The sequence below is a fragment of the Serratia silvae genome (assembly GCF_023282985.1).
Classification (GTDB): domain Bacteria; phylum Pseudomonadota; class Gammaproteobacteria; order Enterobacterales; family Enterobacteriaceae; genus Chania; species Chania silvae.
This window is the reverse complement of the sequence record NZ_JAGQDC010000008.1, coordinates 1-57,671: the sequence shown is the minus strand read 5'-3', so window position 1 is coordinate 57,671 and position 57,671 is coordinate 1. Positions and strand designations below refer to the sequence as shown.

The window sequence follows — 57,671 nt, the reverse complement described above, 5'->3', positions numbered from 1 at the left end:
CGATCGCGAATGTGCTGAGCACGGGCTTCGGAAGCCGGATGGTCGTCAAACATGCTGCTCTGACGGCCAGCTTCCATTTTCGCCAGCTTCTCGAAGCTGGTGACCAGACCGTTAGGATTGATACCCCGTTTTTTCAACAGGTCGAACGAGTAATCGTCCGCTTCGCTTTCCTGTTTCTGCGAGAACTGAGCATTAACCAGTTTTTCGCCCAGATCGGCCAACTGCGACTGAGACAGTGAAGCCGCTATGCCGCCAGCAGAAGAGGCTGCGGTGCGCAGCGCCACGGTACCGTAGGCGACCTGCATGGCTTTACGAGTGTGGCCCAACGCAACGTGGCCCATTTCATGGCCCAGCACGCCTTCGACTTCGTTATCATCCATCATGTCCATCAGGCCGCTATAAACGCGGATGCAGCCGTTGGCCATCGCCCAGGCGTTGACGTCTTTGGTCACGTACACCTTGTAGTTTGCAGGGGTACCGTTGATATTATCCCCCAATGCTGCGGCAATCTTGTTCAGACGCTGAGTGTAGGTGCTATTTGCTGGTGCGATTTGTGCCTGGCTATCCATCTCTGTGCAGGATTTATCACTGAGTGCCTTGACGTCGTCATTGCTCAGTGTGGCTGCCTGGAATGCCTGTGCCCCTGACTGCATCAGGGTATCGGTGTTGAGGTTTTGGCAGCCGCTCAAAAGAGTAGTAATGCTAAGTGCAATCAACGAAGTACGGATCTTCATAACGCTATCTTCCTGTGATAGTAATGGGGGAATTGTGCCATAGTCTGTTGCTATTATTGCTGCGCACAGCCTAGTGTACGACAGGCCAGGCCGAAATAGTGTTATTCCGAAATGTGTTCCGAACGTGCCGTTTAATGATGAACTCGCTCTCATTTGGTATTAGGGATTGCCGTTTCAATGCCGAGTCTGAGAAAATAGAAATCTTGATCGCTTTTTTAATCCGACCTGGAGTAAAACATGTCCTCTCGTAAAGAGCTTGCCAACGCCATTCGCGCACTTAGCATGGACGCCGTACAAAAAGCCAATTCCGGCCACCCGGGTGCCCCTATGGGCATGGCAGATATTGCCGAAGTCCTGTGGCGTGACTACCTGAACCACAACCCGACTAACCCGCACTGGGCTGACCGCGACCGTTTCGTGTTGTCTAACGGCCATGGCTCAATGCTGATTTACAGCCTGTTGCACCTCACCGGCTACGATCTGCCGATGAGCGAGCTGGAAAACTTCCGCCAGCTGCATTCTAAAACTCCGGGTCACCCAGAATATGGTTATACCCCAGGCGTAGAAACCACCACCGGTCCACTGGGCCAGGGGATCGCCAACGCGATCGGTTTCGCCATTGCTGAACGTACTTTGGCCGCGCAGTTCAACCGCCCGGGCCACGAGATTGTTGACCACCACACCTATGCCTTTATGGGTGATGGCTGCATGATGGAAGGCATCTCTCACGAAGTCTGTTCCCTGGCCGGTACCATGAAGCTCGGCAAACTGACTGCGTTCTATGATGACAACGGTATCTCCATCGACGGCCACGTAGAAGGCTGGTTCACCGACGATACCGCCAAGCGATTCGAAGCCTATGGCTGGCACGTGGTGCGTGGCGTTGACGGCCACAACAGCGACTCTATCAAAGCCGCGATTGAAGAAGCCCATAAGGTCACCGACAAACCTTCCTTGCTGATGTGCAAAACTGTGATTGGCTTCGGTTCACCACATAAAGCGGGCACCCATGATTCCCACGGTGCCCCACTGGGCGCAGCCGAAGTTGCGGCTACCCGTGAAGCATTGGGCTGGAAATACGCTGCCTTCGAAATCCCGCAGGACATTTATGCCCAGTGGGATGCCAAAGAAGCTGGCAAGGCTAAAGAAGCCGCCTGGAACGAGAAACTGGCTGCCTACACCAAAGCCTTCCCAGAACTGGCCGCAGAATTCAAACGCCGCACCAGCGGTGAACTGCCAGCCAACTGGAAAGCGGAAGCGAAGAAATTCGTTGAACAGTTGCAGGCTAACCCAGCCAACATCGCCAGCCGTAAGGCATCACAGAACTCGCTGGAAGCCTTCGGCAAACTGCTGCCTGAATTCCTCGGTGGTTCTGCGGATCTGGCACCAAGCAACCTGACCATGTGGTCTGGCTCCAAGTCTCTGGGTGACGATCTGGCGGGTAACTACATCCATTACGGCGTGCGCGAATTCGGCATGACCGCCATCACCAACGGTATCGCGCTGCACGGTGGTTTCCTGCCGTACTCTGCGACCTTCCTGATGTTCGTGGAATACGCCCGTAACGCGGTGCGTATGGCTGCGCTGATGAAAATCCGCAACGTGTTCGTCTACACCCACGACTCTATCGGTCTGGGCGAAGATGGCCCGACGCACCAGCCGGTTGAACAGTTGGCCAGCCTGCGCGTGACTCCGAACATGAGCACCTGGCGTCCTTGTGACCAGGTTGAATCGGCTATCGCCTGGCAATACGGCATCGAGCGCAATGATGGCCCGACCACGCTGGTGTTCTCCCGCCAGAACCTGACCCAGCAGCCACGTACCGCCGAGCAATTGGCGAACGTTTATCGCGGTGGTTATGTGCTGAAAGACTGTGCAGGTACGCCGGATGTGATCCTGATTGCTACCGGTTCTGAAGTGGGCATCACCGTTGAAGCTGCCGACAAGCTGACCGCCGAAGGGCGTAAAGTACGTGTGGTATCCATGCCGTCTACCGACGCATTCGACAAGCAGGACGCGGCCTACCGTGAATCTGTGCTGCCTGCGGCAGTTTCTGCTCGCGTAGCGGTGGAAGCGGGTATTGCGGATTACTGGTACAAATATGTTGGCCTGAACGGCGCTATCGTGGGCATGACCACCTTTGGTGAGTCTGCTCCGGCAGAGCTGTTGTTCAAAGAGTTCGGCTTCACCGTCGACAATGTGGTGGCCAAGGCTAACGCGCTGGTGAAATAATACCCGTCGTCTTTCAAGCTGCAGCGTTGTTACCTGCGAACGTTAACCCCAGTCACTTACCAAAGTAAGCTCCTGGGGATTAACGTTCTTGTCGCCTAGCTGCAACTCGAAATCCATAGGGTATAGACACTGAGTTTAAGCGCGTCAGGGGCGAATATTCGCCCCTTATTTTTTACTCCCCGCCGACCAACCTTTCTCAATCCTCAGCCCAGGCAACATTAAGAAATCCTTAATGATTGGATAATCATGGCTGTTGCTGTCCAAAAATCGCCCAGCATCACAAAACAGCAACATAGCGAATTTACGGCATTGCTTAACCACCGCCATTCGCTATATGTTAATTTTTGGTTTTACAAATGTAACCAGGAGTTAATGGTATGTTTTTGAAGATTGGCGTATCCATGGCGGCAGCGGCCGTCTTAATCTCTGTTCCAGCTTTCGCGCAGTTCCCGGCTGGCTACCCGGCCGATTATCAAAAGATTGTCGATGCGGCGAAAAAAGAAGGCAAGGTGGTGGTGTATTCCACCACGGATACCAAAGCCGCAGGGCCACTGATCCAGGGGTTTGAAGCGCTGTATCCTGGCATCAAAGTAGAATACAACGATATGAACAGCACAGAGCTGTATAACCGCTATATCAGCGAGCAGGCGGCTGGGGGCACTAGTGGTGACGTGGTGTGGAGTTCTTCCATGGATACCGCGCTGAAGCTGGCCACCGACTATGCGCTGGAATATGCCTCGCCAGAGCTGGGGCAATTGCCTAAGTGGGCCGTGTGGAAAGATAAAGCCTATGGCACGACTTATGAGCCGGTGGTGTTTATCTACAACAAGCGTCTGATCCCGCAGGGTGAGGTACCAGACTCCCATACTGCGTTGGCTAAGCTGATTGCCAGCCAGCCGGATAAATTCAAAAAGAAAGTGACCACCTATGACATCGAGAAGTCGGGCTTGGGCTTTATGCTCTCGGTGCAAGACTTCAAGGCCGATCCAAACTACTTCGCTACCTTGGCCGATATCGCCAAGGGCGGGTTGGCCGTGCAGTCTTCCACCGGCACCATGATGGAAAGGGTCTCCTCAGGCGAAAACCTGATTGGCTTTAATATCCTGGGGTCTTATGCCGAGGCGCGAGCCAAAACCGACCCTTCACTCGGTATCTCGTATCCCAAAGACTACACGCTGGTGTTGTCACGCGTGACCTTTATCAGCCAGGAAGCGGCCAACAGCAATGCGGCCAAACTGTGGGTGAACTACGTGCTGTCTGAGCAAGGGCAGAACATCCTGGCTAACAAGGCGGATATCCCCTCCATCCGCAACGATATCGAAGGCAAGAACGACATCGACGGTATGACGCAGATGTTGGGCAAGGCGTTGAAACCGATCCCGGTAGACGAAAGCCTGCTGGAATATCTGGAACCTGCCAAACGCCTGGACTACATCAAACAGTGGCGTACTGCCGCCGCGAAGTGATGACGGGATTGAGACGCTTATGATGTATTGGTGAGCGTCCTGAGTTTCGGTTTTATTGTTCAAACAAGGACTATCCCCGGCAATCTTAGGATGCAGGGGATATCACCACGGGATAGTCTATGAAAGCATTGCGCAACAAGTGGCAGAGTCTGCCGCGCGGCTTGGTGGTGCTGATAACCGCGCTGGTTATCTACGTACCACTGTCGTTTATCGTGATCCAAAGCTTCCTTTCCGCGCCGTTTTTCTCACCCTCCAAGGTGTTCAGCCTTGAAGCTTTCCGGTTTATCTTTACCGACCCCGATTTCTACAAGGCGCTGAAAAGCGGGTTTATTCTGGCATTTGGCCTGGTGGTCATCTCCATTCCGTTGGGCGGCGTGCTGGCGTTTTTAATGGTGAGAACCGATCTGCCGGGCCGCCGCTTTATTGAACCGCTGATCCTGGTGCCGATCTTCGTCTCGCCGATGGTGTTGGGTTTTGGCTATGTGGTGGCCGCCGGGCCGGTCGGTTTCTTCTCGCTGTGGGCGGAATCCTTGCTGGGCTTTGTGCCCTGGAATATCTATGCGATGGGTAGCATCGTGGTGATCGCCGGGTTGACGCATGTTCCTCACGCTTATCTCTATATTTCATCGGCGCTGCGCAGCGTCGGCTCGGATGTCGAAGAGGCCGCACGCACCGCCGGGGCTTCTCCGCTACAGGTGATGACCGCCGTCAGCTTGCCCATGGTACGCCCGTCGATCCTGTATGCCAGCGTCTTGCTGTTCTTCCTTGGGCTGGAAGTGTTTGGGCTGATGCTGGTGCTGGGCGATCCGGAAGGCAACCTGGTGCTGGCGACTTACCTGTATCAACTGACCAACAAGCTGGGTACGCCGTCTTACCATCTGATGGCGGCGGTGGCGGTGGTATTGATCTGCATTACCATTCCGTTGGTGATGCTGCAACGGCGTCTGATGCGTACCGCCAACCGCTTTGTTACGGTCAAGGGAAAAGCCTCGCAGGCCCGCGCATTGCCATTGGGTAAATGGCGCTGGGTCGCGGGTGGCGTGGTGGTCTTGTGGCTTACCGTGACCATCGGTGTTCCGCTGGTGGGCGTGGTGTTGCGCGCCTTTATCTCCAACTGGGGTGTCGGGGTTTCCATTTGGGATGAGCTGTCACTCAACACCTTCCGCACCATTTGGCAGCAACCCAACCTGCTGCGGGCGATTGTCAACTCGATGGCGATTGGGGTGTTCGGTGGTGCGCTGGCGGTGGTCTGTTATCTGTTTATCGGCATTGCGATGCACCGTAAACCTGACGGCGTGACCCGTTTTCTGGATTACAGCGTACTGGTGCCGCGAGCGGTGCCTGGCTTACTGGCGGGCTTGGCCTTCCTGTGGGTGTTCTTGTTCCTGCCGATGTGGCTGGATAAATCGCTAAAAGCCGGTTGGCTCTCCGCGTTGCCGATCGCTGAATGGCTGCGTGAAAACCTGGTGGTATGGCTACGCTCCCTGCGCAGCACCATCTTCAGCGTCTGGCTGGCTTATACCGTGGTATGGATGGCTTATGGCCTGCGGCTGATCTCATCGACGCTGTTACAGGTTGCTCCCGAGTTGGAGGAGGCTGCACGCAGTACCGGAGCCTCTCGCGGGCAGATCACGCGCCATGTGACGATCCCGCTCTCCCGTTATGGTCTGATTGGTTCCTGGCTGCTGATGTTCCTGATCTTCGAACGTGAATATTCCACCGGGGTCTATCTGCTGTCACCGGGTACGGAAACCATAGGTTCCATGCTGGTTTCCCTGTGGGCGGCGGGGGCGATTGATATTGTCGCCGCGCTCTCTTTTATTAACATCCTTCTGGTCGTGTTAGGACTAGGGATTGCCCTGCGATTTGGAGTGAAAATACATGATTGAGCTTTCGGTAGATAACCTGCACCTGACCTACGGTGATAACCCGGTATTGAAGGGCGTTTCGATGCAGCTCAAACGGGGGGAGGTAGTTTCATTACTAGGGCCGTCAGGCAGTGGCAAAACCACCTTGCTGCGCGCGGTGGCCGGGTTGGAAAAACCCACCCAGGGGAAAATCGTCATTGGCAACAATACCGTTTATGATGGCACGGCGCGCAGCGAGATCCCGGCGGAAGAACGCAATCTGGGCCTGGTGTTTCAATCCTATGCGTTATGGCCCCACAAAACCGTGTTTGATAACGTGGCCTATCCGCTGAAATTACGCAAAACGCCTGCGGCGGAAGTTACTCAGCGTGTACAAGCGGTACTCGAACAGCTAGGTCTGGGACAGTTGGGTAAGCGTCATCCCCATCAACTCTCCGGTGGTCAGCAGCAGCGTGTGGCGATTGGCCGTGCGTTGGTCTATAACCCACCGGTGATCTTACTGGATGAGCCGCTATCTAACCTGGATGCCAAGTTGCGCGAGGAAGCGCGGGTGTTTCTGCGTGAACTGATCATCAAACTGGGTCTTTCTGCGCTGATGGTGACTCACGATCAGAACGAGGCGATGGCGATTTCCGATAGGATCCTGCTGCTCAATAACGGCAAGATCGAACAGCAGGGCACGCCACAGGAAATGTACGGCTCGCCTGCCACGCTGTTTACCGCCGAATTTATGGGCAGCAACAACCGTCTGTTTGGCAAGGTGACGGAGATCCGTGACGGTAACGCGCGGATCGAAGGTAAAGACTGGGTGCTGTGGGGGAAGGCCGGGGCTGGGTTAACCACCGGGCAGGAAGCAACGGCGGTGATCCGCGTTGAGCGCGTACGCTTAGGGGATGATCCGCAAGGCAATCAGATCGCGTTACCTCTGCTAACCAGCATGTATCTAGGTGACCGTTGGGAGTATCTGTTCCGCACGGTGGCAGAGGACTTCGTGGTGCGAGCTTATGGCACAGAAGTCCGTGGCCAAGAGATGTGTACGCTGTCTTTGCCCGCCGAACATCTGTGGATTTTCCCCAAGGCATAGAGCAGTGATAACGCAGGGCGCTGAGATCGCCCTGCGGACAACGAGATGCACTTAGCGGCGCAGTTGCGCGATCCGCGGGCAATTACCGGTTAAAGTTTAAAGTTAACCCCCCCTGCAGCAGCCAATGAAACAGTTCGCTGGTGCGAGTAAAGTTCAGTTTCTTCATCGCAGTGCGTTTATGTGAATGCACCGTTTTAACTTTCAGTTCCAGAATACGTGCCGTCTGCGATTGGCTAATCCCTTGCCGCAGATAATACAGAACTTGGCGCTCTCGTTCGGTCAGGCTCTGACGATGGCAGGCTGGGCAGTAATGGTGCGCCTCTTTTGGTGGCAGGGAACGCAATTGCATGGCTACTTTTACCATCCCCAGCATGTCGCCGAGGCTTTGGTTACGGTATAGCGTACTACTCTTGGCGATACAGCGGATGGGAGGAGTAAAGCGCCTTTCAGCTTTATCACGTATCACAAAATAGAGCGGTTGAGGTGCGTCAGCAGGAAAGTGCCGACAGATGTCGGTTCTTTCACCCTGATACAGCGCCTGAAAAATGATATCTGGCTTATCTACGGAGTAACCGATAAAAAAATCAACCTGAGTGTGCAGATCGGTAAAATATTCAATCAGTCCGTACTTCAGACCTGCTAAGAAGTAGCTATCGTGATCGTTTAATGAGATGGTTATTTTTTTCTTCATGGTCAAATTCCATTTAGCGTTGTGTCTATTTCAATTACCGCGAAGATCGTTTGGGTTGCTATAAAAGCAATGCGTTAGCTATAGGGGGTAACTTGTCTGTATAACATGTTATACAAACGCTTTTAATATGCCAAACTAACTCATTTAACCTCATTGTATTGGTTTTTTATCTTGAGAATTTAATCTTTACGGGGCAGTTGTTGGGTTGGTGGGTTGTTTCATGGCATAGCATTAGGCCTGTATGCTATGCCATTTGCGACTAAAGCGTGGTAGCAGCTCAGTGGAGGTGTTAGTCCTGCTTTATGCAGACCAGGAACGGATTGCTAAATCCCCTAATTAATAATGCGTTGTGGAATAAGGGCACTACTTCCGTATAAACATCAACGAGTTCAATCTCCGGCATGACATAATTTCGCCAGACGTTGCCCGGCGTGTTGTCGGCGGGATGGACTTGTTCATGAGTGAATTGGACATTGTTACCCCCCTTTATTTCTGATGGCGTGATGGAGAAGGTGATGTTGCGATCCAGCAGATAGCGGGTGTCATTTTCTTTGATCGAACCGGTGATGTAAAACATGCCGGATTTTGATGATGAAAATATGATGGTAGAGCTTGCCTTAAGTACAATATTACTTTTTGCTTTCACCTGTAACGACAATTGTTGAGTATCGCAGCGGAAAGGCTTTCTACCCTGATGATGAACGTTGAAGTACCACAGGCACATCAGTAGGACGATAAAGAGTAACGCTGCGCCAATAATTTTTTTCATTTCAGTTTACTCAATGGTTTTAAAAATTTTGCAATGCTGATAATCGCCTTCAGTTTGGTCTTTTTGACAGGCGGCCAGAAAAGTTATCTTCAATAGTTCGTTATCGGGCCGCTCTTCAGTATAAAAAATATCTTGCTCGACCAGGTCGCAATCCAGATTTTCTGACTCCAGTATCTTTTTTGCCCTAAGTTCTGAGCCGGGGACAGGGTCTTTTCTGATAGAGTAAATATCACATTGTTTATAGGAACCAATCAATTTTAACTGAGTTGAGGGTGTCCAAAGTAGTAAATACAGGCCGATGATACCCAATATTCCCACCAGTGCCAGGATAGGTATCATTATGGTTTTTATGGTCAATTTATCTGGCATGGCCAGTGGGAGAGTACCGACGGACTTTTCCTCTTTAAGAGCCCCTACCTTCTCTGGTTTCGTCACCACTTGTTCGACTTTCTTTATCTTGGTGTCGGCTTTTTGTTTTGGTGTGGGGTGGATATCTGCTTCCATTCTAAACCCTATTTTTGGTAGGGTTATAATGATGGGTTTTTCTAACCCCAGGCTAACAAATGATTTTCTCAAATCACTGATGCAATTGTTCAAGCCAGCGTTGGAAGCAGGAAAACCATAATCCTCCCACGCATTTTTCAGTAACGAATCACGAGATAAAGTATTACCGTTGTTTTTGATAAACTCATTAAGTACTCGACAAGAGGGTTTTGAGAGCTCAAGAGTCGTCTGATTATTATTGTTTAACGCGAGTGTTCGATACTCTGGATCGAAGACAACGATTAAATTTATGGTGTATTTCATTTTGTAATCAACGCCCTGGTAGCTGTTAATGAAAATTCTTTGCTAATTAAGAATAATCTCTCTTTGTAAAATTAGGATAAATCTAATTTAAGTATACATGGAGTGTCAAGCGTGATTTTTGAATTTATTTTTCACCAAGATTTACGTTGGTTTTTAATAAGTTAGAAATGCTGGGCGCTGATGATTATCTATTCTTTTTCGGAATTTAATGTTAATTAATTTGTTTTTTTAGATTAAAAATCTAATATTTGATGAAATGTTAGATTAATTTGCTGTTTGTTGAAGTTGTCCATAATATTTGTCGGGTCGCCGGATGTGGTGCGTAGTGGTCAACTAAAATTGGCCACCAAATTAGACTGTTCTTAGGGCGGCCGCTCGGATTCATTTGGTGTTAAACCGCCAAAGTCTCCATCAAGTGCCTATGCCTCATAACCTTCTGGGTGAAGGTGGCGGCACCAATAAAATACTATTAAGGATAAAGTAAAAATGGATATGAAAATGAATAAAACCTTGCTGGCTATTGTCATGGCTTTCGGTATGTCTTCTGTAGCGCACGCCGCCGATCAAGGGCACGGCAAAGTCACTTTTAAAGGTTCCATCATTGATGCGCCATGCTCAATCTCGCCGAAATCATCCGAGCAAACCGTCGAGCTGGGGCAGATCTCCAAGGCGGCGCTGGCTGACAGTGGTAAATCCACGCCACGCAACTTCTCCATCGATCTGGAGAATTGCTCTTTCGGTACGCCAGTCGCCAAGAACAAGGTGCAGGTGACCTTCACCGGCATGGAATCCGCCGCAAGTAATGGCCTGCTGGGCATCACTGGTACAGCTAAAGGTGCCAGCGTGGCAATCACTCAGGCTGATGGCAAAGTCATTGAACTGGGTGTACCAACCAAAGCGCAAGAATTGCAGAGCAACGCCAACAGCCTGAACTTTGCTGCTTACGTGCAGGGTGACGGTGCGTCTGCCACCATTACTGAAGGTGAATTCCAGGTTGTAACTAGCTTTAACCTGGCTTACAACTAAGTTGTCGTTTTAAGCTCTCTGATATTTATACCTATGCATGCAGGGTTTCTGCATGCATTTTTCAGGTGTTGTATTAAATGGCATATTTTCATGAGTGTTTAAATACGGAATTTATAGTGTTTTCTTGCCTATTACCCTTTAAGTAAAGACTGTCGATTTTATTATCACTGGCGCTTGGGTTAATAGGCAAGGGATTATTATAAATACATCTTTTCGTTCAGGTCGGATTGTTTCTGAGTAGTAGTCTCGAGCTGAAATTAAAGACGTTTAAATAAAAAGGGAAAGATATGGGGCTGTCTCCAGTTGGAAAAGTTGCGCGTCTGCAGTCGCTGGGGCTGTGTATTTCGCTGGCGTTGGGAACTCCACTGGCGATGGCCCAGACAGCCGACAATATTCAGTTCAATACCGATGTGCTGGATGTTAACGACCAAAATAACATCGATCTGAGCCAGTTCTCCCGAGGCGGTTATATCATGCCGGGCACCTACGGTATGACGGTGCATGTCAATAAGAACAAACTGCCGGAGCAACAAATACTGTTTTACGCGCCGGAAGATGACCCCAAGGGCAGCCGCGCCTGTGTCAGCAAGGCTCTGGTCGAACAGTTGGGCCTGAAAGAAGATGTGATGAAAGGCCTGACCTGGCGGCATCAGGGTGAGTGCCTGGACGAAGGTAGCGTGCACGGCATGGAAGTGCGTGGCGACCTGTCGACGTCTTCGCTCTACATGCGCATTCCGCAGGCGTACCTGGAGTATAGCGACGAGAGCTGGGACCCGCCGTCGCGCTGGGAAGAGGGTATTCCTGGGTTACTGTTGGATTACAACGTCAACGCCAACAGCCAGTATCAGCAACGGGACAGCAGTAAAGGTTACAGCGTCAGTGGTAACGGCACGGCCGGGGCTAATCTAGGCTCCTGGCGCTTGCGGGCAGACTGGCAGGCCAACTTTTCCCACCAGACCGCAGGCGAGCAGCAGACCCGCAAGCAGTTGGAGTGGAGTCGTTACTATGCCTACCGGGCGTTTCCCTCGTTGCGTTCCAAGCTGATGCTGGGTGAGAACGAATTGGACTCGGGCATGTTCGACAACTTCCGTTTTACCGGTGCCAGCCTGGTGTCTGACGACAATATGTTGCCACCGAACCTGCGGGGTTACGCACCAGAGGTGGTCGGCGTGGCTAAGACCAACGCTAAGATAGTCATTAGCCAACTGGGGCGGGTGCTGTACGAGACCACGGTTGCGGCAGGGCCGTTCCATATTCAGGACATCAATGATGCGGTGACCGGTGAGCTGAACGTACGGGTGGAAGAGCAGGACGGCAGCGTACAGGAGTTCGTATTGAATACCGCCAGCATTCCGTACCTGACACGGCCCGGTTCGGTGCGCTTCAAATTGACTGCCGGCAGGCCGTCCAACTGGCAGCATCATGCGCAGGGGCCATTGTTCGGTACTGGGGAGTTCTCCTGGGGGGTGAGCAACGGCTGGTCGCTATATGGCGGTGCACTGGCGGGAGGCGATTACAACGCACTTTCATTGGGTATCGGTCGCGATCTGCTGATGTTCGGAGCCTTGTCGTTCGACGCCACCCAGTCGCGGGCAAGCTTATCGCAGGAAGATGGCACACTAAGCGGAGGCTCATACCGCCTGAGCTACTCGAAGAGATTTGACGAATACGACAGCCAGGTGACCTTTGCTGGCTACCGCTTCTCGGATCGGAATTTTATGAGCATGGGTGAGTACCTGGACGCGCGTTACTACGGTAATCGCATGAATGGCAGCGGCAAACAGCAGTACACCATCACCTTTAATCAGCAATTCCGTGAATGGGGGCTGAGCAGCTATATCAACTACAGCCATGAGACGTACTGGGACCTGCCGGCCAACGACCGTTACAGCCTGACGCTATCGCGCTATTTCGATATTGGTCGTTTTCGCAACCTGAGTCTGTCCCTGTCGGCGTACAGAAACAACTACAACGGTATCAAGGACGATGGGGCGTACCTGTCGCTCTCAATGCCGTGGGGTGATAAAGCCACGGTCAGCTTCAGCGAAGCGGTGAGCCGCAACGACACCACGCATGCGGTGAGTTATTACGATCGTCTTGATGACCGCAGATCTTACCAACTGAGTACCGGCAGCTCACGCAGCGGGGTGAGGGCCAGTGGTTTCTACAATCACGAGGGCGGGCTGGCACAGATGAGCGCTAACGCGAGTTATCAGGAAGGAAGCTACAGCGCGGCGGGCTTGAGTCTTCAAGGTGGGATGACGCTGACGCCTGAAGGTGGAGCGGTGCATCGCAGCGGGACGGCTGGTGGCACGCGGTTGCTGATTGATACTCAAGGGGTTGCGGATGTGCCGGTGCGCGGTTACGGAAGCACCACCAACACGAACGCCTGGGGCAAGGCGGTGCTCGGTGATGTGAGCAGCTATTACCGCAACAGGGCGAACATCGACCTCAACCAGTTGGGTGATACCGCCGAGGCCACGCAGTCGGTGGTGGAGGTGACGCTGACCGAGGGAGCCATCGGCTACCGGAAGTTTGATGTGATTGCCGGTGCCAAAGCGATGGCGGTCATCAGACTGGCCGATGGCAGTGAGCCGCCGTTCGGTGCCACAGTGACGAATGTGCGCAAGCAGGAAACCGGCATCGTCAACGACGGCGGCAACGTTTACCTGACCGGTATTAACGCCGGAGAAAGCATGACGGTGCACTGGAGCGGCAGCGCGCAGTGCGAGGTACGGATGCCGACGCCGTTGCCAGCGGACATGCTGATGAACACCCTGCTACTGCCATGTCGGGCGCTGAGTGCCCAACCGCAGGCAACAGAGGGTAGCGTGCTGACGGCAAAGGAACAGAAAGGTTAGTCGACATAGTCGGCCGTGGCCATTCCGTTCCTGGCGGACGACTAGGGCGTACGGTTTTGACCGGGCGTCCCAAATAAACGAATACGACAGAGAGAACTAATGATGAGTAACCCGATGACCACCTCGTTCGCGAGGCACTTCAAATTCCTAGCGTCGATGGCAATGACCATCACCCTGCTGAGCGTACTGGTCGCTCCGTCGGCTATGGCGGCGATAGCCCTGGACCGCACCCGGGTGATATTCGACGGCAGTGTGACGTCGGTGAGCCTGGATGTCAGCAATCAGAATAAACAACTGCCGTACCTGGCACAGGGCTGGATTGAGGATGAGCAGGGCAACAAGATACAAAGCCCGCTTACCGTTTTGCCACCGGTGCAGCGCATCGAGCCGGGCAAGCCGAGTCAGATAAAAATTCAGGCGTTGCCGGCGGTGAAGCAGCTCAAACAGGACCGCGAGACGGTGTATTACTTCAACCTGCGGGAAATTCCGCCGAAGAGCTCCAGACCAAACACGCTGCAAATAGCGTTGCAGACGCGTATCAAGCTGTTCTACCGCCCGGCTGGCATCGCGATGGACAACAACGGTACGCCGCCACAGGAGCAACTGACCCTGAGCAAGCAGGGCGACAAATACGTGGTCAATAACCCGACGCCGTATTACGTGACCATCGTGGATGCGGGCAACAATAAGAAGGGGCCGGGCGTGAATGGGTTCGAACCGCTGATGGTGCCGCCGCAGGGCAGCTTGCCTCTGACGGTGAGTGCAACCGCCGTAGGCAGCAGCCCGGTGCTGACCTACGTCAATGACTACGGTGGTCGGCCACAGCTGAGTTTTACCTGCAGCGGTAGCATCTGCAAGGTGGTGCCGGAGAAAAAGGCGTAATGCAACCGCTGCCGGGTATCGGCTAGGCAAAAGGTGAGAGGGTATGGGCATCACACTCACGATGGGCGCCCCCCGCAAGAGCGGCGCAGGCTGACCGAGCTGAAGTATTACGGTGAGTGACACGGTTATCCCTGAGCGCCCACCAACGACCTGGTGGTAGTCAGCTATCGGCCCGTGATGGACTTTCATCTGAACTATGACTGAGGCAGGGCTATGAAGGGAACGATGCAATACCGAAAGACCGTCTGTTTGCTGTGTGGGATGTTGGTCACGTTACCGCAGATAGCAACGGGCGCTAATTCCGCCACTATCACCCTAAAGGTGACGGTAATCCAGCCGCCACCGTGCACCATCAACAACAATCAGCCGATAGAGGTGGAGTTCAGAGACGTAATGACTACCCGGGTGGATGGCAACAACTACCGGATGCCGGTGGATTATTCATTGTCCTGCACGACAGCTTCCTCCTCCGCGCTGAAGTTGCAGGTGCAGGGTAACGAGGCGAGCTTTGACAGCGAGGTGCTGGGGACCGACAAGGAAGGGTTAGGCATCAAGCTGCTACAGGACAGCAATAAACTGGCAATTAACAGTTGGCTGAACTTCACTCCCCCAAACACACCGAAACTGTGGGCCGTTCCGGTAAAGCAGAATAACGTTACCCTGAAGGCGGGCGAGTTCAGGGCGGGTGCGATAATGAAAGTGGATTATCAGTAACGGGAGTGGATCATGACCATAACGATAAAAGTCCTGTTAATGGCCAGCAGTCTGGTAGGTGTTACCACTACAGCACTGGCGCTGGAGCTTGAACGCGAGAGGGCGATGTCGTTCCATGGCACGCTGATAGAACCGCCGCCATGCACCATCGTCTCTATCAACGACGGAGACAGGATTGATGTGGATTTCGGTGATCGGGTAGGTGTCAACAAGGTGGATGGGGTGAACTACCGCAAGAGCATCAACTACCAGATAAGCTGCGAGGACGTCGGTAGCAGTAACTGGGCGTTGATGCTGAGTCTGAGCGGCAGCGTGGCGGGATTCGACGGTCAGGCGCTGCAGACTGACAAAGGGAACCTGGGTATCCGGATCTACCAGAATGATAAGCCGTTTACGCCGAACAGCACGCTGAAGATAAATTTGGCCAATCAGCCACGTCTGGAGGCGGTACCGGTGAAAAAAGCGGGTTCTAAACTGAATGAAGGCGCTTTCGAAGCGTGGGCGACGCTGCGTGCCGATTACCTATAAGGAGCCGAGATGAAACACAGTACAGTCCGTTATTTTGGCAGGACAGTGATTGTGGGGATGCTTGTATCCTTACTTGGCGCGCTGACGGCCAGCCCCACGCTGGCTGTGGGGGAAAATAACGTCCGCCTTTACGGATCCCTGGTGGCGGAGCCATGCGTCATTGCGCCGGGCAAAGAGGAAATCGTGCTGGATTTTGGCACGGTCATCGACAAGTACCTGTATCTGAACACTAGAACCATTGCGCAGCCCTTCAGCATTCATTTGGCCGAGTGTGATTTAAGCCTGGGCAAGACGATGAAAATTACCTTCATTGGCCCGGAAAACCCGGCGTTGAAAGGGCTGTTGGCTATCGATGGCAGCAGTAGCGCAAGTGGAATAGCTATTGGTTTGGAGACTACAGAAGGCAAATCGTTGGCTCTCAACAAGGGGAGCTATGTGCAAGGTCTGCAAACGGGCGACACGATTGTGGCGCTGAAGGCCTATGTGCAGGCGGAGCCGGACGCTATCACGAAGAGAAGTATCAAGCGGGGGACGTTCAGTGCGACAGCGACGTTCAGCCTGGAATATGAGTAATGCCCAATACCCACCGTCAGGTGAGACAGTGGTGAGCAATGTGCCAGAACTGGGCAGTAACTGCATGAAACATAAAGATAGAATATGGAGAATATGAGTGCATGTATAAATTACTTTGCTGCCTTGTCTGCCTTTTCCTATGTGCATCCGCACATGCCGTGAAGTGGCCCACTGTAGAAGGCTTAAGAATTACCAAATGCCAGACAAGCTGGAACGAGCAGGTTACACACTGTAGTCAGAACGTCTGGTACCAAGCGTCCGGCAGGACGATCATGGTGGAAGCTCCAGATCGGAGCGATCCTGGAGTGAACGACACAAGAGTACAACTATTTGGCATTTACTGTGGAAATGGCGGTGGGAGGGAGGGTAGACCGTTTACTTATTGTTACTGGAGCACAGACTACCTAGATGCTCCTAATGTTCCGTTTAGCGTCAAGTGTGAGACCACTTCGAGTAGCTCCTGGGTGCTCACTAGCGCTTCAACGTGCAGCTATAGCTCCAATGTGTATGGTCCGCATTATGGAGCAGGTCCGGGGGGGGAATGCCTTATGTTTGGGAAAGCGTCAAGTCCTGGTTCTAGGCATACAACAATATCGACCCCATGGGGCGATTTGTCCGCATTAACAGTCGCGAACTCCGGGAACACATACTGCATGAAGCCAGTAGCGCCCGATATCGAGTGCGAGATAAGCATACCTGGTGACGGGGTACTCCATCACACCAATATTAAGCCGTCACAAAGCGACGTGCTTACGTTGTCTGGAGAGCTGAACTGTGGTGGGAAACCTAAGGTGACTATTGTTGGTGGGGGCAACCTCATTCTTGGCAAAGGGGTAACGGTTGACCTGTCTGTGAGTGAGATTCAGGCGACACGATTTACCCTGACATCATCTTTGCGCACTAATAATGCTGAACCCGGAGAGTATCGCACTGCCGTCGTGCTTGTTGCCTCTCCATACTGACCATTGAGTGGTCAGTTACTACCGTAGGTTATGGTTTTCGAACGCGAGCATACTGCTAACTGAACATAAAAGGGGCGCACCGATCGGCACCCCTAAGAAGCACAATTACAGCTGAGTCAGTTTTTTCACTTCCAGACTGACCAGCTTCCCTTCCAATTCGGCCAGGAAGGCATCGTGGTAAGACATCGCCATATGCTCTTTCAGCGCCTGCTCAGAAGTCCAGCGCTCGATAAACACGAAAGCGCCTGGATGACCCTGCTCTTCATGCAAATCATATTGGATGCAGCCTGGCTCGGAACGGCTTGGGGCGACCATGGCGCGCACCGCTTTGTCTACCGCAGCACGGTGTTCTGGCATGGCTTTAATCAGGGCGACGACTTTGATTTCACTCATTTTGGTTCCTTGTAGAAAACAGTAAAAGGTAGAGAGGCTGCAGACATTTTCCCACAGGCCCACAAGAGGCAACGGCTAAGCGGGCGCAGCATGCAGCGCCCCTACGGTCGAACATCTGCGATCCCTACCCATTCAGTAATCTGAAGATAGAGAACATTTTCACCGGCATTTGCTTCACCCAACAAACGCTGGGTTCATTATGGAGAACTTGGCGTTACCGGCAAGTCATTTGCGTGTTGCAACCTAAATTCGGCTACCGGCGGTGGAGGGTAAAAATGTGCGCTAGATCATTTTATTTTCGCAAAGTCCCCCCGACATGACAGGCATCGCATTGCATCTGTTCCTTTTGGCAAAACTTTGGTTTATGCTCGGCTGAAGCGTTTCAGTTATCACTGTTGTCGGTGGAAATGCAGAGTGAGCGGTTGCGATGAGCAACGGGGTTTGACGAATAATGCAAAGCAGCGATTCACAGCAGGCGGTACGCTAAAGTACTCTAGGCGAGATAATCAGTCTGCGCGATCCTTGAAGTGGAACACCACCGCCAGGGAGCGCCCTTTTTCAGGGAGTAGCATGACCATCCGCATAGCGATAAACGGCTTTGGCCGTATTGGCCGCAGCGTTTTACGCGCACTGTACGAATCGGGACGACGCGCCGAAATTTCCGTCGTCGCTATCAACGAACTGGCACATGCCGAGGGGATGGCCCACCTGCTGAAATATGACTCCAGCCACGGCCGCTTTGCCTGGGATGTGCGCCAGGAATGTGACGTGCTGAGCGTGGGGGATGACAGCATTCGGCTGTTACATCAACCCGAGCTGGAACAGTTGCCTTGGGGCGAACTGGGCGTGGATGTGGTGTTGGATTGCAGCGGTGTGTATGGCAGTAGGGCAGAGGGTGAAGCTCATCTGGCGGCAGGGGCAAAGAAGGTGCTGTTTGCCCATCCGGGCGGTAACGATCTGGATGCGACCATCGTGTTTGGGGTTAACCACCAAACGCTGCGTGGCGAGCATCGCATCGTGTCCAACGCCTCCTGTACCACCAACTGCATTATTCCGATTATCAAGCTGCTGGACGATGCCTACAGCATTGAGTCCGGCACAGTAACCACCATCCACTCCTCGATGAACGATCAGCCGGTGATAGACGCCTATCATCAGGATTTGCGGCGTACCCGCGCGGCGAGCCAGTCGATTATTCCGGTCGACACCAAGCTGGCAGCGGGCATTACGCGCATTTTCCCGCAGTTTTGCGATCGTTTCGAAGCGATCTCCGTACGGGTGCCGACGATCAACGTCACGGCCATCGATCTTAGCGTCAGCGTGAGTTCGAAGGTGTTGGTCACAGAGGTAAACCAGCTGTTGCAAAAGGCGGCACAGGGATCATTTCGTGGTATAGTTGACTATACAGAACTACCATTAGTCTCGATTGATTTTAACCATGACCCGCACAGCGCCATCGTTGATGGGACGCAAACCCGGGTCAGTGGACAGCACCTGATCAAGACCTTGGTCTGGTGTGATAACGAATGGGGCTTTGCCAACCGGATGTTGGATACAACACGGGCAATGGCCGCAAGCGGTTTCTAGTAAGGCTCATCAACGTGGTGTTGATGCGTCGCTAAGGCAACTTTATAGAGAATCAACAAAGAGGGTTCACCATGTCTGTAATTAAGATGACCGATCTGGATCTGGCGGGTAAACGCGTTCTGATCCGTTCCGATCTGAACGTACCAGTGAAAGACGGTAAAGTGACTTCCGATGCGCGTATCCGTGCCTCCCTGCCGACTATCGAAGCTGCGCTGAAACAAGGCGCCCGCGTGATGGTAACTTCCCACCTGGGTCGTCCTACCGAAGGCGAGTACAACGAAGAGTTCTCCCTGCTGCCAGTAGTCAACTACCTGAAAGAGCATCTGAAATCCCCAGTCCGTCTGGCGAAGGATTACCTGGAAGGCGTTGACGTTGCAGAAGGTGAACTGGTTGTTCTGGAGAACGTTCGCTTCAACAAAGGCGAGAAGAAAGACGACGAAGTGCTGTCCAAGAAATATGCTGCGCTGTGCGACGTGTATGTGATGGACGCCTTTGGTACCGCACACCGTGCGCAGGCTTCTACACATGGCGTGGGCAAATTTGCTCCGGTTGCCTGTGCAGGCCCGCTGCTGTCTGCGGAACTGGAAGCCCTGGGCAAAGCGCTGGGTAACCCGGCTCGCCCAATGGTGGCTATCGTTGGTGGTTCTAAAGTTTCTACCAAACTGACCGTGCTGGATTCTCTGTCCAAGATCGCCGATCAGCTGATCGTTGGTGGCGGCATTGCTAACACCTTCGTGGCGGCGCAAGGGAATAACGTGGGGCAGTCCCTGTACGAACCCGATCTGATCCCGAACGCGCAAAAACTGTTGGAAACCTGCGATATTCCGGTGCCAACCGACGTACGCGTAGCGACCGAGTTCTCTGAAACCGCAGTGGCCACGGTGAAGCAGGCCAACGAGATCCAAGACCACGAGCAAATTCTGGATATGGGCGATGTCTCTGCCGAGCGTCTGGCCGTTATCCTGAAGAACGCCAAAACCATTCTGTGGAATGGCCCGGTTGGCGTATTCGAGTTCCCTAACTTCCGTCGGGGCACCGAAATCGTTGCACGCGCTATCGCAGATAGCGAAGCCTTCTCCATTGCAGGCGGCGGCGACACCCTGGCAGCTATCGATCTGTTCGGTATCGCTGACAAAATCTCCTACATCTCTACCGGCGGCGGCGCCTTCCTGGAATTCGTTGAAGGGAAACCACTGCCAGCAGTAGTGATGCTGGAAGAGCGCGCTAAGCAGTAATTAAGATAACGGGGGGCGCAAGCCGCCCGTTTGTTTTATGCCCCCAGCTTGGCTGCGGGGTAAAAATCGATATTTATCCATCGCTACCACTAGCTTGCAGGCTGTAGCTTGCAAGACGACGGGTATACGGCCAACGAAACAGGACGACGTCTAATGTCTAAAATTTTTGATTTCGTAAAACCAGGTGTCATCACAGGTGATGACGTGCAGAAAGTCTTCGCAGTTGCCAAAGAGAACAACTTTGCGCTGCCAGCGGTAAACTGCGTGGGTACTGACTCCATCAACGCCGTGCTGGAAACTGCTGCCAAGGTGCGTGCTCCAGTTATCGTTCAGTTCTCTAACGGTGGTGCTGGCTTTATCGCGGGTAAAGGTATCAAAACTGACGTGCCACAAGGTGCTGCGATCCTGGGCGCAATCTCTGGCGCACATCATGTGCATCAGATGGCTGAACATTACGGCGTGCCAGTGATCCTGCACACCGACCACTGCGCGAAGAAACTGCTGCCATGGTTAGACGGCCTGTTGGACGCGGGTGAGAAGCACTTCGCGGCGACCGGTAAGCCACTGTTCTCTTCTCACATGATCGACCTGTCTGAAGAGTCACTGGAAGAAAACATCGAAATTTGCAGCAAGTACCTGACTCGCATGGCGAAGATCGGTATGACCCTGGAAATCGAACTGGGTTGCACCGGTGGTGAAGAAGATGGCGTAGATAACAGCCATATGGACGCTTCTTCCCTGTACACTCAGCCACAAGACGTTGATTACGCGTACGAAAAACTGAACGCTATCAGCCCACGCTTCACCATCGCTGCCTCTTTCGGCAACGTACACGGCGTTTACAAGCCAGGCAACGTGAAACTGACTCCAACCATTCTGCGTGATTCTCAGGACTATGTTTCCAAGAAACACAACCTGCCGCACAATGCGTTGAACTTCGTGTTCCACGGTGGTTCAGGTTCTACCGCGGCAGAAATCAAAGAAGCGGTCAGCTACGGCGTAGTGAAAATGAACATCGATACCGACACCCAGTGGGCAACTTGGGAAGGTATCCTGAACTACTACAAAAAGAACGAAGGCTATCTGCAGGGCCAACTGGGTAACCCAGAAGGTGTCGACAAGCCGAACAAGAAATACTACGATCCACGCGTATGGACTCGTGCTGCCCAGTCTTCCATGATCACCCGTCTGGAACTGGCATTCAAAGAACTGAACGCGGTAGACGTGCTGTAATATCGTCCCTCCGTTCATTACGCTAAAAGGCTCCCTTGGGAGCCTTTTCTTTTTTTGATGATAAAGCTAAGCATGCAGCACCCGTTCACCTAATCAGCTACCCCAATAACCCCGCCCCGACGTTAATCGACAATCCCAGTATCAAGATTCAAACAGGATGGCCAGAATACTCACCACGCAGCCCAAACTGACCAGTTTCATCATAGTTGACCTGACTGGCGCTGTTCACGTGCCATTAAAGGGAATTGCTATGTGGTTATACCAAAGGAGTTTTTTCCTATGACGATTGGCGTCGGGTTGAAATGTTGCATACCCTTAAGCTGCGGTTTCCTGACCGACATTAAGTGTTGGTTTATTTCGCCTATTCCCGCTATTTGGGGGAAATAAAGTAGGAATACATGAATGGAAGATCTCAACGTTGTAGAAGGCATTAATCATGCCGGCAGTTGGTTGATAGATCATCAGGATCTGTTGATTCGTTATGCGGTTAACATCGTTACTGCGCTTGCTATTTTCATTATTGGTTCGATCATTGCCCGTGTTGTCAGCAATATGCTCACTCGCGTATTGAGGCTGCGGGGTATTGATTTCACCGTTTCTGGCTTCCTGGCAGCGATGGTGCGTTACAGCATTCTGGTCTTCACCTTCATTGCCGTATTGGGGCGTGTGGGGGTGCAGACCACCTCGTTGATTGCGGTGCTGGGGGCTGCTGGGTTGGCGATTGGTTTGGCGCTACAGGGGTCACTGTCCAACTTTGCCGCCGGGGTGGTGCTAGTGGTCTTTCGCCCGATGCGCGCAGGTGAGTATGTCGATCTGGGAAGTGTAGCCGGTACGGTCGATCAGGTGCATATTTTCTCTACCACTCTGCGTACTTCCGATAACAAAACCATTATAGTGCCCAATGGAAAAATCATCGCTGGCAATATCATCAACTATTCCCGTGAACCCAACCGCCGCGTGGATATTGTGGTCGGAGTGGCCTATGACGCCGATATTGATGTAGTGAAAAAAGTGCTGGGTGACGTGATTGCGGGCGATAAGCGCATCATGCACGACAAAGGTGTCACCGTACGTTTAAACGAAATGGCTCCGTCCTCACTGAATTTTGTGACTCGCTCCTGGACCACCAATGCGGAGTATTGGAATGTCTATTTTGACTTGATGGAAAACTTTAAGCGTCAGTTAGATGCCCACAAGATTGGCATTCCCTATCCGCAAATGGATGTGCATGTGCGCCACGTAGAGAAATCGCCCGAACAACCGGAATAATGGCACCCTGTATCGGTAGCATGGCTTACTCATGCCCGCGTGATATTGAATGCTGGTGACTTAGGGTTACTGGCATTTTTTTTAGGATATTTCTGTGCGTTGCCGTAACATCTCCTTGTTAAAGTAACTCTCGTTGGCAGTCCGCTGTATATTTGTATATTCCGCTGTATCTAAGAGCTTTCTAGCGACTTTTTTCGGTGGCGCGGGATTTTTCCTGTGGCAGTTGGCACGACGTTAAAATGTTGGTTACCCTTAGCCGGTGGCTTTCTTGCTGATATTGTTTCGTCAGTATATTTTGCTCATTTTCCCCGCACGGGGATGTCAAGTAGGACGTCAGAATGGAAGAACTTAACGTAGTAGAAGGCATTAACAATGCCAGCAGTTGGCTCGTCAACCATCAGGATATGCTGATCCAATATGCGGTGAATATTGTTGCCGCGATCGTTATTTTCATTATTGGTTCGGTGGTGGCTCGTGTGGTGAGCAATGCGCTCAGCCGCGTGATGAAGCTGCGTGGCATCGATGCCACCGTAGTGGATTTCCTGGCTGCGATGGCGCGTTACAGCATCCTGGCGTTTACCTTTATTGCTGTACTGGGGCGCATTGGCGTACAGACCACCTCGGTAATTGCCGTGTTGGGTGCAGCCGGCCTGGCCGTTGGTCTGGCGCTGCAAGGATCGCTGTCCAACTTTGCGGCCGGTGTGCTGCTGGTGGCCTTCCGTCCGTTACGGGCCGGGGAGTTTGTCGACTTAGGGGGCGTTTCCGGGACGGTAGATCAGGTACAGATTTTCTCGACCACGCTGCGTACCTCTGATAACAAAACCATTGTGGTGCCGAACGGTAAAATCATCGCGGGCAATATTATCAACTATTCCCGTGAGCCAAACCGCCGTGTGGATATCGTGGTCGGTGTAGCTTATGACGCCGACATCGACCTGGTGAAGAAGGTCTTGGGTGACGTGATTGCGGCTGATAAGCGCATCATGCACGATAAAGGCGTGACGGTACGCCTCAATGAAATGGCACCTTCTTCACTGAACTTTGTCACTCGCTCCTGGACCACCAACGCTGAATATTGGAACGTGTACTTTGACCTGATGGAAAACTTCAAGCGTCAGCTGGATGCCCACCAGATTGGTATTCCGTTCCCGCAGATGGATGTGCATGTACGCCATGTAGCTAAAGCGGCTGAACAGCCGGAGTAATGATCTGACGTTCCCTCACCTTCTGGCGAGGGAACGCATTTTCATCAAACAAACGGCGCTAACGGATCGGCGGCTGCAAAGGCCACTTCACGTTCAGCCTGCGGGGGGATAGATCAACTCGTTGGTAATGGTGACTTTGATTTTCTTTCCCTCTTCTCTGGTGAATTTCACCACCTGATCCCAACCTTCGGAATAGACCGCGTTTTGCCCAATCACTCTTAACGGCTCATTGACATGCAGCCTGCCTTGCGGATCTCTTCCCTATTCAGATTGAAGAGTGGATTGGCCATCGCCGTAACGATTGAGCATTAGCGTTACTGATGCCCGATTAGAAATATCCATTTCCCCTAATAATTTTCTCTTCGTATGATGCGCGTGTTGAACAGCACACGCCGCTTTCCAGGCGCTGATATTTCCAGAAGGAACACCATGTTAGCCATCTATCTGCAAGGCTTTGCCTTGAGCGCCGCGATGATCCTGCCGCTTGGCCCACAAAACGTGTTTGTGATGAACCAGGGGATCCGCCGCCATTATCATCTGATGACCGCCTCACTGTGCGCGTTGAGCGATATCGTTCTGATTTGCGCCGGTATTTTTGGCGGTAGCGCCTTGCTCAGCAGTTCACCTATGCTATTGGCGCTGGTGACTTGGGGCGGTGTTGCTTTCCTGCTGTGGTACGGCTGGGGGGCTTTCCGCACTGCGTTTAGCCAACATCTGGAGCTGGCAGCGGCGCAAGAAATGAAGCAAAACCGCTGGCGCATTGTGGTGACCATGTTGGCCGTCACCTGGCTGAATCCGCATGTGTATCTCGATACCTTTGTGGTGCTCGGCAGCCTGGGAGGGCAACTGAAACCAGACATTCGCTCCTGGTTTGCCTTGGGGGCGGTCAGCGCTTCGGTCGTCTGGTTCTTTGCTTTGGCATTGTTGGCCTCATGGCTGGCCCCGTGGCTGAAAACCCTGACGGCACAACGGATTATCAACGTTCTGGTTGGGCTGGTGATGTGGGTCATTGCACTGCAATTGGCCTGGCATGGGCTAACCGCTAATTGGTAAGAATCGACCATGTTCGACTGTAGGGGCAGCCGCATGCTGCGCCCCTACGGTTGAGAAGATTGAAGTTTATTCGCCGTTATTTTGTCACTAATCCGAATTCCAAGGGCGGCAGGATGTGTTAGCTTTGAGACTAGGCAATTAGTCATTCAAGGAGACACTGTGAAGCTTAAAGCATTGGCCATGGCCGCAATGATTGGATTAGGCACGTTACCTCTGGCGCTGCAGGCAGCAGAAGTACCTGAAGGGCCGCATGTGGTCACTTCCGGTACGGCCAGCGTGGACGCCACCCCGGATATTGCCACGCTTGCGATCGAAGTCAGCGTCTCTGCCAAAGATGCCGCCCAGGCGAAAAAACAGGTTGATGAACGCGTAGCGCAGTATTTTGACTTCCTGCAAAAAAATGGCATCGAAAAGAAAGATATCAATGCGGTCAACCTGCGTACCCAGCCAGAATATGACTATCTGAAAACCGGTGAATCGCAGCTGAAAGGCTACCAGGCCGTGCGCCAGGTGCAGGTAACGTTACGCCAGTTGGATAAACTCAACGAGCTATTGGACGGTGCGCTTAAATCAGGTTTGAACGAAATTCGTGCGGTTGAGCTTGGGGTAGCCAAGCCAGAGGTTTATCGCGAGCAGGCGCGTCAGAAAGCGATTGAAAATGCCACTCAGCAAGCCGCCTCGTTGGCGCAGGGCTTTAAGGCCAAGCTGGGGCCGGTGTACAGCATTCGCTATCACGTCGCCAACTACCAGCCGATGCCAGTCGCACGCATGTTTAAAGCCGCTTCTGCGGCACCGGAAAGTGATGCCGCCCAGACTTACGAACAGCAAAGCATTCACTTTGACGATCAGGTAGACGTGGTGTTCGAGCTGCAACGCAACGCCGCGCAGTAAGCAATCTCTTACCGGGGCGCGGCATCATGCTGCGCCTTTAATCCTGCCTTAACACCTGATGCCCATGAGACAGCAGCGCATCGGTGACTTTACGCATCATGCGGCTCTCCGGTGCAAAACGGTGCCAGAACAGCATACGGCGCTGGAACAGGCCCGGAGTCAGATCGATCAACTCCCCGCTCGCCAACTCTCGCTCAATTTGCAGGTGCGGGATCATACAGCAGGTGGTGCCTTGCCGTGCCAACTGCACAAACGCCTCGGAAGAGTTAACGATATGGCAGGGGACGCTGCCCGGCGAGAGATCGAAGTTCTGCTGTAAAAACGCCTGATGCATATCGTCAAGATGATCGAATGCCACCGCCGGAGCCTTCAGCAGGGCGGAACGGGTCACGCCGTTGGGGAAATAGCGATCGGCAAAGGCTTTCGACGCGACGAACAGATAGTCCAGCGCGCCTAACTGATCGACCAGGCAGCTTGGCAGTGGCTGCGGCTGGATACTCACCGCACCCACCACTTCCCCCCGGCGCAGGCGCTCCTGCGTGCGGGTTTCGTCTTCCACCTGCAAATTCAGACGCACTGGGGAATCGGCCAGCACCGGTTTTAGCGCCGGTAACAGCCAGGTTGCCAGGCTGTCGGCGTTGACCGCCAGCGACAACAACAGCGGTGTATCGACCCCATTGTCATTCCCTAACCACTCCTCTTCCAGCAGCTCGACCTGATGCAGCAAGGCCAACAGTTTCTGACCCTGCTCGGTTGGGCGTGGTGGCACGGTACGTACCAGCAGCGGTTGGCCGAACAGATTTTCCAACTGTTTGATGCGCTGGGATACCGCCGATTGGGTGATGCAAAGTTTTTGTGCCGCGCGTTCAAAGCCACGCTCACGGATCACCGCGTCCAGCGCTTGCAGCGTTCTATAGTCTGGGCGTTTCATCGGAGAGAAGATCCCTTTTAGTAAATTGATTCAGGCACTATGCCACATTTTTGCACTTTCTCAGGTGAAAAAATCCCGCCGCTCTTTTCAGCGCGGGCGTCGTAAGGAGGGCTAGAAATGTGCGGCAGGTTAAATAAGTGTGTTTTAGCCTAAGTTGCTGCCGACGATTTACCCTATAATACGCACACGTTTTCGTATAGAGGCAATGAACACATCATGACTCAGGATGAACTGAAAAAAGCGGTAGGCTGGGCGGCACTGGAATATGTGAAACCTGGCACTATCGTGGGCGTGGGTACCGGCTCTACCGCCGCTCATTTTATTGATGCGCTGGGTTCGATCAAACACCAGATCGAAGGTGCGGTATCCAGTTCAGACGCTTCGACCGCCAAGCTGAAAAGCCTGGGGATACACGTTTTCGATAGCAATGAAGTGGATTCGTTGGATATCTACGTTGACGGTGCCGATGAAATCAACGGCCACATGCAGATGATCAAAGGCGGTGGTGCAGCGCTGACCCGCGAGAAGATCATTGCTGCCATTGCCCGTCAGTTTATCTGCATTGTCGATTCAACCAAGCAGGTTGATGTGCTGGGTAAATTCCCGCTGCCGGTAGAAGTGATCCCGATGGCCCGCTCCTACGTGGCACGTGAGCTGGTCAAGCTGGGTGGCCTGCCTGAATACCGCCAAAATGTAGTGACCGATAACGGCAACGTGATCCTGGATGTGTATAACCTGGAAATCCTCGATGCTATCGCGTTGGAAAACAAGATCAACAGCATTGCTGGCGTGGTTACCGTCGGCCTGTTTGCCAACCGTGGCGCAGACGTAGCGCTGGTCGGTACGCCGGATGGCGTAAAAAAAGTGGTCAGATAATCCGGCTGTGAAACCGGTGAGCCTGCTGACAAAACCTCAGCCGGTTCACCGGTTTTTACTGGCTAGCGGTTCGCTGCGCATAATTATTGTCTTAAAATATTTTTTCTCAAAATCGACGAATTTGGTGACATATGTCACATTACGTTCATAACCTCCATTAAGCTTCTGCCTAACTCTTTCCCTATGGCATTTTCCACCAGAAACCACCAACATCGCTGAGCCTTGTGCTGACGGGCAGGCAATCGTTTGTATTGCCGGGCGCGATATTTTTGTTATGTTGGAGGGACATGCTGTTGATTTTGAGTTGCTGCCGGTTTGGCGGTAATTTCGAAATTATACCCTATGGATTTCAAGTTGCAGCTTGAAAGACGACGGGTATTGAGGGGAAACAGCCGCTTCTGAAGTCTGAACATAGGGTCGGGTAAATGGCAAAAGTATCATTGGAGAAAGACAGGATTAAGTTCCTGTTGGTAGAAGGGGTTCATCAGAGCACGGTGGATAACCTGCGTGCTGCCGGATATAGCAACATCGAATACCACAAAGGTGCGTTAGACACCGAAGCGCTGAAGGCATCCATCCGTGATGCACACTTCGTGGGTATCCGATCGCGTACGCATCTGTCCGAGGAAGTCTTCGCAGCCGCAGAGAAACTGGTCGCGGTGGGCTGTTTCTGTATCGGCACCAACCAGGTTGATTTGAAAGCGGCGACCAAACGCGGCATTCCAGTGTTTAACGCGCCTTTCTCCAATACTCGATCCGTGGCCGAAATGGTGCTGGGTGAGCTGCTGTTGATGCTGCGCGGGATCCCGAAGGCCAATGCCAAGGCGCACCGTGGTCAGTGGGAAAAGCTGGCTGTCGGCTCGTATGAAGCACGGGGCAAGAAGCTGGGGATCATCGGCTACGGCCATATCGGGACTCAGCTCGGCATCCTGGCGGAAGGCCTGGGGATGAAAGTGTTCTTCTATGACATCGAGAACAAGCTGCCGCTGGGTAATGCACAACAGGTGCGCCATCTTTCCGATCTGCTCAATATGAGCGACGTGGTCACGCTGCACGTACCGGAAACGCTGTCGACCAAGAACATGATCGGCACCGAAGAGCTGGCGCTGATGAAGCCAGGTGCGATCCTGATCAACGCCTCACGCGGCACTGTGGTGGATATCCCGGCACTGTGTAACGCCTTGGCGAGCGACCATCTGGCCGGTGCGGCAATCGATGTGTTCCCGGAAGAGCCGGCAACTAACAGCGATCCGTTCAATTCTCCACTGTGCGAGTTCGATAACGTGCTGTTGACGCCGCATATCGGCGGTTCAACCCAGGAAGCGCAGGAGAACATCGGTGATGAAGTGGCTGGCAAGCTGGCGAAGTATTCCGATAACGGCTCTACGCTGTCGGCGGTCAACTTCCCAGAGGTTTCGCTGCCGGGTCATGGCCCGAACGCCAGCCGTTTGCTGCATATTCATGAAAACCGCCCAGGCATCCTGACGCAGATTAACCAGATTTTCGCCGAAGAGGGCGTGAACATCGCGGCCCAGTATTTGCAGACCAGCTCGGAAATCGGCTATGTGGTTATCGATATCGAAGCGGAAACCGAACGTGCGGATGCCGCGTTGCAACGTATGAAAGCGATCGAAGGGACCATCCGCGCCCGCTTACTGCTCTAATATACCCGTCGTCTTTCAAGCTGCAACTTGAAATCCATAGGGTATATACAACATGACGCAGGCCGGAGCAATCCGGCCTTTTGCTATGCGGAGACTGGCCAAGTCCAGGTTTGTGACGGGGTAATAATCTCTGGCAGAGGGATATCCCATTGCTCCACCGGCAAGGCGCTAACCTGTTGGCAATCGTGCGCAATCCCCATCGGATAGGGGCCAGCGTGCTGCCAGTTCTGTAAGGTACGATCATAAAACCCGCCGCCCATTCCCAGGCGTTGCCCTGCCGAATCGAAGGCCACCAGCGGCGTCAATACCAAATCCAACTGTGACACTGGCAAGACGTAGCGGACATCGAGCGCTGGCTCGAGGATTTTGAAGCGGTTGCTCACCAGCGATGTTTGCGCGGTGTAATGCAGGAACAACAGGTTACCGGGGCTGAACGGATGCAAGACTGGCAGATAAACGCGCTTACCCAGTTGCCACAGCCGCTCGATCAGCGGGCCTGTATCTAGTTCGCCATCAAAAGAGAGAAACGCCGCAATGTGTCTGGCCGCCTGAATGCGTGGATGTAGCGCAATATTGCTGGCCATTTGCTGGGCAAAATCATGCTGTTGGGCGGGCGTTAAGGCACGGCGTCGTTGGCGTATTTCATTACGGATGAGTTGGCGTTGCTGAGCAAACTGAGGTTGCAAAGACATAGTACTGGATCCGCGAGTAGTAGTGAGTTAACACACTGACAAACGCAGGTGAAGGGATCTCCGAGATGCCGTCGCAGGCTGTAACCCTTGAACCCATGGTTCAAGGTGAACGTGCTGTCACAATCTTAAGGCTTCTCGGACGGGCCGAGCATGCACACCGATCATGGATCATCACATTCTGTTGGTACTAAATATCGGCTCAGGGGACTGGCCCGCTGGCAAACATCTCAGAGAAATTTTTCACTCATTGCTGGAGCCTTCAACTCCAGCAACTTAAGTTATTCGAATTGTGCATCCTGACGTTCAGAGATGCGACCCTGTTCAAGCAGCGCTTGTTCAATGGTCTGTTGCAGCATACGAATTCGTTGTTCCATATTGGCCGCATAGTCACGCGTTTTCAAGCGTTCTTGAGCAAGTTCGTGACAGACGTTCAATGCTGCGATAAAAACGAGTTGCTCTGTATTTGTGACTCTAGTGCGAACTTTAAGATCTTGCAACCGTTGGTTAAGATCTTCTGCTGCCATGTTCAACGCATCTTGTTGTTCTGGCGGGCAATTGACTCTTAACGAGCGGCCAAAAATTTGAATATCTACCGGTTGTGCAGACATGCCACCTTCCTGCCTAAATTTCGCGCCAGCACCGGTCAGCCATTGCCGGGCTGCCGAAGCGGGCGTCACTATATATACCTGGGTACCAAGATTCAACACTTTTTCAGTACCTGGTTGTAATCTGCCGCGCCTAACATTACCAGACAAAAAACGGTTGCAAAATGCGTATTTACCGTACGTTTGCCCGGACTGCGCTGATTATAACTAGCCACTGAGGTGTTGCCTCAACTGGTATACCAACGGACCTTGGTGGTAGCATAACACGAACTTATCCTGCCAACGATGACGAATGCGCATGTCTATACAGAATACATTTCCAAGTTACCAATCTTTGACCGTGGCTCTTAACCAGCAGGCGGTTGCTTTAACCGCCGCTGAGATGCACGGTTTGATCAGTGGCCTGCTGTGCGGCGGCAACCGTGACGCCAGCTGGCAGACGCTGGTGTTTGATCTGACCAACGAGGGCATTGCCTTCCCGCAGGCGTTGAGCCAACCGTTACAGCAGCTGCATGAAATCACTCGTGATACGCTGGAAGATGACGAGTTCATGTTCCAACTGATGATGCCGGAAGGCGAAACCGTCAGCGTGTTTGACCGTGCGGATGCCTTGGCGGGTTGGGTAAACCACTTCCTGTTGGGGCTGGGCATGATGCAGCCGAAGCTGGCGCAGGTGAAAGATGAAGTGGGCGAGGCGATCGACGATCTGCGTAATATCGCTCAACTGGGTTATGACGAAGGCGAAGACCAGGAAGAACTGGAACAGTCGCTGGAAGAAGTGGTGGAGTACGTGCGCGTTGCTGCGTTGCTTTGCCATACTGAATTTACCCGCCAGAAACCGACGGCCCCGGAAAATAAAAGGCCAACGTTGCACTGACCGGCGGATCCCACGTCCGTTGGCCGAGAGCGCTGATAACCCCTACTGACTGCGTTCAGCAGGTGGCATAAACCGATTTCAGGAGATGTGATGACCCAGCAGGAATTTCATAAACGCCGTCAGGCTTTGTTGGCACAGATGGCTCCGGCCAGCGCGGCAGTGATTTTTGCCGCACCGGAAGCGACACGCAGTGCAGACTCTGAATATCCTTACCGTCAGAACAGTGATTTCTGGTATCTGACCGGTTTCAACGAGCCGGAAGCGGTGTTGATCCTGGTGAAGAGTGATGAAACTCATAACCACAGTGTGCTGTTCAACCGCGTACGCGATCTGACGGCAGAAATCTGGTTTGGCCGCCGTTTGGGGCAAGACGCGGCTCCGGCCAAGCTGGGGGTAGACCGCGCACTGGCCTTCGACGAAATCAACGATCAGTTGCACCTGCTGCTCAACGGCCTGGATGTGGTGTATCACGCGCAGGGGCAATATGCCTATGCCGATGAAATCCTGTTCGGCGCGCTGGATAAACTGCGTAAAGGCTTCCGTCAGAACCTGGAAGCACCTGCAACCCTGACGGATTACCGTCCGTGGCTGCATGACATGCGTCTGTTCAAATCGGCAGAAGAAGTAGCGGTCATGCGCCGCGCCGGAGAGATCAGCGCTCTAGCGCATACCCGTGCGATGGAGAAGTGCCGCCCGGGCATGTTCGAATATCAGCTCGAAGGGGAGCTCCTGCACGAGTTTAATCGCCTGGGGGCTCGCTTTCCGTCTTACAACACCATCGTCGGCAGCGGAGAAAATGGCTGCATCCTGCATTACACCGAAAACGAGTGTGAAATGCGCGACGGCGATTTGGTGCTGATTGATGCCGGCTGTGAATATCGTGGTTATGCCGGCGATATCACCCGCACCTTCCCGGTTAACGGCAAGTTCAGCAAGCCGCAGCGGGCGGTGTATGACATCGTGCTGGCGTCGATCAACAAGGCACTGGAACTGTTTAAACCGGGCATCAGCATTCGCGAAGTGAACGATCAGGTCGTTCGCATCATGATCGCCGGGTTGGTTGAATTGGGCGTGATGAAGGGCGACGTGGAACAGCTGTTTGCCGAGCAGGCACACCGCCAGTTCTTTATGCACGGCTTGAGCCATTGGTTGGGGCTGGATGTGCATGACGTGGGTCACTATGGTTCAGCGAGCCGTGATCGCGTGCTGGAGCCTGGCATGGTGTTGACGGTTGAACCTGGCTTGTACATCGCGCCGGATGCCGATGTGCCGCAGGAGTATCGCGGTATCGGTATCCGCATCGAAGATGACATCCTGATCACGCAAGACGGCAATGAGAATTTGACCGCCAGCGTGGTGAAGGATGCTGACGCGATTGAAGCCTTGATGGCGGCGGCCAGATAACATGAGCGTAATCATTGTGGGCGGTGGAATGGCGGGCGCTACGTTGGCGCTGGCGATTTCATCACTGACGCAGGGCAAGGTGGCGGTCGATCTGGTGGAGGCCACTCGGCCGGATGATCGTGCGCATCCAGGCTTTGATGCGCGGGCTATCGCTTTGGCGCAGGGAACCTGCCAACAGCTGGCGCGTATCGGCGTTTGGGCTGCGCTGCGAGACTGCGCCACGGCGATCACTCACGTCCACGTCAGCGATCGCGGGCATGCCGGTTTTGTGAACCTGCACGCACAGGACTATCAGGTGGAGGCGTTGGGGCAGGTAATTGAACTGCACGACGCTGGGCAGCGGTTGTTTGCGTTGCTGGCAAAAGCTCCTGGGGTCACCCTGCATTGCCCGGCTAAAGTGGTCGATGTGCTGCGCACCGTCGATTGCGCGCAAGTGCTGTTAGATAACGGGCAGCGCCTGACGGGCCAGTTGCTGGTGGCGGCGGACGGTTCACGTTCGGCGTTGGCGCAGGCCTGCAATATCCAGTGGCAGCAGAGTGATTACCCGCAGTTTGCCACCATTGCCAACGTTTCGACGGCCGAGGCACCGCAAGGGCGGGCGTTTGAACGCTTCACCCGTTACGGGCCGTTGGCGCTGTTACCGATGTCTGGTGGGCGTAGCTCGTTGGTTTGGTGCCACGCACGGGAAACTCGTGAACAGGTCGATAGCTGGAGCGACGAGCGTTTTCTCAGCGAGTTGCAACAGGCGTTCGGTTGGCGGTTGGGCAAGATGCTGAAGGCGGGTAAGCGCCACAGTTATCCGCTTAACCTGTTGAGGGCCAATCAACATGTCAGCCACCGTTTGGCGCTGGTCGGCAACGCGGCGCAAACGCTGCATCCGATCGCCGGGCAGGGGTTCAACCTGGGCCTGCGTGACGTGATGTCGCTGGCGGAAACCCTGGCAGAAGCCGCGCAGGCGGGTACCGATCTGGGGGCCTATGCGCTATTGAGCCAGTATCAGCAACGTCGGCAACAGGATCAGCAGGCGACCATTGGCGTCACCGACGGTTTGATCCGCCTGTTTGCCAATAGCTACGCGCCGCTGGTCGCTGGGCGTAATCTGGGTCTAATGGCGATGGAGCAGCTACCGGCCATGCGCGATGCCTTTGCCAAACGCACGTTAGGCTGGGTTGAACGCTAATTTATTCCCTCATATTCCTTGTTGAAGTGGGGCAAAATATTGATAACGGTCACCGAATCAGCTCTCTCTCTGTGGGAGAGGGTTGGGGTGAGGGGCAAATTTAAGGAACTCAAGCAGCATGCAATCATTTGATGTGATTATCGCCGGTGGCGGTATGGTGGGATTGGCACTGGCCTGCGGTTTGCAGGGCAGTGGCCTGCGCGTAGCGGTGTTGGAACATCGGCAGCCGGAGTTATCGCCGCTGCCAGAACAGCCAGCGTTGCGCGTATCTGCCATCAACGCCGCCAGCGAACGTTTGCTGCAAAGGATTGGTGTGTGGGATGAGATCCTCAACCTACGCGCCAGCCCGTATAACGCAATGGAAGTTTGGGATCGTGACAGCTTCGGCAAGATCGCGTTTCGCGGCGACGAATGCGGTTTCAGCCATCTCGGCCATATCATTGAAAATGAGGTGATCCAGCAGGCGTTGTGGCACAAGGCAGCCACGTTGGCCGATGTGACGCTGCTAGCCCCGGCCGCGCTGAAACAGGTGGCTTGGGGGGAAAACGACGCCTTCGTCACGCTGGAAGATGGCCGCATGTTAACCGCCCGGCTGGTGATCGGTGCCGACGGCGCCAACTCCTGGTTGCGTCAGCACGCCGATATCCCGTTGACCTTCTGGGACTACCGCCACAGCGCGCTGGTGGCGACCATTCGCACCGAAGAGCCCCATTTGGCTACTGCCCGCCAGGTGTTTCATGGCGAAGGGATCCTGGCCTTCCTGCCGTTTAGCGATCCGCATTTGAGCTCGATCGTCTGGTCGGTAGCGCCAGAAGAGGCAGAACGGCTGCAACAGCTGGAACCGGAAGCCTTTAACCGCGAACTGGCTATGACCTTTGATATGCGTTTGGGCAACTGCCAGCTCGAAAGCGAGCGGTTAACCTTCCCGCTGACCGGGCGATACGCTCGTAGTTTTGCCGCCCATCGTCTGGCGCTGGTAGGAGATGCAGCACATACCGTGCATCCGCTGGCTGGGCAGGGCGTGAATCTGGGCTTTATGGACGCCGCCGAGCTGATATCCGAGCTGAAACGCCTGCAACGCCAGGGCAAGGATATCGGCCAGCACCTGTATTTGCGCCGTTATGAGCGCCGCCGCAAGCACGGTGCCGCAGTGATGCTGGCGAGCATGCAAGGGTTCCGCGAACTGTTTGCAGGCCATAACCCGGCGAAGAAGCTGCTGCGTGACGTGGGCTTAAGGCTGGCCGATAGCCTGCCGGGCGTGAAGCCGAAACTGGTGCGGCAGGCCATGGGGCTTAACGATCTGCCGGACTGGCTCGCCTAGTCAGCTCGGGGCTGACAAACCTTACTAATGAGGGGCGCCGCATGCTGCGCCCGCTAATCTGCATGTTGTACCCGTCATCGATTTCCCTTATACCTCCCCTTCGTTTGAGAAATTCTAATTTCAGGCAAAATTTTCCATTACTTTTTCTAATTCCATGGTCGGTTATCAAAAACCGAAATTCTCTATCCCAGCCCCTGTTTGTTATATAACTTCGGATTTTTGCCGCTTTAATTGTTAATTTTGTGCCTTAAAGCGCATTTTTCCAGTGAAAAACTCTGCAAACTAGCGCGGCATTTTACCGACCCTGAACCCGGTCGAGCCTATTTTAACTTATGGTTAATAGGAACGTTCGGTGTTAACGTCAGGGCAAAGGTATCGTTTGCGTCGTTGACCATTGGCGAGGCAATTTGTGTTGAGCAGCCAGCGTGTTTCGCGCAATCAGGCCCGCGAGCCATACCCGCCTTATTGCGTAATAACACCCTGTCTTCGGCTACTTGAGTGGAAAGAGGGAAAAGATGGCAAAGCAAACCCCACTGTACGACCAGCACGTGGCGTGCGGTGCGCGCATGGTTGATTTTCATGGCTGGATGATGCCGCTGCACTATGGCTCCCAGATTGATGAACACCACGCCGTGCGTCAGGATGCCGGCATGTTCGATGTCTCCCATATGACCATCGTGGATCTGCGCGGTGCTCGTACCCGTGAATTCCTGCGTTACCTACTGGCGAACGATGTCGCCAAACTCACCCAATCTGGTAAAGCGCTGTATACCGGCATGCTGAATGCGTCCGGCGGCGTGATCGACGATCTGATCGTCTACTTCTTTACCGAAGACTATTTCCGCCTGGTGGTGAACTCCGCCACCCGCGAAAAGGATCTGGCCTGGATCGAACAGCATGCGGCTGCGTACAACGTTGAGCTGACGGTGCGCGACGATCTGGCGCTGGTTGCGGTGCAAGGCCCACAGGCCAAAGAGCGCGCTGCGACCTTATTTACCCCAGAACAGAAGCAGGCTGTGGAAGGAATGAAGCCTTTCTTTGGCGTGCAGGCGGGGGATCTGTTTATTGCTACCACCGGCTACACCGGTGAAGCGGGCTATGAAATTGCCCTGCCGAAAGAGCAGGTAGTGGATTTCTGGCAAAAACTGCTGGCGGCAGGGGTCAAACCTGCCGGATTGGGCGCTCGCGATACGCTGCGCCTGGAAGCTGGCATGAACCTCTACGGTCAGGAAATGGACGAAGGTGTTTCACCGTTAGCCGCCAATATGGGCTGGACCGTTGCCTGGGAACCGCAGGATCGTCAGTTTATCGGCCGTGAAGCGTTGGAACAGCAGCGCGAAAAAGGCACCGAACAACTGGTCGGCTTGATCATGACGGAAAAAGGCGTATTACGTAATGAGCTGCCGGTGCATTTCACCGATGCGAACGGTCAACCGCAGGTAGGGGTGATCACCAGCGGTTCTTTCTCACCGACCCTGGGCTTCAGCATTGCGCTGGCAAGGGTTCCGGCCGGTATCGGTGAGCAGGCTATCGTACAGATCCGTAACCGTGAAATGCCAGTGAAAGTCTGTAAGCCAGGTTTTGTACGTGCCGGTAAGTCACTGATCAATTAGTTTTTATTCTTCGAAGGAGTAGCAGGCCAATGAGCAATGTGCCAACAGAATTGAAATACGCCACTTCCCATGAGTGGGTGCGTGACGCAGGCAACGGCGAATACGTCGTCGGTATCACCGAACACGCGCAGGAACTGCTGGGCGATATGGTCTTTGTCGATCTGCCGGAAGTCGGCACCAAGGTTTCCGCAGGTGATGACTGTGCCGTCGCGGAGTCGGTCAAGGCCGCTTCCGATATTTATGCGCCAATCAGCGGTGAAATCATCGCGGTTAACGGCGAACTGGAAAGCTCCCCAGAGCTGGTCAACAGTGAGCCGTACGGCGAAGGCTGGCTGTTCCGCATCAAGGCATCTGACGAGGCAGAGCTAGGCAAGTTGCTCGATGCCGATGCGTATCAGGCTTCTATCGACGAATAATCACTATCACGCCCCACCAACCTGTGGGGCGTTTTGTCGTTCAGGCTATATCCCGTACCCCGCAAGCATTCAGGAATTTGTAGCAATGACTCAGACACTCAGCCAACTTGAACACAGCGAAGCGTTCATCGAGCGCCACATCGGCTCTTCCGCAGAGCAACAGCAGCAGATGCTGGAAGCCGTGGGCGCTCGCTCGCTCAGCGCGCTGATCCAACAGATTGTGCCGGCCGATATCCAACTGCCAGGGCCTCCGCCGGTTGGCGATGCGGCCACTGAACATCAGGCGCTGGCCGAATTGAAGGCGATTGCCTCACAGAATCAGCGCTACAAATCCTATATCGGTATGGGTTACAGCGCAGTGCTGACGCCGCCGGTGATCCTGCGTAACATGCTGGAAAACCCAGGCTGGTATACCGCTTATACGCCTTATCAGCCGGAAGTGTCGCAAGGCCGCCTTGAGGCGCTGCTCAACTTCCAGACGCTGACCCTGGATCTGACTGGGCTGGATCTGGCCTCTGCTTCGTTGCTGGATGAAGCTACCGCTGCCGCAGAAGCGATGGCGTTGGCCAAGCGTGCCAGCAAACTGAAAGACGCCAACCGCTTCTTTGTGGCTGACGATGTGCACCCACAAACGCTGGACGTAGTGCGCACCCGTGCCGAAACCTTTGGCTTTGACGTGATCGTCGACAAACCGGCGAAGGTGCTGGAGCTGCAAGGCGTGTTTGGCGTGCTGCTGCAACAGGTTGGCACCACCGGTGAACTGCACGATTACAGCGCCCTGTTGGCGGAGCTGAAAACGCGCAAAATCATCACCAGCGTGGCAGCCGATATCATGGCGCTGGTGCTGCTGACGGCACCGGGCAAGCAAGGGGCCGACGTGGTATTCGGTTCTGCGCAACGCTTCGGCGTACCAATGGGCTACGGTGGCCCACACGCGGCGTTTTTTGCCTGCCGTGACGAATTCAAACGGTCGATGCCGGGCCGTATTATCGGGGTATCCCGCGATGCTGCTGGCAATACCGCGCTGCGCATGGCGATGCAAACCCGTGAGCAACATATCCGCCGCGAAAAGGCCAACTCGAATATCTGTACCTCGCAGGTGCTGCTGGCCAACATCGCCAGCCTGTATGCGGTGTACCACGGCCCACAAGGCCTGCAACGTATCGCCGGGCGTATCCATCGCCTGACCGATATCCTGGCCGCTGGCCTGCAACAAGCGGGCCTGCCACTGCGCCATCAAACCTGGTTCGACACGCTGACCGTGGAAGTGAAAGACAAGGCGGCGGTGCTGGAACGTGCGCTGGGCTTTGGCATCAACCTGCGTACCGATATCCACGGGGCAGTAGGCATCACCTTGGATGAAGCGACTTCCCGTGAAGATGTGCAGACGCTGTTTGCCCTGTTGGCAGGCGATAACCACGGTTTGGATATCGATGCGCTGGATGCCGCCGTGAGCAAAAATAGCCAGTCGATCCCGGCGGCCATGCTGCGTAAAGATCCGATCCTCACGCATCCGGTATTTAACCGCTATCACAGTGAAACCGAGATGATGCGCTATATGCATCGTTTGGAGCGTAAAGATCTGGCGTTGAACCAGGCGATGATCCCGCTGGGTTCCTGCACCATGAAGCTGAACGCCGCTGCGGAAATGATCCCGATCACCTGGCCTGAATTCTCTGAACTGCACCCGTTCTGCCCACCAGAGCAGGCGGCAGGTTATCAAGTGATGATTGGGCAACTTTCCCAGTGGTTGGTGCAACTGACTGGTTACGATGCCGTGTGCATGCAGCCTAACTCGGGTGCACAGGGCGAATATGCTGGTCTGCTGGCGATCCGCCGCTACCATGAAAGCCGCAATGAGGCTGGGCGTAATATCTGCCTGATCCCAAGCTCGGCGCATGGGACCAACCCGGCTTCTGCCCAGATGGCGGGCATGGGCGTGGTGGTTGTAGCCTGTGACAAGAACGGTAACATCGATCTGCACGATCTGCGGGTGAAAGCCGAGCAGGCCGGGGAAGCCCTGTCCTGCATCATGGTCACCTACCCGTCAACCCACGGCGTGTATGAAGAAACCATCCGCGAAGTGTGCCAGATCGTGCATCAGTTTGGCGGCCAGGTTTATCTGGACGGTGCCAACATGAACGCGCAGGTGGGGATCACCACGCCGGGCTATATCGGCGCGGACGTATCGCACCTCAACCTGCATAAAACCTTCTGTATCCCTCACGGCGGTGGTGGCCCAGGCATGGGGCCTATCGGCGTGAAATCTCACCTGGCACCGTTCGTGCCGGGCCACAGCGTGGTGCAGATTGATGGTGTTACCACCCAGCAGGGCGCGGTTTCTGCTGCACCGTTCGGCAGTGCCTCTATCTTGCCGATCAGCTGGATGTATATCCGCATGATGGGCGCGGAAGGGCTTAAGCAGGCCAGCCAGGTGGCGATCCTGAATGCCAACTACATCGCAACCCGTCTGAAAGACGCTTATCCAGTGCTGTATACCGGCCGCGATCACCGCGTGGCGCACGAATGTATTCTGGATATTCGCCCACTGAAAGAAGAGACTGGCATTAGCGAGATGGATATTGCCAAACGTCTGATCGACTACGGTTTCCATGCGCCAACCATGTCGTTCCCGGTGGCAGGCACGCTGATGGTTGAACCGACCGAGTCGGAAAACAAAGTGGAGTTGGATCGCTTTATCGATGCGATGCTGGCTATCCGCAGCGAGATTGATCGCGTACAGCTTGGTGAATGGCCACTGGAAGACAACCCATTGGTCAACGCACCGCACGTGCAGGCCGAGCTGGTCAGCGACTGGCAGCATGTTTACAGCCGCGAGCTGGCTGTATTCCCGATAGCGGGTGTGCGTGAGAATAAATACTGGCCGAGCGTGAAGCGCCTGGATGATGTCTACGGCGACCGTAATCTGTTCTGCTCTTGCGTACCGATGAGCGATTACGAATAACACCACCAGCCAACATGATGATCGAGGGATGCTGCATGATGCTGCGTCCCTTTTTTATTGCAGCACCGCAGCGATTGCTGTTCACTGATTAACCTATCGTCGAGCAGCAAGTTATCGGACTTGCTTTCGTGAGTACCGGCAGTCGTTTCTGATCTCAACAGCAAGGAACCGTAATGACAAAAGTAGTGTTAGTGACCGGTGCCAGCCGGGGCATAGGCCGCGCGACGGCATTATTATTGGCCCAGCAGGGCTATGCGGTGGGCGTCAATTATCTGCGTGATAGTGCTGCTGCTGAGTTAGTGGTGGCGCAGATCCGCCAACTGGGAGGCAAGGCGCTGGCTCTGCAAGCAGATATCGCCGAGGAAGCAGAGGTAGGGGCGATGTTTGCCGAACTGGAAGCCACGTTGGGGCCAGTCGATGCACTGGTCAATAACGCAGGCATTCTGTTCCAACAGGCGAGCATTGAGCAACTCACCGCCGAGCGGATCAATAAGGTGCTGACGACTAACGTCACCGGATATTTTCTTTGCTGTCGCGAAGCGGTAAAACGTATGGCGCTACGCCATGGTGGGCAGGGCGGAGCGATAGTTAACGTGTCTTCGGCTGCGTCGCGTCTGGGGGCTCCGTGGGAATATATTGATTATGCAGCGTCAAAAGGAGCGGTGGATACGTTGACTACTGGTCTGGCGTTGGAAGTGGCGGCGCAGGGGATACGCGTCAACTGCGTAAGGCCGGGTTGTATTTACACCGAGATGCATGCCAGTGGAGGAGAGCCGGGGCGCGTAGATCGGGTGAAGTCTGCGTTGCCAATGCAGCGGGGCGGTCAGCCAGAGGAAGTGGCGCAAGCCGTTGCCTGGCTGCTTTCCGATGCGGCGTCCTACGTCACCGGCAGCTTTATCGAGGCCGCTGGCGGGCGCTGAACCAGCAAGGGCGCCATCGGCGCCCTAATCGATTACTTCAACCAGCCTTTACGCTGTGCATCCTGCAAATGCTGCTCCAAATAGTGCCACAACTCAGGATGGATATCGGCAATCATGGTATTACGGTCCAATACCTGTTGCAGGCTGATATCATTCTCTACCCAGCTCTGACCGCCGTTGTGCAGATTCATCAGCATTGGCATGCAGCGATCCAGCACCAGCGCAAAGCGGGCATCGGCGCTTGCGCCTTCTTCATACTCCTGCCACAGCGCGGTGAAAACACCACGTTGAGGTTCCGGCAATATCCCGAACAGCCGTTTTGCCGCCGCCACTTCCTGATCGTGGATCGCTGCCCGAGCCGCCAGATCGTAAACCATGACGTCACCGGCATCGATCTCGACGATATCGTGCAGCAGGGCCATCTGGATCACGCGCTGAATGTCCACCTCATCGCTGGCATAAGGGGCCAGGCTCAAGGCCGCAATGGCAAAGTGCCAACTGTGCTCGGCCGAGTTTTCCTGACGCTGGGTGCCCATCACCTTGGTACGGCGTTGCACGCTTTTAAGTTTGTCGATTTCCATCAGAAACTGGATGGTTTGAGTCATGGAGCCAAAGTCTAACGCGGGTACAGCGGATGGCATGGTACGAACCTCTAGGTGGATGATGGGATACCCGCTGTTTTCCAGCCTAACTGACGGTAACTGAAATCCATAGGGCGCAAAGCATGTCGATTGTAGCCTAGCGGGCTGAGGATTTCGATGTTAGCGCGGTGTTACAAGCGTTCACAGTTTTATTTTAGCGTACACGTGTACACTGGAATCATTCTCAGCTAATCTCATCTGCGGTTATTTCGCACAATATGCGTTGTTTTGAGGGGTTGCGCGCTATGGGTAAAAAGGACGAAGTGAAAGTCGGGGCCGACCAGTTGCATGCCACGGCTTATCCATGGGCAGAGGAAATTGCCAACAGCATCAGTCACGGTATCGGTTTAGTGTTTGGGATTGTCGGCTTGGTGCTGCTGTTGGTTCAAGCGGTAAACGACGGCGCTGGGGTAACGGCCATCACCAGTTATAGCCTGTATGGCGGCAGTATGATCCTGCTGTTCTTGGCTTCCACCTTGTATCATGCCATTCCGCATCAAAGGGCCAAGCACTGGCTGAAAAAATTTGACCACTGTGCCATCTACCTGCTGATCGCTGGTACCTATACACCGTTCCTGCTGGTGGGGTTGGATTCACCGTTAGCGAGAGGGTTAATGGTGGTGATCTGGGGGTTGGCGTTGTTCGGGGTGATTTTCAAACTGGCGTTTGCGCACCGATTTGAGGTGCTGTCGCTGGTGACTTACCTGACCATGGGCTGGCTGTCGCTGATCGTGATTTATCAGTTGGCGATGCGCCTAGAAGTCGGTGGAGTCACTTTGCTGGCGGTGGGGGGCGTGGTGTATACGCTAGGAGTGATTTTCTACGCCTCGAAACGCTTCCGTTTTGGCCATGCGATCTGGCACGGTTTTGTGCTCGGCGGCAGCGTGTGCCACTTTATGGCGATTTATCTTTACGTATAATTCGCCAATCTGTTGTTGATATATTGCCAAAGCGTTTCTTTTGGGTTAAAAAGAGGCGCTTGTTTCTTTCGGGTATCCAGCAAGCCTTAGCTTTATTTCTGAGCCCGCCAAACCCCTCGCTTTCAAGTCGCAGGGGTTGGCTGCGCTTGCTGCTGGCTGACCTGCATCTTGAGATCTATGGGGGAATTTTGCACCTCCCGGTGCCTTTGATCACTACCCAGGACTCATCACTATGATCGTTCGTTTATCCAAAGCGCTGCTGGTCTGCGCTATCGCGCTATTTGCCTCATTGGTGGCCTTTGGCAATATCACCGATTACGACACCAACTTCGCTTTCGTACGTCATGTTTTTATGATGGATACGATATTCCCCGATGCCACGATCACCTATCGTTCTATCCAGTCGCCATGGCTGCATCAGGTGGGGTATATCGGCATTATTGCGTTGGAAACCCTCACCGCTATTTTGTGTTGGATTGGGGGGATACGCCTGCTGTGCGGCCTGAAATTGCCAGCGGCCAAATTTAATCGGGCCAAAACCTTCGCCATCGCGGGGCTGACGTTAGGCTTCCTCACCTGGCAGGTGGCCTTTATGTCGGTTGGTGGCGAGTGGTTTGGCATGTGGATGTCAAAACAGTGGAATGGGGTGCCTGATGCTTTCCGCTTCTTTGTCACCATTTTGCTGGTGCTGATCTATCTGGTGCCGCGTGATGGGGAATTGGACGAATAACTCGTCTGGCCGCAGGCGCGATGCCTGCGGCCAAAATATTTACTTTTCTTCTGCCAGTGAGTAAGGCAGAGGCTTGATGGCTAACTGGCTGCTGACATCATCGCGTACGCGCAGCACGCTGTCCGCTTCCAGATCGTTATTCATCACCACCTGCACCCACAGCGTCCCGTCAGCCAGCGCACTTGCCGCTAACACAGTGCCGGTACGCCGCCAGTTGTCACCCAGCTTCAACTCCAGATCGTCACCCGCCTGCGGAACGTGGCTGCCTTTACCTTCCAGCCAGTACAGGGCGCGTTTGTTGGCTCCTCGGAACTTGGCGCGAGCCACCATTTCTTGCCCGGTGTAGCAGCCTTTGCTGAAGCTGATCCCGTCCAGCGCTTGTAGGTTGGTTGCCTGAGGGATCAGTTGCGCACCGTTTGCTGCATCAATTACCGGATAACCGGCCTCGATATCCAGTGCCAACCATTGGCGGCTATCGTTCAACTCTGCTTGCCCTTCCAGCTTGGAAGCTAGCAGAGCAGCGGTTTCTGCCGTGGTGATCAGCACAAAACGTTCTGCTGGCAGCGCAAAGTGCAGCAAGGTGGTATCGCCGTCTTGCACCACTTGATGTTCCGCATTTGGCAGGGTGGTAAATACTTTCGCCAAGGCGGCCCGTGCCTCTAGACCAGCGAGGCCCAGCAGCACCGCATTGCTGTCTGCCGCGATGGTGATCTTGGAGAACACCGCGTATTTCTTTATTTCCGCCAGTTGGCTATCCAGCACGCTGCGGCGCTCAAGATAGGCAAAGCCTTCACCGTGGTGGAATAAACGCAGGTTGCTCCACATCTTGCCTTTGGCATCACAATGGCCGCATAGCACGTGTTGGTCGGCCGCCAGTTTGTCGATATCGGCCGTGACCTGGCCCTGAAGATATTTTACCGTGTCTGGCCCGCTCAACTGCACCATGGCCCAATCTTCCAGTGAGATCAGCGTCAGTGGCAGATGGGGGGAGGCGGAAGGTTGACGGGGTGGAAAAGGAATATTGAACGCCATAATCAGTTCCTGCTGCATGTTTAGCATACCTGTTGGGGTTGCTACCATGGTAAAAGAGGCGGCTGGCTTTGCAAACAGTTATTACCAGACAGCGCTGTTTTTAACATTTTATGTTTTGTTTGGTGAACGCCCTTCCCGGCGAGTATGTCAAATTGTTACTCTAGGCGCTTACGGCCAACGATACCCATTTTCACTCAAATCGTTGGCTGACGGAATTAAATTGTGCGCGTGTTGCCATACCAAGTGTCGGTTGCCCAAGAGCATGGCAAGCCATGCCGAAAAGAGGTTAGTCATAACAACATGGATATTAATAATAAAGCACGTATTCACTGGGCCTGCCGCCGCGGCATGCGTGAGTTGGATATCTCGATCATGCCGTTTTTCGAACATGAATACGATACGCTGAGCGATGCAGACAAGGCCGTATTCATCCGCTTGCTCGAATGTGACGACCCCGATCTGTTTAACTGGCTGATGAATCATGGCGCTCCGCACGATCAAGATCTGCAGAGAATGGTGTCCCTGATCCAAACGCGAAATAAAGCCCGTGGCCCAGTGGCGATGTGATGTCCGCGTTTCGTGGCGTACCCAGTTAATCTCGTTGCTGACTCACGGCCTGCTGATTTTGTTGATCCTGATCGCTCCGTGGTCGGAAGGCTATGGCCTGATCTGGTTGGTGCTGTTGACGTTGGTGGTGTTTGAGTGCATTCGCAGCCAAAAGTGCATTGCATCCAGGCAGGGAGAACTGTGGTTACTGGCTGAACGCCGGATTGAGTGGCATGACCAGGAATGGCTGATGGTGAAAAAGCCCTGGATGCCTGGGTTCGGTATTTTGTTGTCGCTTCAGCAGGTCAACGGCAAAAAACGCCATCGGCTGTGGTTGGCTTCGGATTCCATGAGCAAAGCGGATTGGCGCCAACTGCGTCAGCGGTTGTTGTTTGAGCAATCCGCCACCGACGAGGAAGCCTAATGAAACCGCTGCTTTGGCTGGTAGAAGACGAGCCCAGCATTGCGGATACGCTGATTTATACCTTGGAGAGCGAAGGCTTTCAGGTTCGTTGGTTTGAACGTGGCGAGCCTGCCTTGCAGGCTTTGCAACAGGGCTTACCGGCGTTGGTGATCCTCGACGTTGGTCTTCCCGATATCAACGGTTTTGAGCTTTGCCGTCGGCTGCTGGCGCAGGCGGCGGATTTACCGATCCTGTTTCTTACCGCCCGCAGCGGTGAACTCGATCGCCTGATCGGGCTGGAAATCGGCGCCGATGACTACGTCGCCAAACCCTTTTCCCCGCGTGAGGTCAGCGCCCGCGTGCGTACTATCCTGCGGCGTTTGCACAAGCAGCAGCGCTTGCAGCAGCCGACTCTCTATCATTTTGGTGCCTTTACCCTGGATGAAGAGGGGGCCACGATCTGCTACCACCAACAGCCGCTGCCGCTGACCCGCTATGAATTTTTGTTGCTGAAAACCCTGTTGCAAGCGCCTGGCCGGGTGTTCTCCCGCCAGCAGTTGATGGACATCGTTTGGGCACAGGCGGAAGAGAGCCTGGATCGTACCGTCGATACCCATATCAAAACGCTGCGTGCCAAACTGCGGGCGATGGATGCCGCAGAACCTCCGATCCATACCCATCGTGGCTTAGGTTACAGCGTGAGCCGCCAGCCATGAGGATTGGCCTGCGTCTGCTGTTGGGCTATTTCCTGATCGTAGCGGTGGCGGGCTATTTTGTACTGAGCATTTTCGTGCAGGAGGTCAAGCCTGGCGTACGGCGTGCCACCGAAGGCACGTTGGTGGATACCGCCAACCTGCTGGCGCAGGTAGCTCGGCTGGATATGAGACATGGGGATGCGGCAAAAGGTCAGTTGGCGCAGGCTATCGCCCAGCTTAACCAGCGGCCAATCGGGGCCAATATTGCCGGGATCCGCAAAGATCGTAACGAATATCGCGTCTATCTTACCGATGGGCGTGGCAAAGTGATTTTTGATTCATCAGGCCAGGCGCTGGGGCAGGATTACTCCCGCTGGAACGATGTTTATCTGACTTTACGTGGCCAATACGGTGCGCGCAGCACCCGGACGATTGCCGATGACGAGAGCAGTTCGGTGATGTACGTGGCCGCACCGGTGGTGGAGCAAGGGCAGATTATCGGCGTGTTGAGCGTCGGCAAGCCCAACAGCACCATGGCACCGGTGATCCGCCGCAGCGAGCGGCGTATTTTGCTGGCGGGTGCGGTGCTATTGGGGATTGCGCTGGCGATCGGGCTGGGGTTCGTCTGGTGGATTAACCGCTCGATCAACCGCCTGGTGAGCTATGCCGACGGGGTGGCGCACGGTGAGGTAGTTCCGCTGCCTCACATGGGCAGCGTTGAGCTGACCCAACTGGCGCAAGCGCTGGAAAGTATGCGCATGAAGCTGGAGGGCAAGGCCTATATTGAACAGTATGTGCATACCCTGACTCACGAGTTGAAAAGCCCGCTGGCGGCGATCCGTGGTGCGGCAGAACTCCTTCAGGAGTCACCGCCTCCGGCGACGGCGAAACGTTTTTTGACCAACATCGAACAGCAGAGCGCCCGCATTCAACAATTGGTCGATAAGCTGCTGGTGCAGGCGCAGTTAGAAAGTCGGCCTGGTTTGGAACTGGCAACGATAGCGCTGGCGCCGTTAGTCCGGCAGATTGTCGCGGGCAAAGAAGCACAGGCGGCGCAGCGTGGTGTCACGATCAAACTGGGGGAGCTAGCGGAAGCCTCACTGACCGGGGATGCTTTTTTACTGGGGCAGGCGCTGAGCAATCTGCTGGATAATGCCCTGGATTTCACCCCAGTTGGCGGTTCGGTCAGTATTGATGGTGAGCGGTTGGAGCATCATTACCAAATCACCATCTGCGATACCGGCAGCGGCATTCCCGACTATGCGCTGGATAAGGTGTTTGAACGCTTCTATTCGTTGGCGCGGGAAGATAAACCCAAGAGCAGCGGCCTGGGCCTGAACTTCGTGCAGGAAGTGGTGCGCCTGCATCGTGGCACCATCCGTTTGCAAAACCTGCAGCCCACCGGTGCGAAGGCTATCTTCACTTTACCGCTTTGATTGCAACTTATTGACCGCACTTCACCTTCCCTTCACATAACCACATTCTGATTTCACTTGCCGACTTTATGGTAGCGACATTACCTACAAGGAGTCTGCGACGATGTTTAAATCGGTACTATTTTGGAAAATAACCACCCTACTGGGATTGATGATCCTGATGATGATCCCGGTGGGCATGCTCATGGATGTGGTACAGGAGCGCAGCGGCTATCGCCAGAGCGTGGTGGGGCAAGTCAGTGAAAGCACCAGCCGTGCGCAACGTATTCTTGGGCCAGTGATCGTGATCCCGTACACCTTGCGTGAAGAGAAGAAGAACGAAAAAGGTGAGGTCGAGATGCAGATCCGCCGTTATCAACGTTTTGTCTTGCCGGAGTCCTTGGTGGTGAATGGCAAGCCCAACGTCGAGATCCGCAAGCTGGGTATTTACCAGACTCAGGTGTATCAGGGGCCACTGGATTTCCAGGTGAAATTCGGCCAACCCGATCTGGAGGATTTACAACACAGTAACGTCACTGTCGGCCAGCCTTTCCTGATGGTGTCATTGAGCGATTCTCGCGGTATCAAAAGCATTTCTGCCCTCAACGGCATTCAACAGCAGGCCAAGTTTGAACCGGGTACCCTGGTCAGCGGGCTTGCTCAGGGGATCCATGCGCCGCTGGTCTTAGCCTCGTTGCAGAAAGAAGGGCTGACGGCGGATTTCACTCTTAACCTGGCGGGGACCAGCAGCTTGTCCTTGGTGCCGGTAGGGCGCAGTTCCGAGCTGCTATTACAAAGCAACTGGCCGCACCCGAACTTCTTGGGCAACTTCCTGCCGGATGAGCGCAAGGTGACCGATAGAGGCTTCTCTGCCCGCTGGCGTAGCACCTGGTTTGCCAACAACATCAATAGCTCCTTCATGTATGACAACGGCATAATGGAAGAGGAAAAGCTGCCAACCTTCACCACCAGCCTGATCGAGCCGGTCGATCACTACCAACTGACCGAGCGGGCAGTGAAGTATGCGGTGTTGTTCCTGGGGCTGACGTTTATGGCGTTCTTCCTGTTCGAAACCCTGACCGGTCTGCGGGTGCACCCAATCCAGTATCTGCTGGTGGGAGCTGCGCTGGTGCTGTTCTATCTGATCCTACTGGCTTTCTCAGAACATCTGGGGTTCGACGTGGCGTACCTGCTGGCGAGCGTGGCCTGTAGTGGACTGATTGCCTTCTACCTCAGCGCCGTGTTGCGCGGGATGCGCCGTGGGATGCTGTTCGCCGCCAGCCTGCTACTGCTGTATGGCATTCTGTATATGCTGTTGCAGTCGGAAGATAACGCGCTGGTATTGGGTTCGGTGCTGCTGTTCGGGGTTCTGGCGGGCATTATGCTGCTGACACGTAAGCTGGACTGGTATCAGGTGGCCGACCCGGCTCGTTTGAAGGAGAACACTGCTGAACCAGAAACCGCTGAAATCGCGGCCAGTAATGGCGAGAGCCGTTTCAGATTGTGGAAGTAAAGGTTTTGTTGGGCGCGATATCGCGCCCAATTTCGTTACAGCAGCGGTTCCATCTCCAGCAGGATCTGTTCACACCACTGTTGCAGGCGCTCTTCGCTCAGGTCGTATTGATTTACCTCATCCAGCGCCAGGCCAACAAAATGTTTGCCGTCGGCGCTGAGTGGTTTGGGGCTGGTGAATTCAAAGCCGTCAATCGGCCAGAAACCGATAAACTGCACGCCCTGTGGGGCAAGCTGATCGTGCAACATCCCCAGCGCATCCAGGAACCATTCGCCATAACCCAACTGATCGCCCATCCCGTACATGGCGACGATCTTGCCTTTCAGATCTAGTTCAGTCAGTTGCGGCCAAATCGCTTCCCAATCCTCTTGCAGCTCACCAAAATCCCAGGTTGGAATGCCCAGGATCAGAATGGAATAGTCTTCCATCAGTTTGGGGGAAACGTCTTTCAGGTTGTGCAGGTCGACCAGGTCTTCACCCAGAATCTCACGGATTTTTTCTGCCGCCATCTCGGTGTAGCAGGTGCTGGAGCCGTAAAACAGACCAATCTTCATAATTAAACCGTTTATAATGCCGTGTGTAGAATTGCAACGAGTATACCTTAAGGCATAATGCCTGTGGCAGAAACGTAACCAAGAGAGGACCGCGTGCAACAGCAAGACAGTGCGCTGATTGAGCAATTCCTGGATGCGTTGTGGATCGAACGCAATCTGGCAGAGAATACGCTGGCCTCTTATCGGCTCGATTTACAGGCGCTGGCCGGTTGGCTGGCCCCTAATAACCGCAGCCTGTTACAGGCCGAAGCGCTGGATCTACAGGCCTTTCTCGCCGAACGGGTGGAGGGTGGATACAAAGCGACCAGTTCAGCCCGGTTGCTAAGCGCGATGCGCCGTCTGTTCCAATATCTCAATCGTGAAAAAATGCGGGCGGATGACCCCACCGCGTTGCTGGCCTCGCCCAAGTTACCGCAGCGGCTACCCAAGGATCTGAGCGAAGCGCAGGTCGAGGCCTTGCTACAGGCACCTTGCGTCGATCAACCGTTAGAACTGCGCGATAAGGCGATGCTTGAAGTGTTGTATGCCACCGGGTTGCGTGTGTCGGAACTGGTGGGGTTGACCATCAGCGATGTCAGCCTGCGCCAGGGCGTAGTGCGGGTGATCGGTAAAGGCAACAAAGAGCGCCTGGTGCCGTTGGGTGAAGAAGCGGTGTACTGGATCGAAAATTATCTGGAACACGGCAGGCCCTGGATGCTGAACGGCCAGACGCTGGATGTGCTGTTCCCCAGCAACCGCAGCCAGCAAATGACCCGCCAGACGTTCTGGCATCGGATTAAACACTATGCGATCCTAGCCGGTATCGACAGCGAACGGCTGTCTCCGCATGTGCTGCGCCACGCTTTCGCCACCCATTTACTGAACCATGGGGCCGATCTTCGTGTCGTACAGATGTTATTGGGGCATAGCGATCTCTCAACCACACAAATTTATACCCATGTAGCTACTGAAAGATTGAAACAGCTACATCAACAGCATCACCCGCGCGCCTGACGCGCTGGGATCGAAAGGATTGGAAGAATGAAAAAAGGTTTAATGCTGCTCTCCCTGCTGGTGGCTTCGGTAACCGGCGCGGCCCATGCTGACGATGCAGCCATTCAGAAAGCGTTAGGTAGCCTGGGCATTAAGCAGGCAGACGTGCAACCCTCGCCGGTTGCCGGTCTGAAAACCGTGTTGACCGAAGGCGGCACGCTGTATGTAACGGAAGATGGCAAACACGTGTTGCAAGGGCCGCTGTACGACGTCAGCGGCAGTGAGCCGGTCAACGTGACTAACCAGCTGTTGATGACCCGTCTGGAAGCACTGAAAGACCAGATGATCGTTTACAAAGCGGCGAAAGAGAAACACGTGATCACCGTGTTTACCGATATCACCTGCGGCTATTGCCACAAACTGCACGAGCAGATGAAAGAGTACAACGATCTGGGCATCACCGTGCGTTACCTGGCGTTCCCACGTCAGGGGCTGGAATCTCAGGCAGAGAAAGATATGCGTTCCATCTGGTGTACCGCAGACCGGGCTAAAGCCTTCGATGCCGCCATGAAGGGCGACGCGGTTTCTCCGGCAACCTGTAAAACCGATATCAGCCAGCACTATGCGCTGGGCGTCCAGTTTGGCATTTCCGGCACCCCGGCTATCGTGCTGAAAAACGGCATGGTTATTCCTGGCTACCAAGGGCCGAAAGAGATGGCCGCGATGTTGGATGCGCATGCAGCCTCCGCAGCCACGAAATAAGTCACGGTGAGTATCAAAACCCAATTACGCCGCCGCGAGGCGGCAGATGCCAGCCATTTACCCGCCAGCCTACCACCGCTGCTGCGTCGCTTATACGCGTTGCGCGGGGTTAAGGGCGAGCAGGAACTGGAGCGTAGCGTCAAGGGCATGTTGCCTTGGCAGCAGTTGAGCGGTATCGATGCTGCGGTAGTGATACTGCAGCAGGCACTGGCCGATGGCCGCCGGATCATGGTGGTGGGCGACTTTGATGCCGACGGTGCCACCAGTACCGCGCTGACGGTGCTGGCCCTGCGTAGCATGGGCTGTAGCTCCATCGAATATCTGGTACCCAACCGTTTTGAAGATGGCTATGGCCTGAGCCCCGAAGTGGTGGAGCAGGCGGCGGCTCGGGGTGCTGAACTGATCGTCACGGTCGATAACGGTATCTCCTCGCATGCAGGCGTAGATGTCGCGCATGCCAAGGGAATGCAGGTACTGGTCACCGATCATCACCTGCCGGGGGAAACCCTGCCCGCAGCGGAGGCGATCGTCAACCCGAACCTGCGTGATTGCGATTTTCCCTCCAAATCCCTGGCCGGTGTAGGCGTTGCCTTCTATCTGATGTTGGCGCTGCGGGCCAAGCTGCGTGACAGCGGCTGGTTCGAACAGCGTGCGCTGGCTATGCCTAATCTGGCCGAACTGCTGGATCTGGTGGCGCTGGGCACGGTGGCGGACGTGGTGCCGCTGGATGCCAACAACCGTATTCTGGTGTATCAGGGGCTGAACCGTATCCGGGCTGGCAAGTGTCGGCCAGGTATTCGCGCTCTGCTGGAAGTGGCCAACCGTGACGCGCGGCAATTGGCCGCCAGCGATCTCGGCTTTGCCCTTGGGCCACGGCTGAACGCGGCAGGGCGGCTGGACGATATGTCGATCGGCGTAGCCATGCTGTTGAGCGACGATATTGCCCAGGCGCGTATGCTAGCCAACGATCTCGACGCGCTCAACCAGACCCGGCGTGAGATTGAGCAGGGGATGCAGGTGGAAGCGCTGGAACTGTGCGATCAGTTGGAACGCACTACCACCGCACTGCCTTACGGGTTGGCGATGTATCACCCGGAATGGCATCAGGGCGTGGTGGGCATTCTGGCTTCACGCATCAAAGAGCGTTTCCATCGCCCGGTGATCGCCTTTGCTCCTGCGGGGGATGGCATTCTGAAAGGCTCTGGCCGTTCGGTGGCCGGGTTGCATATGCGTGATGTGCTGGAGCGGCTCGATACCCTGAACCCGGGGCTGATGATGAAGTTTGGCGGCCATGCCATGGCGGCGGGCTTGTCGCTGGAAGAGGCCAAGTTTGACGAGTTCCGTCAGCGTTTTGGCGAACTGGTCGGCGAATGGCTCGATCCGGCGATGCTGGAAGGGGTGATCTGGTCTGACGGCGAACTGATGATGCAGGAACTGACCCTGACCACCGCAGAGCTTCTGCGTGAGGGCGGGCCGTGGGGGCAGGCGTTTCCTGAGCCAACCTTTGACGGCAAGTTCCGTATCCTGCAACAGCGGCTGGTGGGCGAGAAACACCTGAAGCTGATGATCGAACCGCTCGGTGGCGGCCCATTGTTGGATGGCATCGCCTTCAACATCGACACCACACAGTGGCCGGACAGCAGCATCAAAGAAGTGGAACTGGCGTACAAACTGGACGTGAACGAGTTCCGTGGCAACCGTAACGTGCAGTTGCTGATCCAGCACCTCTGGCCGCGTTAATCGCTTTATCAAGGCACCTAAGGGTGCCTTAATCTCAATCCCCACAAAAACTGACCAACTCGCTATAAACTGACGGCTGGATCCGCTAGAATTACCGGTTCCAATGGCATTTCGCCATCGACGACATCAACGAAAGAACGCAAAAAATCATGTTTGAAATTAATCCGGTAAAAAACCGCATTCAGGATGTGTCCGAGCGGACAGCCGTTCTCAGGGGGTATCTTTGACTATGATGCCAAGAAAGAACGCTTAGAAGAAGTGAACGCCGAGCTGGAACAGCCGGACGTTTGGAACGAACCTGAACGCGCACAGGCATTAGGCAAAGAGCGCTCGTCGCTGGAAGCCATTGTCGAAACCATCGATCAGCTGGAACAGGGCTGTGAAGACGTCACGGGCCTGCTGGAACTGGCGGTTGAGGCGGAAGACGAAGACACCTTCAACGAGACCGTGGTTGAGCTCGATCAACTGAGCGCCAAGCTGGAACAATTAGAATTCCGTCGTATGTTCTCAGGTGAATACGACAGTGCGGACTGCTATCTGGATATCCAGGCAGGTTCCGGCGGCACCGAAGCACAGGACTGGGCCAGCATGCTGCTGCGTATGTACCTGCGTTGGGCGGAATCCAAAGGCTTTAAAACGGAAGTGATTGAAGAGTCCGACGGTGACGTCGCGGGCCTGAAATCGGCCACCATCAAGATTATCGGCGACTACGCGTTTGGCTGGTTACGTACTGAAACCGGCGTGCATCGCCTGGTACGCAAGAGCCCATTCGACTCAGGCGGTCGCCGCCATACCTCTTTCAGTTCCGTATTTATCTATCCGGAAGTGGATGACGATATCGATATCGAAATCAACCCGGCCGATCTGCGCATTGACGTTTACCGTGCCTCCGGTGCTGGTGGTCAGCACGTTAACAAAACCGAGTCGGCGGTACGTATTACCCACTTGCCAACCAACATTGTGGTGCAGTGCCAGAACGATCGCTCTCAGCATAAGAACAAGGATCAGGCATTCAAACAGCTGCGCGCCAAGCTGTATGAATACGAGATGCAAAAGAAAAATGCTGACAAGCAAATGTTGGAAGACAACAAGTCCGATATCGGCTGGGGTAGCCAAATCCGTTCTTATGTGCTGGATGACTCCCGCATCAAGGATTTGCGCACCAACGTCGAAACACGTAATACGCAGGCCGTACTGGATGGCGACCTGGATAAATTCATTGAGGCAAGTTTGAAAGCCGGGTTATGAGGAACAGAAATGTCTGAGCAACAAGCACAAGGCGCCGAACAGGCGTTGGATCTCAACAACGAGCTGCAGTCACGCCGTGAAAAACTGGCCGCGCTGCGCGAGAACGGCATTGCGTTCCCGAACGACTTCCGTCGTGATACCACCTCCGACAAGCTGCATGCCGAATACGGCAGCAAAGAAAACGAAGAGCTGGAATCACTGGGTATCGAAGTGACCGTGGCTGGCCGTATGATGACCCGCCGTATCATGGGTAAAGCCTCCTTCGTGACGCTGCAAGATGTGGGTGGCCGCATTCAGCTCTACGTCGCACGCGACGATCTGCCTGAAGGCGTTTACAACGAGCAGTTCAAGAAATGGGATCTGGGCGATATCCTCGGCGCACGCGGTAAGTTGTTCAAGACCAAGACCGGCGAGCTGTCTATCCATTGCACCGAGCTGCGCCTGCTGACCAAAGCACTGCGTCCGTTGCCAGACAAGTTCCACGGCCTGGCCGATCAGGAAACCCGTTATCGCCAGCGCTATCTGGATCTGATCGCCAACGAAGAATCCCGCAACACCTTCAAGATCCGTTCGCAGGTGATGGCGGCGATCCGTAACTTCATGGTGGGTCGAGGCTTTATGGAAGTCGAAACCCCGATGATGCAGGTGATCCCTGGCGGCGCGTCTGCTCGTCCGTTCGTCACGCACCACAACGCGCTGGACATCGACATGTACCTGCGTATCGCGCCAGAGCTGTATCTGAAGCGCCTGGTGGTAGGTGGCTTCGAGCGCGTGTTCGAAATCAACCGTAACTTCCGTAACGAAGGCGTTTCCCCGCGTCATAACCCAGAGTTCACCATGATGGAACTCTATATGGCGTATGCGGATTACAAAGACCTGATTGAGCTGACCGAGTCGCTGTTCCGTACGCTGGCGCAGGACGTGTTGGGTGACGTCAAGGTGCCTTATGGTGATGAGGTGTTTGACTTCGGCAAGCCGTTTGAAAAGCTGACCATGCGTGAAGCGATCAAGAAATACCGCCCGGAAACCAACCTCGACGATCTGAACGAGATGGCTAGCGCGGTAGCGATTGCCGAATCAATCGGCATCAAGGTTGAGAAGAGCTGGGGTCTGGGCCGCGTGGTTACCGAGATCTTCGAAGAGACCGCAGAAAGCCATCTGATCCAGCCAACCTTCATCACCGAGTACCCGGCAGAGGTTTCTCCGCTGGCACGTCGTAACGACGAGAACCCGGAAATCACCGACCGTTTCGAATTCTTCATCGGCGGGCGTGAAATCGGTAACGGCTTCTCAGAGCTGAACGACGCAGAAGATCAGGCGCAACGTTTTGCCGATCAGGTTAGCGCGAAAGATGCTGGTGACGACGAAGCGATGTTCTACGACGAAGACTACGTCACCGCGCTGGAACACGGCCTGCCGCCAACCGCGGGCTTGGGCATCGGTATTGACCGTATGGTGATGCTGTTGACCAACAGCCACACCATCCGTGACGTGATCCTGTTCCCGGCCATGCGCCCGAGCAAGTGACGTTCGCCAAGTGATTAAGCCGGTGCAGGTGACTGTGCCGGTTTTTTTCGCCCGAAGAGAGCAGGTTGTTGCTAACTGCTTAAAACATCGGCAGTTATGCGCTTTCTTCGCTTGCCCAGCGCGCATAACCGGTTATAATGCCAGTCGCACACCTAAGCGGGTGTAGTTCAATGGTAGAACGGCAGCTTCCCAAGCTGCATACGAGGGTTCGATTCCCTTCACCCGCTCCAAGACACTTCTTAAAATATTCCAACTTACTGAATCCTAAGGGACAAGGCTTAACGCCTCCTTACAGCGTTACTTACTGTAACCTACTGTGTAACCCTCTCAGGGCATACAGACACATGATTCAGCAGTCAAAATCAAACAGCATACTTTCAGTTACTACTTATCTGTATCAGCGCAATGGCGTTTACTATTTTCGTATGAAAACGAAAGGGATTAAGGATGTCTGGACGTCTAAATCAAATAAAGATAAGATTGCCTCAGTATCGTTAAGGACCAAGGACAGACGAACCGCTATGGCTCACTCTCGGCATATTAAGGCAGCACTTAAGGCAATCCATGCTGATAACCCTACCGTTTCCTATGAGGGGATGAGAGAGCACCTGAGGGACATCGCAGAGTGGGAACTTTCAGCAGGGCGTTCAGACCTCTTCGAGCCGGACATGAGGGATATCTATCGGGACCAGTACGGAGAACTTGGCGAGAGCCTTACCGATGCTCTGGCTAGTGAGCCGCTGAGTATTGACCAGCATCGTTACATCAATGAGGCCCTGAAGGTATTTAAGGCTTGCATGAGGCGTATCGAAGCGGGGGACAGTCAGCCGCTGATAGATTACGTCGATCGATTTAACGATTTTGAACGGTCGAATAACCAAGCCTCGGCGTCCTTATCTGTTAGTTATCCAGAAGTAAAACAAGAAGCTGCTCCGAGCGTTAGCGTAGCGAGTCTCTTTGAGCAGTACGAAGCGGAAAATGCTCAGAACTGGAAACCAGCTACCTTACGAGAAAACAAAGCGTCTCACGCTGCGTTAATCGAAATCTTCGACTATCTAGGTCTCAATGCTGACGCTAATACGATAACACGCGCTGACATGCTAAGAGTTCGGGATGCCCTTCAGCAGTTACCGAAGAACCGTAAGCAACGCTTCAAGGATGAAACTCTGAATGACCTGCTGGTCCGTGAAGATAAGACCGATTGTCTGGATGTGGTTACCATCAATAATAAATATCTCATCAAGATGGCTGCTGTCTTCAAGTGGGCTGTACGTAATGACCTGATTAAAAAGAATATGACTGAGGGGCTGGAACTCAAAGTTCCCCAGCGTAAAGCCTCAGACGCCCGTAATGCTTTCTCAACGAAGCATGATCTTACCCACTAACAATGGACACACGACTAAGCGAGGGTCTGGTTTTCAAATTGTTCCGGGCTGAGTCCGCCAC

General features: G+C 54.2%; 52 protein-coding genes, 1 tRNA gene, 1 other RNA gene and 1 pseudogene (1 of these 55 running past the window's edge). 42 read left to right on the top strand and 13 right to left on the bottom strand.

Translation table 11 applies throughout. The features are described 5' to 3' along the window. Positions 1-734, bottom strand: the 5' portion of a protein-coding gene (loiP, locus tag KAJ71_RS11755; protein WP_248945903.1) for a metalloprotease LoiP. The gene continues 19 nt to the left of window position 1, outside the view; the window shows 734 of its 753 coding nt (coding positions 1-734); its start codon is at positions 732-734; its stop codon lies off the left edge, out of view. A gap of 237 nt (positions 735-971) precedes the next feature. On the opposite strand from loiP, the gene tkt reads away from it, so the two are divergent. The 4 genes from tkt (at position 972) to KAJ71_RS11735 (ending at position 7,384) form a co-directional block, all read left to right on the top strand. Continuing rightward, entirely contained in the window at positions 972-2,966 is a 1,995-nt protein-coding gene (gene tkt, locus KAJ71_RS11750) for a transketolase (RefSeq protein ID WP_248945902.1), read from the top strand. Between the two features lie 377 nt (positions 2,967-3,343). Next, complete coding sequence (locus tag KAJ71_RS11745) at positions 3,344-4,432, top strand: ABC transporter substrate-binding protein (RefSeq protein ID WP_248945901.1); 1,089 nt, start codon at positions 3,344-3,346, stop codon at positions 4,430-4,432. 119 nt (positions 4,433-4,551) lie between these two features. Further along, on the top strand, positions 4,552-6,321 hold the full coding sequence (locus KAJ71_RS11740; RefSeq protein WP_074029700.1) for an ABC transporter permease: 1,770 nt from the start codon (positions 4,552-4,554) through the stop codon (positions 6,319-6,321). Beyond that, complete coding sequence (locus KAJ71_RS11735) at positions 6,314-7,384, top strand: ABC transporter ATP-binding protein (protein ID WP_248945900.1); 1,071 nt, start codon at positions 6,314-6,316, stop codon at positions 7,382-7,384. Before KAJ71_RS11740 ends, KAJ71_RS11735 begins: the two co-directional genes overlap by 8 nt. An 82-nt stretch (positions 7,385-7,466) precedes the next feature. Here KAJ71_RS11735 and KAJ71_RS11730 read toward each other — a convergent pair whose 3' ends face one another. The 3 genes from KAJ71_RS11730 to KAJ71_RS11720 form a co-directional block, all read right to left on the bottom strand. Beyond that, positions 7,467-8,075 (bottom strand): helix-turn-helix transcriptional regulator, encoded by a 609-nt coding sequence (locus KAJ71_RS11730; RefSeq protein WP_248945899.1) that lies wholly within the window; start codon positions 8,073-8,075, stop codon positions 7,467-7,469. Positions 8,076-8,364: 289 nt separating this feature from the next. Next, on the bottom strand, positions 8,365-8,844 hold the full coding sequence (locus tag KAJ71_RS11725; protein WP_248945898.1) for a FidL-like protein: 480 nt from the start codon (positions 8,842-8,844) through the stop codon (positions 8,365-8,367). A gap of 6 nt (positions 8,845-8,850) precedes the next feature. Next, complete coding sequence (locus tag KAJ71_RS11720; protein ID WP_248945897.1) at positions 8,851-9,651, bottom strand: winged helix-turn-helix domain-containing protein; 801 nt, start codon at positions 9,649-9,651, stop codon at positions 8,851-8,853. Between the two features lie 492 nt (positions 9,652-10,143). On the opposite strand from KAJ71_RS11720, the gene KAJ71_RS11715 reads away from it, so the two are divergent. The 7 genes from KAJ71_RS11715 to KAJ71_RS11685 all read left to right on the top strand — a co-directional run bounded on the left by KAJ71_RS11715 (position 10,144) and on the right by KAJ71_RS11685 (position 17,197). Then, positions 10,144-10,677 carry a fimbrial protein gene (locus KAJ71_RS11715; protein ID WP_248946011.1) on the top strand — a complete coding sequence of 178 codons (534 nt, stop codon included), beginning with the start codon at positions 10,144-10,146 and terminating at the stop codon, positions 10,675-10,677. A 287-nt stretch (positions 10,678-10,964) separates the two neighbouring features. Further along, positions 10,965-13,538 (top strand): outer membrane usher protein, encoded by a 2,574-nt coding sequence (locus KAJ71_RS11710; RefSeq protein WP_248945896.1) that lies wholly within the window; start codon positions 10,965-10,967, stop codon positions 13,536-13,538. Between the two features lie 156 nt (positions 13,539-13,694). After that, the gene (locus tag KAJ71_RS11705) at positions 13,695-14,420 is read left to right on the top strand and encodes a fimbria/pilus periplasmic chaperone (protein WP_248946010.1); all 726 of its coding nucleotides are present in this window, start codon (positions 13,695-13,697) and stop codon (positions 14,418-14,420) included. Between the two features lie 225 nt (positions 14,421-14,645). After that, entirely contained in the window at positions 14,646-15,134 is a 489-nt protein-coding gene (locus tag KAJ71_RS11700) for a fimbrial protein (RefSeq protein WP_248945895.1), read from the top strand. A gap of 12 nt (positions 15,135-15,146) precedes the next feature. Continuing rightward, complete coding sequence (locus tag KAJ71_RS11695; RefSeq protein WP_248945894.1) at positions 15,147-15,662, top strand: fimbrial protein; 516 nt, start codon at positions 15,147-15,149, stop codon at positions 15,660-15,662. A gap of 57 nt (positions 15,663-15,719) precedes the next feature. Beyond that, a complete protein-coding gene (locus KAJ71_RS11690) occupies positions 15,720-16,235 on the top strand; it encodes a fimbrial protein (RefSeq protein ID WP_248946009.1) in 516 nt (171 codons plus the stop codon). A 653-nt stretch (positions 16,236-16,888) separates the two neighbouring features. Continuing rightward, positions 16,889-17,197, top strand: coding sequence for a hypothetical protein (locus KAJ71_RS11685; protein ID WP_248945893.1), 309 nt, complete (start codon positions 16,889-16,891; stop codon positions 17,195-17,197). Positions 17,198-17,302: 105 nt separating this feature from the next. On the opposite strand, the gene KAJ71_RS11680 is transcribed toward KAJ71_RS11685, so the two are convergent. Next, the gene (locus KAJ71_RS11680) at positions 17,303-17,590 is read right to left on the bottom strand and encodes a putative quinol monooxygenase (RefSeq protein WP_021806219.1); all 288 of its coding nucleotides are present in this window, start codon (positions 17,588-17,590) and stop codon (positions 17,303-17,305) included. Positions 17,591-18,160: 570 nt separating this feature from the next. Between KAJ71_RS11680 and epd the strand changes: the two genes are divergently transcribed. The 5 genes from epd (at position 18,161) to mscS (KAJ71_RS11655) (ending at position 24,119) form a co-directional block, all read left to right on the top strand. Beyond that, a complete protein-coding gene (gene epd / locus KAJ71_RS11675) occupies positions 18,161-19,177 on the top strand; it encodes an erythrose-4-phosphate dehydrogenase (RefSeq protein WP_248945892.1) in 1,017 nt (338 codons plus the stop codon). Between the two features lie 71 nt (positions 19,178-19,248). Next, complete coding sequence (pgk, locus tag KAJ71_RS11670; protein ID WP_248945891.1) at positions 19,249-20,412, top strand: phosphoglycerate kinase; 1,164 nt, start codon at positions 19,249-19,251, stop codon at positions 20,410-20,412. Positions 20,413-20,565: 153 nt separating this feature from the next. Next, positions 20,566-21,645: a class II fructose-bisphosphate aldolase gene (fbaA, locus tag KAJ71_RS11665; protein WP_248945890.1), complete on the top strand. Its 1,080-nt coding sequence runs from the start codon at positions 20,566-20,568 to the stop codon at positions 21,643-21,645. 402 nt (positions 21,646-22,047) lie between these two features. Further along, positions 22,048-22,914 carry a small-conductance mechanosensitive channel MscS gene (mscS, locus tag KAJ71_RS11660; protein WP_248945889.1) on the top strand — a complete coding sequence of 289 codons (867 nt, stop codon included), beginning with the start codon at positions 22,048-22,050 and terminating at the stop codon, positions 22,912-22,914. Between the two features lie 338 nt (positions 22,915-23,252). Beyond that, positions 23,253-24,119: a small-conductance mechanosensitive channel MscS gene (gene mscS, locus KAJ71_RS11655; RefSeq protein WP_248945888.1), complete on the top strand. Its 867-nt coding sequence runs from the start codon at positions 23,253-23,255 to the stop codon at positions 24,117-24,119. A gap of 44 nt (positions 24,120-24,163) precedes the next feature. On the opposite strand, the pseudogene KAJ71_RS11650 reads toward mscS (KAJ71_RS11655), so the two are convergent. Next, a pseudogene (locus KAJ71_RS11650) lies at positions 24,164-24,320 on the bottom strand (NAD(P)/FAD-dependent oxidoreductase); the annotation flags it as partial. A gap of 228 nt (positions 24,321-24,548) precedes the next feature. On the opposite strand from KAJ71_RS11650, the gene argO reads away from it, so the two are divergent. Both argO and KAJ71_RS11640 read left to right on the top strand, forming a co-directional pair. Then, entirely contained in the window at positions 24,549-25,172 is a 624-nt protein-coding gene (argO, locus tag KAJ71_RS11645; RefSeq protein WP_248945887.1) for an arginine exporter ArgO, read from the top strand. 159 nt (positions 25,173-25,331) lie between these two features. Next, positions 25,332-26,063: an oxidative stress defense protein gene (locus tag KAJ71_RS11640; protein WP_248945886.1), complete on the top strand. Its 732-nt coding sequence runs from the start codon at positions 25,332-25,334 to the stop codon at positions 26,061-26,063. 37 nt (positions 26,064-26,100) lie between these two features. Here KAJ71_RS11640 and KAJ71_RS11635 read toward each other — a convergent pair whose 3' ends face one another. Then, positions 26,101-26,994 carry a LysR family transcriptional regulator ArgP gene (locus tag KAJ71_RS11635; RefSeq protein WP_248945885.1) on the bottom strand — a complete coding sequence of 298 codons (894 nt, stop codon included), beginning with the start codon at positions 26,992-26,994 and terminating at the stop codon, positions 26,101-26,103. 216 nt (positions 26,995-27,210) lie between these two features. Between KAJ71_RS11635 and rpiA the strand changes: the two genes are divergently transcribed. Continuing rightward, positions 27,211-27,870, top strand: coding sequence for a ribose-5-phosphate isomerase RpiA (gene rpiA / locus KAJ71_RS11630; protein WP_248945884.1), 660 nt, complete (start codon positions 27,211-27,213; stop codon positions 27,868-27,870). A 425-nt stretch (positions 27,871-28,295) separates the two neighbouring features. Next, on the top strand, positions 28,296-29,534 hold the full coding sequence (serA, locus tag KAJ71_RS11625) for a phosphoglycerate dehydrogenase (RefSeq protein WP_248945883.1): 1,239 nt from the start codon (positions 28,296-28,298) through the stop codon (positions 29,532-29,534). A gap of 83 nt (positions 29,535-29,617) precedes the next feature. Here serA and KAJ71_RS11620 read toward each other — a convergent pair whose 3' ends face one another. The 3 genes from KAJ71_RS11620 to zapA form a co-directional block, all read right to left on the bottom strand. Next, positions 29,618-30,226 (bottom strand): 5-formyltetrahydrofolate cyclo-ligase, encoded by a 609-nt coding sequence (locus KAJ71_RS11620; RefSeq protein WP_248945882.1) that lies wholly within the window; start codon positions 30,224-30,226, stop codon positions 29,618-29,620. 53 nt (positions 30,227-30,279) lie between these two features. After that, positions 30,280-30,463: non-coding RNA, 6S RNA (gene ssrS / locus KAJ71_RS11615), on the bottom strand. A 41-nt stretch (positions 30,464-30,504) separates the two neighbouring features. Then, complete coding sequence (gene zapA / locus KAJ71_RS11610; protein WP_021179791.1) at positions 30,505-30,834, bottom strand: cell division protein ZapA; 330 nt, start codon at positions 30,832-30,834, stop codon at positions 30,505-30,507. A 295-nt stretch (positions 30,835-31,129) separates the two neighbouring features. On the opposite strand from zapA, the gene KAJ71_RS11605 reads away from it, so the two are divergent. The 8 genes from KAJ71_RS11605 (at position 31,130) to KAJ71_RS11570 (ending at position 41,527) form a co-directional block, all read left to right on the top strand. Then, on the top strand, positions 31,130-31,708 hold the full coding sequence (locus KAJ71_RS11605) for a YecA/YgfB family protein (protein WP_024486381.1): 579 nt from the start codon (positions 31,130-31,132) through the stop codon (positions 31,706-31,708). A gap of 90 nt (positions 31,709-31,798) precedes the next feature. Next, entirely contained in the window at positions 31,799-33,112 is a 1,314-nt protein-coding gene (gene pepP / locus KAJ71_RS11600; RefSeq protein ID WP_248945881.1) for a Xaa-Pro aminopeptidase, read from the top strand. A 1-nt stretch (position 33,113) separates the two neighbouring features. Next, a complete protein-coding gene (gene ubiH, locus KAJ71_RS11595; protein ID WP_248945880.1) occupies positions 33,114-34,292 on the top strand; it encodes a 2-octaprenyl-6-methoxyphenyl hydroxylase in 1,179 nt (392 codons plus the stop codon). Positions 34,293-34,410: 118 nt separating this feature from the next. Continuing rightward, a complete protein-coding gene (gene ubiI / locus KAJ71_RS11590; protein ID WP_248945879.1) occupies positions 34,411-35,613 on the top strand; it encodes an FAD-dependent 2-octaprenylphenol hydroxylase in 1,203 nt (400 codons plus the stop codon). 515 nt (positions 35,614-36,128) lie between these two features. Further along, positions 36,129-37,226: a glycine cleavage system aminomethyltransferase GcvT gene (gene gcvT, locus KAJ71_RS11585; RefSeq protein WP_248945878.1), complete on the top strand. Its 1,098-nt coding sequence runs from the start codon at positions 36,129-36,131 to the stop codon at positions 37,224-37,226. A 29-nt stretch (positions 37,227-37,255) separates the two neighbouring features. Continuing rightward, entirely contained in the window at positions 37,256-37,642 is a 387-nt protein-coding gene (gcvH, locus tag KAJ71_RS11580; RefSeq protein WP_248945877.1) for a glycine cleavage system protein GcvH, read from the top strand. An 85-nt stretch (positions 37,643-37,727) separates the two neighbouring features. Then, positions 37,728-40,607, top strand: coding sequence for an aminomethyl-transferring glycine dehydrogenase (gcvP, locus tag KAJ71_RS11575; RefSeq protein ID WP_248945876.1), 2,880 nt, complete (start codon positions 37,728-37,730; stop codon positions 40,605-40,607). Between the two features lie 173 nt (positions 40,608-40,780). Next, positions 40,781-41,527 carry an SDR family oxidoreductase gene (locus tag KAJ71_RS11570; RefSeq protein ID WP_248945875.1) on the top strand — a complete coding sequence of 249 codons (747 nt, stop codon included), beginning with the start codon at positions 40,781-40,783 and terminating at the stop codon, positions 41,525-41,527. A gap of 32 nt (positions 41,528-41,559) precedes the next feature. On the opposite strand, the gene KAJ71_RS11565 is transcribed toward KAJ71_RS11570, so the two are convergent. Continuing rightward, entirely contained in the window at positions 41,560-42,168 is a 609-nt protein-coding gene (locus KAJ71_RS11565) for an HD domain-containing protein (protein ID WP_248945874.1), read from the bottom strand. 245 nt (positions 42,169-42,413) lie between these two features. Here KAJ71_RS11565 and trhA point away from each other — a divergent pair, with 245 nt between their 5' ends. Then, positions 42,414-43,088, top strand: a complete 675-nt coding sequence (trhA, locus tag KAJ71_RS11560) for a PAQR family membrane homeostasis protein TrhA (protein ID WP_248945873.1) — start codon at positions 42,414-42,416, stop codon at positions 43,086-43,088. Positions 43,089-43,320: 232 nt separating this feature from the next. Next, positions 43,321-43,818, top strand: a complete 498-nt coding sequence (locus KAJ71_RS11555) for a DUF2165 family protein (RefSeq protein ID WP_248945872.1) — start codon at positions 43,321-43,323, stop codon at positions 43,816-43,818. A 39-nt stretch (positions 43,819-43,857) separates the two neighbouring features. Here the strand turns inward: KAJ71_RS11555 and ygfZ are convergent, their stop codons facing one another. Continuing rightward, positions 43,858-44,850: a tRNA-modifying protein YgfZ gene (ygfZ, locus tag KAJ71_RS11550; protein WP_248946008.1), complete on the bottom strand. Its 993-nt coding sequence runs from the start codon at positions 44,848-44,850 to the stop codon at positions 43,858-43,860. A 300-nt stretch (positions 44,851-45,150) separates the two neighbouring features. On the opposite strand from ygfZ, the gene sdhE reads away from it, so the two are divergent. The 5 genes from sdhE to creD all read left to right on the top strand — a co-directional run bounded on the left by sdhE (position 45,151) and on the right by creD (position 49,422). Then, the gene (sdhE, locus tag KAJ71_RS11545) at positions 45,151-45,417 is read left to right on the top strand and encodes an FAD assembly factor SdhE (RefSeq protein ID WP_024486357.1); all 267 of its coding nucleotides are present in this window, start codon (positions 45,151-45,153) and stop codon (positions 45,415-45,417) included. Then, positions 45,398-45,820, top strand: a complete 423-nt coding sequence (locus tag KAJ71_RS11540) for a protein YgfX (protein ID WP_248945871.1) — start codon at positions 45,398-45,400, stop codon at positions 45,818-45,820. The genes sdhE and KAJ71_RS11540 overlap by 20 nt, the downstream gene beginning before the upstream one ends. Next, positions 45,820-46,515: a two-component system response regulator CreB gene (gene creB, locus KAJ71_RS11535; protein WP_248945870.1), complete on the top strand. Its 696-nt coding sequence runs from the start codon at positions 45,820-45,822 to the stop codon at positions 46,513-46,515. The genes KAJ71_RS11540 and creB overlap by 1 nt, the downstream gene beginning before the upstream one ends. Continuing rightward, positions 46,512-47,930: a two-component system sensor histidine kinase CreC gene (gene creC, locus KAJ71_RS11530; RefSeq protein WP_248945869.1), complete on the top strand. Its 1,419-nt coding sequence runs from the start codon at positions 46,512-46,514 to the stop codon at positions 47,928-47,930. The genes creB and creC overlap by 4 nt, the downstream gene beginning before the upstream one ends. A 103-nt stretch (positions 47,931-48,033) precedes the next feature. After that, complete coding sequence (creD, locus tag KAJ71_RS11525) at positions 48,034-49,422, top strand: cell envelope integrity protein CreD (RefSeq protein ID WP_248945868.1); 1,389 nt, start codon at positions 48,034-48,036, stop codon at positions 49,420-49,422. Positions 49,423-49,457: 35 nt separating this feature from the next. On the opposite strand, the gene fldB is transcribed toward creD, so the two are convergent. Beyond that, positions 49,458-49,976 carry a flavodoxin FldB gene (fldB, locus tag KAJ71_RS11520; protein WP_021179810.1) on the bottom strand — a complete coding sequence of 173 codons (519 nt, stop codon included), beginning with the start codon at positions 49,974-49,976 and terminating at the stop codon, positions 49,458-49,460. 93 nt (positions 49,977-50,069) lie between these two features. Here fldB and xerD point away from each other — a divergent pair, with 93 nt between their 5' ends. From xerD to KAJ71_RS11485, 7 genes are all read left to right on the top strand, one after another. Continuing rightward, positions 50,070-50,969 carry a site-specific tyrosine recombinase XerD gene (gene xerD, locus KAJ71_RS11515; RefSeq protein WP_248945867.1) on the top strand — a complete coding sequence of 300 codons (900 nt, stop codon included), beginning with the start codon at positions 50,070-50,072 and terminating at the stop codon, positions 50,967-50,969. A gap of 27 nt (positions 50,970-50,996) precedes the next feature. Next, positions 50,997-51,710, top strand: coding sequence for a bifunctional protein-disulfide isomerase/oxidoreductase DsbC (gene dsbC, locus KAJ71_RS11510; RefSeq protein ID WP_248945866.1), 714 nt, complete (start codon positions 50,997-50,999; stop codon positions 51,708-51,710). A 6-nt stretch (positions 51,711-51,716) separates the two neighbouring features. Then, entirely contained in the window at positions 51,717-53,450 is a 1,734-nt protein-coding gene (gene recJ / locus KAJ71_RS11505; protein WP_248945865.1) for a single-stranded-DNA-specific exonuclease RecJ, read from the top strand. Between the two features lie 149 nt (positions 53,451-53,599). Then, a protein-coding gene (gene prfB / locus KAJ71_RS11500; RefSeq protein ID WP_098929871.1) for a peptide chain release factor 2 occupies positions 53,600-54,698 on the top strand; the annotation gives its coding sequence in 2 pieces (ribosomal slippage) (positions 53,600-53,674 and positions 53,676-54,698; 1,098 coding nt in all). 9 nt (positions 54,699-54,707) lie between these two features. Continuing rightward, the gene (gene lysS, locus KAJ71_RS11495; protein WP_021806189.1) at positions 54,708-56,225 is read left to right on the top strand and encodes a lysine--tRNA ligase; all 1,518 of its coding nucleotides are present in this window, start codon (positions 54,708-54,710) and stop codon (positions 56,223-56,225) included. Positions 56,226-56,381: 156 nt separating this feature from the next. Then, positions 56,382-56,455, top strand: a tRNA-Gly gene (locus tag KAJ71_RS11490). Positions 56,456-56,569: 114 nt separating this feature from the next. Then, a complete protein-coding gene (locus KAJ71_RS11485; protein WP_248945864.1) occupies positions 56,570-57,610 on the top strand; it encodes a hypothetical protein in 1,041 nt (346 codons plus the stop codon). Positions 57,611-57,671 lie beyond the last annotated feature (61 nt).

Coding starts and splice junctions, on each gene's coding strand:
- creB (WP_248945870.1), top strand. CDS start 45,820: ATGAAACCGCTGCTTTGGCTGGTAGAAGACGAGCCCAGCATTGCGGAT.
- KAJ71_RS11705 (WP_248946010.1), top strand. CDS start 13,695: ATGGCAATGACCATCACCCTGCTGAGCGTACTGGTCGCTCCGTCGGCT.
- KAJ71_RS11725 (WP_248945898.1), bottom strand. CDS start 8,844: ATGAAAAAAATTATTGGCGCAGCGTTACTCTTTATCGTCCTACTGATG.
- KAJ71_RS11680 (WP_021806219.1), bottom strand. CDS start 17,590: ATGAGTGAAATCAAAGTCGTCGCCCTGATTAAAGCCATGCCAGAACAC.
- trhA (WP_248945873.1), top strand. CDS start 42,414: ATGGGTAAAAAGGACGAAGTGAAAGTCGGGGCCGACCAGTTGCATGCC.
- KAJ71_RS11720 (WP_248945897.1), bottom strand. CDS start 9,651: ATGAAATACACCATAAATTTAATCGTTGTCTTCGATCCAGAGTATCGA.
- gcvP (WP_248945876.1), top strand. CDS start 37,728: ATGACTCAGACACTCAGCCAACTTGAACACAGCGAAGCGTTCATCGAG.
- creD (WP_248945868.1), top strand. CDS start 48,034: ATGTTTAAATCGGTACTATTTTGGAAAATAACCACCCTACTGGGATTG.
- creC (WP_248945869.1), top strand. CDS start 46,512: ATGAGGATTGGCCTGCGTCTGCTGTTGGGCTATTTCCTGATCGTAGCG.
- rpiA (WP_248945884.1), top strand. CDS start 27,211: ATGACTCAGGATGAACTGAAAAAAGCGGTAGGCTGGGCGGCACTGGAA.
- mscS (WP_248945889.1), top strand. CDS start 22,048: ATGGAAGATCTCAACGTTGTAGAAGGCATTAATCATGCCGGCAGTTGG.
- gcvT (WP_248945878.1), top strand. CDS start 36,129: ATGGCAAAGCAAACCCCACTGTACGACCAGCACGTGGCGTGCGGTGCG.
- ygfZ (WP_248946008.1), bottom strand. CDS start 44,850: ATGGCGTTCAATATTCCTTTTCCACCCCGTCAACCTTCCGCCTCCCCC.
- KAJ71_RS11730 (WP_248945899.1), bottom strand. CDS start 8,075: ATGAAGAAAAAAATAACCATCTCATTAAACGATCACGATAGCTACTTC.
- gcvH (WP_248945877.1), top strand. CDS start 37,256: ATGAGCAATGTGCCAACAGAATTGAAATACGCCACTTCCCATGAGTGG.
- KAJ71_RS11555 (WP_248945872.1), top strand. CDS start 43,321: ATGATCGTTCGTTTATCCAAAGCGCTGCTGGTCTGCGCTATCGCGCTA.
- KAJ71_RS11715 (WP_248946011.1), top strand. CDS start 10,144: ATGAAAATGAATAAAACCTTGCTGGCTATTGTCATGGCTTTCGGTATG.
- fbaA (WP_248945890.1), top strand. CDS start 20,566: ATGTCTAAAATTTTTGATTTCGTAAAACCAGGTGTCATCACAGGTGAT.
- KAJ71_RS11735 (WP_248945900.1), top strand. CDS start 6,314: ATGATTGAGCTTTCGGTAGATAACCTGCACCTGACCTACGGTGATAAC.
- KAJ71_RS11740 (WP_074029700.1), top strand. CDS start 4,552: ATGAAAGCATTGCGCAACAAGTGGCAGAGTCTGCCGCGCGGCTTGGTG.
- KAJ71_RS11690 (WP_248946009.1), top strand. CDS start 15,720: ATGCTTGTATCCTTACTTGGCGCGCTGACGGCCAGCCCCACGCTGGCT.
- tkt (WP_248945902.1), top strand. CDS start 972: ATGTCCTCTCGTAAAGAGCTTGCCAACGCCATTCGCGCACTTAGCATG.
- sdhE (WP_024486357.1), top strand. CDS start 45,151: ATGGATATTAATAATAAAGCACGTATTCACTGGGCCTGCCGCCGCGGC.
- ubiH (WP_248945880.1), top strand. CDS start 33,114: ATGAGCGTAATCATTGTGGGCGGTGGAATGGCGGGCGCTACGTTGGCG.
- pgk (WP_248945891.1), top strand. CDS start 19,249: ATGTCTGTAATTAAGATGACCGATCTGGATCTGGCGGGTAAACGCGTT.
- mscS (WP_248945888.1), top strand. CDS start 23,253: ATGGAAGAACTTAACGTAGTAGAAGGCATTAACAATGCCAGCAGTTGG.
- KAJ71_RS11485 (WP_248945864.1), top strand. CDS start 56,570: ATGATTCAGCAGTCAAAATCAAACAGCATACTTTCAGTTACTACTTAT.
- KAJ71_RS11605 (WP_024486381.1), top strand. CDS start 31,130: ATGTCTATACAGAATACATTTCCAAGTTACCAATCTTTGACCGTGGCT.
- zapA (WP_021179791.1), bottom strand. CDS start 30,834: ATGTCTGCACAACCGGTAGATATTCAAATTTTTGGCCGCTCGTTAAGA.
- pepP (WP_248945881.1), top strand. CDS start 31,799: ATGACCCAGCAGGAATTTCATAAACGCCGTCAGGCTTTGTTGGCACAG.
- KAJ71_RS11695 (WP_248945894.1), top strand. CDS start 15,147: ATGACCATAACGATAAAAGTCCTGTTAATGGCCAGCAGTCTGGTAGGT.
- KAJ71_RS11700 (WP_248945895.1), top strand. CDS start 14,646: ATGCAATACCGAAAGACCGTCTGTTTGCTGTGTGGGATGTTGGTCACG.
- serA (WP_248945883.1), top strand. CDS start 28,296: ATGGCAAAAGTATCATTGGAGAAAGACAGGATTAAGTTCCTGTTGGTA.
- KAJ71_RS11570 (WP_248945875.1), top strand. CDS start 40,781: ATGACAAAAGTAGTGTTAGTGACCGGTGCCAGCCGGGGCATAGGCCGC.
- lysS (WP_021806189.1), top strand. CDS start 54,708: ATGTCTGAGCAACAAGCACAAGGCGCCGAACAGGCGTTGGATCTCAAC.
- KAJ71_RS11565 (WP_248945874.1), bottom strand. CDS start 42,168: ATGCCATCCGCTGTACCCGCGTTAGACTTTGGCTCCATGACTCAAACC.
- epd (WP_248945892.1), top strand. CDS start 18,161: ATGACCATCCGCATAGCGATAAACGGCTTTGGCCGTATTGGCCGCAGC.
- KAJ71_RS11685 (WP_248945893.1), top strand. CDS start 16,889: ATGAAGCCAGTAGCGCCCGATATCGAGTGCGAGATAAGCATACCTGGT.
- KAJ71_RS11710 (WP_248945896.1), top strand. CDS start 10,965: ATGGGGCTGTCTCCAGTTGGAAAAGTTGCGCGTCTGCAGTCGCTGGGG.
- argO (WP_248945887.1), top strand. CDS start 24,549: ATGTTAGCCATCTATCTGCAAGGCTTTGCCTTGAGCGCCGCGATGATC.
- fldB (WP_021179810.1), bottom strand. CDS start 49,976: ATGAAGATTGGTCTGTTTTACGGCTCCAGCACCTGCTACACCGAGATG.
- KAJ71_RS11620 (WP_248945882.1), bottom strand. CDS start 30,226: ATGTCTTTGCAACCTCAGTTTGCTCAGCAACGCCAACTCATCCGTAAT.
- dsbC (WP_248945866.1), top strand. CDS start 50,997: ATGAAAAAAGGTTTAATGCTGCTCTCCCTGCTGGTGGCTTCGGTAACC.
- KAJ71_RS11745 (WP_248945901.1), top strand. CDS start 3,344: ATGTTTTTGAAGATTGGCGTATCCATGGCGGCAGCGGCCGTCTTAATC.
- KAJ71_RS11635 (WP_248945885.1), bottom strand. CDS start 26,994: ATGAAACGCCCAGACTATAGAACGCTGCAAGCGCTGGACGCGGTGATC.
- ubiI (WP_248945879.1), top strand. CDS start 34,411: ATGCAATCATTTGATGTGATTATCGCCGGTGGCGGTATGGTGGGATTG.